This is a genomic window from Novosphingobium gossypii (genome assembly GCF_050433305.1).
GTDB lineage: Bacteria > Pseudomonadota > Alphaproteobacteria > Sphingomonadales > Sphingomonadaceae > Novosphingobium > Novosphingobium gossypii.
Window position 1 is genome coordinate 57,162 of record NZ_JBNPXM010000010.1, and the last position, 57,671, is coordinate 114,832.

46 protein-coding genes (2 of these 46 cut by a window edge) are annotated in these 57,671 nt (G+C 65.8%); 30 read left to right on the forward strand and 16 right to left on the reverse strand.

Annotated elements, in window-relative coordinates; all coding sequences use genetic code 11:
• On the reverse strand, positions 1 to 859 hold the 5' portion of the coding sequence (locus GGR40_RS16975) for a sensor histidine kinase (protein WP_429277438.1). 188 nt of this gene lie to the left of the window's left edge; 859 of the gene's 1,047 nt are visible here — the first part of the coding sequence; the start codon lies at positions 857 to 859; the stop codon falls past the left edge of the window.
• A gap of 147 nt (positions 860 to 1,006) precedes the next feature.
• Between GGR40_RS16975 and GGR40_RS16980 the strand changes: the two genes are divergently transcribed.
• Both GGR40_RS16980 and GGR40_RS16985 read left to right on the forward strand, forming a co-directional pair.
• Positions 1,007 to 2,173, forward strand: coding sequence for an aminotransferase (locus tag GGR40_RS16980; protein ID WP_429277439.1), 1,167 nt, complete (start codon positions 1,007 to 1,009; stop codon positions 2,171 to 2,173).
• 20 nt (positions 2,174 to 2,193) lie between these two features.
• Complete coding sequence (locus GGR40_RS16985) at positions 2,194 to 2,670, forward strand: GNAT family N-acetyltransferase (protein WP_429277440.1); 477 nt, start codon at positions 2,194 to 2,196, stop codon at positions 2,668 to 2,670.
• Positions 2,671 to 2,761: 91 nt separating this feature from the next.
• Here GGR40_RS16985 and GGR40_RS16990 read toward each other — a convergent pair whose 3' ends face one another.
• A complete protein-coding gene (locus GGR40_RS16990; RefSeq protein WP_429277441.1) occupies positions 2,762 to 3,688 on the reverse strand; it encodes a phosphatase PAP2 family protein in 927 nt (308 codons plus the stop codon).
• A gap of 400 nt (positions 3,689 to 4,088) precedes the next feature.
• Between GGR40_RS16990 and GGR40_RS16995 the strand changes: the two genes are divergently transcribed.
• The 4 genes from GGR40_RS16995 to GGR40_RS17010 all read left to right on the forward strand — a co-directional run bounded on the left by GGR40_RS16995 (position 4,089) and on the right by GGR40_RS17010 (position 6,971).
• Entirely contained in the window at positions 4,089 to 4,571 is a 483-nt protein-coding gene (locus GGR40_RS16995; protein WP_429277442.1) for a UPF0262 family protein, read from the forward strand.
• Positions 4,572 to 4,580: 9 nt separating this feature from the next.
• Positions 4,581 to 5,309, forward strand: a complete 729-nt coding sequence (locus tag GGR40_RS17000; protein WP_429277443.1) for a glycoside hydrolase family 25 protein — start codon at positions 4,581 to 4,583, stop codon at positions 5,307 to 5,309.
• On the forward strand, positions 5,306 to 5,740 hold the full coding sequence (locus GGR40_RS17005) for a cytidine deaminase (protein ID WP_429277444.1): 435 nt from the start codon (positions 5,306 to 5,308) through the stop codon (positions 5,738 to 5,740). Before GGR40_RS17000 ends, GGR40_RS17005 begins: the two co-directional genes overlap by 4 nt.
• 94 nt (positions 5,741 to 5,834) lie before the next feature.
• Positions 5,835 to 6,971 (forward strand): acyltransferase family protein, encoded by a 1,137-nt coding sequence (locus GGR40_RS17010; protein ID WP_429277445.1) that lies wholly within the window; start codon positions 5,835 to 5,837, stop codon positions 6,969 to 6,971.
• Between the two features lie 4 nt (positions 6,972 to 6,975).
• On the opposite strand, the gene GGR40_RS17015 is transcribed toward GGR40_RS17010, so the two are convergent.
• The 3 genes from GGR40_RS17015 to GGR40_RS17025 form a co-directional block, all read right to left on the reverse strand.
• Positions 6,976 to 8,118, reverse strand: a complete 1,143-nt coding sequence (locus tag GGR40_RS17015; protein ID WP_429277446.1) for a M14 family metallopeptidase — start codon at positions 8,116 to 8,118, stop codon at positions 6,976 to 6,978.
• Entirely contained in the window at positions 8,115 to 8,720 is a 606-nt protein-coding gene (locus GGR40_RS17020) for a DUF4136 domain-containing protein (RefSeq protein WP_429277447.1), read from the reverse strand. Before GGR40_RS17020 ends, GGR40_RS17015 begins: the two co-directional genes overlap by 4 nt.
• A gap of 160 nt (positions 8,721 to 8,880) precedes the next feature.
• On the reverse strand, positions 8,881 to 9,615 hold the full coding sequence (locus tag GGR40_RS17025; protein WP_429277448.1) for a DUF4136 domain-containing protein: 735 nt from the start codon (positions 9,613 to 9,615) through the stop codon (positions 8,881 to 8,883).
• Positions 9,616 to 9,819: 204 nt separating this feature from the next.
• On the opposite strand from GGR40_RS17025, the gene ykgO reads away from it, so the two are divergent.
• The 6 genes from ykgO (at position 9,820) to GGR40_RS17055 (ending at position 14,880) form a co-directional block, all read left to right on the forward strand.
• Positions 9,820 to 9,945, forward strand: coding sequence for a type B 50S ribosomal protein L36 (ykgO, locus tag GGR40_RS17030; protein ID WP_003046794.1), 126 nt, complete (start codon positions 9,820 to 9,822; stop codon positions 9,943 to 9,945).
• A gap of 87 nt (positions 9,946 to 10,032) precedes the next feature.
• The gene (locus GGR40_RS17035; protein ID WP_429277449.1) at positions 10,033 to 10,668 is read left to right on the forward strand and encodes an HAD family hydrolase; all 636 of its coding nucleotides are present in this window, start codon (positions 10,033 to 10,035) and stop codon (positions 10,666 to 10,668) included.
• Positions 10,669 to 10,779: 111 nt separating this feature from the next.
• Complete coding sequence (locus GGR40_RS17040) at positions 10,780 to 12,219, forward strand: circularly permuted type 2 ATP-grasp protein (RefSeq protein WP_429277450.1); 1,440 nt, start codon at positions 10,780 to 10,782, stop codon at positions 12,217 to 12,219.
• A gap of 28 nt (positions 12,220 to 12,247) precedes the next feature.
• Positions 12,248 to 13,195, forward strand: a complete 948-nt coding sequence (locus tag GGR40_RS17045) for an alpha-E domain-containing protein (RefSeq protein ID WP_429277451.1) — start codon at positions 12,248 to 12,250, stop codon at positions 13,193 to 13,195.
• A gap of 12 nt (positions 13,196 to 13,207) precedes the next feature.
• Positions 13,208 to 14,071 carry a transglutaminase family protein gene (locus tag GGR40_RS17050; protein ID WP_429277452.1) on the forward strand — a complete coding sequence of 288 codons (864 nt, stop codon included), beginning with the start codon at positions 13,208 to 13,210 and terminating at the stop codon, positions 14,069 to 14,071.
• 62 nt (positions 14,072 to 14,133) lie between these two features.
• Positions 14,134 to 14,880, forward strand: coding sequence for a peptidase (locus tag GGR40_RS17055; protein WP_429277453.1), 747 nt, complete (start codon positions 14,134 to 14,136; stop codon positions 14,878 to 14,880).
• Positions 14,881 to 14,887: 7 nt separating this feature from the next.
• On the opposite strand, the gene GGR40_RS17060 is transcribed toward GGR40_RS17055, so the two are convergent.
• On the reverse strand, positions 14,888 to 15,544 hold the full coding sequence (locus GGR40_RS17060) for a DUF2490 domain-containing protein (RefSeq protein ID WP_429277495.1): 657 nt from the start codon (positions 15,542 to 15,544) through the stop codon (positions 14,888 to 14,890).
• Positions 15,545 to 15,743: 199 nt separating this feature from the next.
• On the opposite strand from GGR40_RS17060, the gene GGR40_RS17065 reads away from it, so the two are divergent.
• Positions 15,744 to 15,935, forward strand: a complete 192-nt coding sequence (locus GGR40_RS17065) for a hypothetical protein (RefSeq protein WP_429277454.1) — start codon at positions 15,744 to 15,746, stop codon at positions 15,933 to 15,935.
• A 1-nt stretch (position 15,936) separates the two neighbouring features.
• On the opposite strand, the gene GGR40_RS17070 is transcribed toward GGR40_RS17065, so the two are convergent.
• From GGR40_RS17070 to GGR40_RS17080, 3 genes are read right to left on the reverse strand one after another with little or no spacing between them, the layout of a single operon-like run.
• Entirely contained in the window at positions 15,937 to 16,488 is a 552-nt protein-coding gene (locus tag GGR40_RS17070; RefSeq protein WP_429277455.1) for a nucleoside 2-deoxyribosyltransferase domain-containing protein, read from the reverse strand.
• Positions 16,488 to 17,249: a hydroxyacylglutathione hydrolase gene (gene gloB, locus GGR40_RS17075; RefSeq protein ID WP_429277456.1), complete on the reverse strand. Its 762-nt coding sequence runs from the start codon at positions 17,247 to 17,249 to the stop codon at positions 16,488 to 16,490. The genes GGR40_RS17070 and gloB overlap by 1 nt, the downstream gene beginning before the upstream one ends.
• A 60-nt stretch (positions 17,250 to 17,309) precedes the next feature.
• Positions 17,310 to 19,811, reverse strand: a complete 2,502-nt coding sequence (locus tag GGR40_RS17080) for a putative bifunctional diguanylate cyclase/phosphodiesterase (protein WP_429277457.1) — start codon at positions 19,809 to 19,811, stop codon at positions 17,310 to 17,312.
• 168 nt (positions 19,812 to 19,979) lie between these two features.
• Here GGR40_RS17080 and GGR40_RS17085 point away from each other — a divergent pair, with 168 nt between their 5' ends.
• Complete coding sequence (locus GGR40_RS17085; RefSeq protein WP_429277458.1) at positions 19,980 to 21,344, forward strand: FAD/NAD(P)-binding protein; 1,365 nt, start codon at positions 19,980 to 19,982, stop codon at positions 21,342 to 21,344.
• A gap of 4 nt (positions 21,345 to 21,348) precedes the next feature.
• On the opposite strand, the gene GGR40_RS17090 is transcribed toward GGR40_RS17085, so the two are convergent.
• On the reverse strand, positions 21,349 to 22,224 hold the full coding sequence (locus GGR40_RS17090) for an NTP transferase domain-containing protein (RefSeq protein ID WP_429277459.1): 876 nt from the start codon (positions 22,222 to 22,224) through the stop codon (positions 21,349 to 21,351).
• A 155-nt stretch (positions 22,225 to 22,379) separates the two neighbouring features.
• Here GGR40_RS17090 and GGR40_RS17095 point away from each other — a divergent pair, with 155 nt between their 5' ends.
• The 3 genes from GGR40_RS17095 to GGR40_RS17105 are packed head-to-tail and all read left to right on the forward strand — an operon-like array spanning position 22,380 to position 26,612.
• The gene (locus GGR40_RS17095; protein WP_429277460.1) at positions 22,380 to 24,350 is read left to right on the forward strand and encodes an OPT family oligopeptide transporter; all 1,971 of its coding nucleotides are present in this window, start codon (positions 22,380 to 22,382) and stop codon (positions 24,348 to 24,350) included.
• 31 nt (positions 24,351 to 24,381) lie between these two features.
• A complete protein-coding gene (locus tag GGR40_RS17100; RefSeq protein ID WP_429277461.1) occupies positions 24,382 to 26,442 on the forward strand; it encodes a carbon starvation CstA family protein in 2,061 nt (686 codons plus the stop codon).
• Complete coding sequence (locus tag GGR40_RS17105) at positions 26,439 to 26,612, forward strand: YbdD/YjiX family protein (RefSeq protein WP_429277462.1); 174 nt, start codon at positions 26,439 to 26,441, stop codon at positions 26,610 to 26,612. The genes GGR40_RS17100 and GGR40_RS17105 overlap by 4 nt, the downstream gene beginning before the upstream one ends.
• 4 nt (positions 26,613 to 26,616) lie before the next feature.
• On the opposite strand, the gene GGR40_RS17110 is transcribed toward GGR40_RS17105, so the two are convergent.
• Positions 26,617 to 28,071: an alginate export family protein gene (locus GGR40_RS17110; RefSeq protein WP_429277463.1), complete on the reverse strand. Its 1,455-nt coding sequence runs from the start codon at positions 28,069 to 28,071 to the stop codon at positions 26,617 to 26,619.
• Between the two features lie 73 nt (positions 28,072 to 28,144).
• Positions 28,145 to 29,485, reverse strand: a complete 1,341-nt coding sequence (locus tag GGR40_RS17115) for a dicarboxylate/amino acid:cation symporter (RefSeq protein WP_429277464.1) — start codon at positions 29,483 to 29,485, stop codon at positions 28,145 to 28,147.
• A gap of 274 nt (positions 29,486 to 29,759) precedes the next feature.
• Between GGR40_RS17115 and GGR40_RS17120 the strand changes: the two genes are divergently transcribed.
• From GGR40_RS17120 to GGR40_RS17155, 8 genes are all read left to right on the forward strand, one after another.
• The gene (locus GGR40_RS17120) at positions 29,760 to 31,472 is read left to right on the forward strand and encodes a sensor histidine kinase (protein WP_429277465.1); all 1,713 of its coding nucleotides are present in this window, start codon (positions 29,760 to 29,762) and stop codon (positions 31,470 to 31,472) included.
• Positions 31,469 to 32,791, forward strand: coding sequence for a sigma-54-dependent transcriptional regulator (locus GGR40_RS17125; protein WP_429277466.1), 1,323 nt, complete (start codon positions 31,469 to 31,471; stop codon positions 32,789 to 32,791). Before GGR40_RS17120 ends, GGR40_RS17125 begins: the two co-directional genes overlap by 4 nt.
• 104 nt (positions 32,792 to 32,895) lie before the next feature.
• Positions 32,896 to 36,321 (forward strand): response regulator, encoded by a 3,426-nt coding sequence (locus tag GGR40_RS17130; RefSeq protein ID WP_429277496.1) that lies wholly within the window; start codon positions 32,896 to 32,898, stop codon positions 36,319 to 36,321.
• Between the two features lie 9 nt (positions 36,322 to 36,330).
• Positions 36,331 to 37,158 carry a CheR family methyltransferase gene (locus GGR40_RS17135; RefSeq protein ID WP_429277497.1) on the forward strand — a complete coding sequence of 276 codons (828 nt, stop codon included), beginning with the start codon at positions 36,331 to 36,333 and terminating at the stop codon, positions 37,156 to 37,158.
• Complete coding sequence (locus tag GGR40_RS17140) at positions 37,155 to 37,763, forward strand: chemotaxis protein CheB (protein ID WP_429277467.1); 609 nt, start codon at positions 37,155 to 37,157, stop codon at positions 37,761 to 37,763. The genes GGR40_RS17135 and GGR40_RS17140 overlap by 4 nt, the downstream gene beginning before the upstream one ends.
• A complete protein-coding gene (locus tag GGR40_RS17145; RefSeq protein WP_429277468.1) occupies positions 37,760 to 38,932 on the forward strand; it encodes a hybrid sensor histidine kinase/response regulator in 1,173 nt (390 codons plus the stop codon). The genes GGR40_RS17140 and GGR40_RS17145 overlap by 4 nt, the downstream gene beginning before the upstream one ends.
• A 129-nt stretch (positions 38,933 to 39,061) precedes the next feature.
• Positions 39,062 to 41,485, forward strand: coding sequence for a hypothetical protein (locus GGR40_RS17150; RefSeq protein ID WP_429277469.1), 2,424 nt, complete (start codon positions 39,062 to 39,064; stop codon positions 41,483 to 41,485).
• Positions 41,486 to 41,601: 116 nt separating this feature from the next.
• Positions 41,602 to 42,672: a LacI family DNA-binding transcriptional regulator gene (locus GGR40_RS17155; protein ID WP_429277470.1), complete on the forward strand. Its 1,071-nt coding sequence runs from the start codon at positions 41,602 to 41,604 to the stop codon at positions 42,670 to 42,672.
• On the opposite strand, the gene GGR40_RS17160 is transcribed toward GGR40_RS17155, so the two are convergent.
• Positions 42,669 to 44,207: an ABC1 kinase family protein gene (locus tag GGR40_RS17160; RefSeq protein WP_429277471.1), complete on the reverse strand. Its 1,539-nt coding sequence runs from the start codon at positions 44,205 to 44,207 to the stop codon at positions 42,669 to 42,671. The two genes, GGR40_RS17155 and GGR40_RS17160, sit on opposite strands and share 4 nt — an antisense overlap.
• Positions 44,208 to 44,426: 219 nt before the next feature.
• On the opposite strand from GGR40_RS17160, the gene GGR40_RS17165 reads away from it, so the two are divergent.
• Genes GGR40_RS17165 through glgX form a run of 5 tightly spaced genes read left to right on the forward strand, consistent with a single transcriptional unit; the run spans position 44,427 to position 53,602 of the window.
• A complete protein-coding gene (locus tag GGR40_RS17165; protein ID WP_429277472.1) occupies positions 44,427 to 46,874 on the forward strand; it encodes a glycogen/starch/alpha-glucan phosphorylase in 2,448 nt (815 codons plus the stop codon).
• Entirely contained in the window at positions 46,871 to 49,045 is a 2,175-nt protein-coding gene (gene glgB / locus GGR40_RS17170) for a 1,4-alpha-glucan branching protein GlgB (RefSeq protein WP_429277473.1), read from the forward strand. The genes GGR40_RS17165 and glgB overlap by 4 nt, the downstream gene beginning before the upstream one ends.
• A 32-nt stretch (positions 49,046 to 49,077) precedes the next feature.
• Positions 49,078 to 50,340, forward strand: coding sequence for a glucose-1-phosphate adenylyltransferase (gene glgC, locus GGR40_RS17175; protein WP_429277474.1), 1,263 nt, complete (start codon positions 49,078 to 49,080; stop codon positions 50,338 to 50,340).
• Positions 50,337 to 51,809, forward strand: a complete 1,473-nt coding sequence (gene glgA, locus GGR40_RS17180) for a glycogen synthase GlgA (protein ID WP_429277475.1) — start codon at positions 50,337 to 50,339, stop codon at positions 51,807 to 51,809. Before glgC ends, glgA begins: the two co-directional genes overlap by 4 nt.
• Positions 51,806 to 53,602 (forward strand): glycogen debranching protein GlgX, encoded by a 1,797-nt coding sequence (gene glgX, locus GGR40_RS17185; protein ID WP_429277476.1) that lies wholly within the window; start codon positions 51,806 to 51,808, stop codon positions 53,600 to 53,602. The genes glgA and glgX overlap by 4 nt, the downstream gene beginning before the upstream one ends.
• Positions 53,603 to 53,609: 7 nt before the next feature.
• Here the strand turns inward: glgX and GGR40_RS17190 are convergent, their stop codons facing one another.
• The 3 genes in view from GGR40_RS17190 to GGR40_RS17200 are tightly spaced (at most 46 nt apart) and all read right to left on the reverse strand, a layout consistent with a single transcriptional unit that may run on beyond the window.
• The gene (locus GGR40_RS17190; protein WP_429277477.1) at positions 53,610 to 54,962 is read right to left on the reverse strand and encodes an HlyD family type I secretion periplasmic adaptor subunit; all 1,353 of its coding nucleotides are present in this window, start codon (positions 54,960 to 54,962) and stop codon (positions 53,610 to 53,612) included.
• Between the two features lie 5 nt (positions 54,963 to 54,967).
• Positions 54,968 to 56,701 carry a type I secretion system permease/ATPase gene (locus tag GGR40_RS17195; RefSeq protein WP_429277478.1) on the reverse strand — a complete coding sequence of 578 codons (1,734 nt, stop codon included), beginning with the start codon at positions 56,699 to 56,701 and terminating at the stop codon, positions 54,968 to 54,970.
• Between the two features lie 46 nt (positions 56,702 to 56,747).
• On the reverse strand, positions 56,748 to 57,671 hold the 3' portion of the coding sequence (locus GGR40_RS17200; RefSeq protein ID WP_429277479.1) for a TolC family outer membrane protein. Its footprint extends 573 nt past the window's final position; 924 of the gene's 1,497 nt are visible here — the last part of the coding sequence; the start codon falls outside the window, past its right edge; it ends in the stop codon at positions 56,748 to 56,750.

Genomic DNA, 57,671 nt, shown 5'->3' on the forward strand with positions numbered 1-57,671 from the left:
GCAGCATGACGTCGCCATCCCGGGCGAGGCGCACGACGATGGCACCGCTGTGCCGCCCGGCGAAACCGTGCTCAAGAGCGTTGGCGACGGCCTCCGTCACGATGAGCGCGACCGGCACGGCGCTGTCGGGGCGCAAGGTGATGCCGGGCGCCGCGTCGATCGTGCAGGTGATGCCGGGCCGTGCGCTGCTGGCCATCGTCTTGGCGCAGACTTCGCGGAGGAAATCGTCAAGCGACACCAGTTCCCCGTCATGGCGGTAAAGCTGTCGCTGAATGTCGCCGATCACCTGAAGCCGGGCGGAAGCGTCCGACAGAGCGCGGCGAGCGGCGGGTTCGGTCAGCCCGCGCATCTGCAGCGCAATCACCGCGCCGACCATCTGCAGGTTGTTGCCCACGCGGTGCTGCATTTCCTGGAACAGCAGTTCGGCACGCTCGGCCAGATGGCGGCGCTCCTCTGCCAGGGCGCGCACTTCCTCGCGCGCGGCGTGAAGGCGCGCGTTGGCCGACTGCATGAAGTGGACGAGCGCGATGTCGGTGGTGACCACGGCCGTGTAGAACACCATTGCCGTCAGGGTGCCCGCGTCGGTTCCGAACGCCATCCGCGGCGGGATGAATACGTACCATGCAAAAAGCCCGCAGATCACTGCTGCAAGCGTGCCGGGGCGTGGCCCGAACAGGAAAGAGCTGAGGATTACCGCCGGAAAGAAGGTGAGGAACGGATAACCGGGCGGGAACGCCGCATCGAGCGTCCAGCGCAGCCACAAGGCGAAGAGGCACAGCCCCGCCGTCGTCGCATACTGCACCGCCGGCCGTTCGGGCAGCAGGGGCAGGCGTTCGGTAAAGCGACTCAGTCTGGACAACGCTTCACCTCGATCGACTTGCTGCGACGCGCGCCTCCCCGCAGTATCGCATGAAACAGACGCGTGAAAGCGGCGGCGGTTCCGGTGCGTGCAAAACCCCTCTGCGTGCCCTACCTAGGAGGGCCGCTTATCCGGAGCACCGTTGCAATGACCCCTGGCCGCATCCATCCCGTCTACGCGAACATGGGCGCCACCGTGTTCGAGCGCATGTCCGCCCTTGCGCGCGAGACGGGGGCGATCAACCTGGGACAGGGCTTTCCCGATACGACGCCGCCGCCGGAACTGCTGGAAGCGGGTGTGAGGGCGCTGCGCGACCGGTCGAGCCAGTATCCGCCCAGCGGCGGGCTGCCGCAACTGCGCGAGGCGGTGTGCGCGCATTATGACCGCACGCAGGGGCTGGCGCTGTCGCCGGGCGAAGTCACTGTCACGTCCGGCGCCACCGAGGCGATTGCCGCTGCCGTGCTGGCGCTGGTTTCGGCGGGGGACGAGGTGATCCTGTTCCAGCCCGCCTACGATGCCTATGCGCCGCTAGTGCGCCGGGCCGGGGGCATTCCGGTGTCCATCGGCCTGCAGCCGCCCGCTTTTCGCTACGACGGCGCAGCGCTGGAGGCGGCAGTCACGCCGCGAACGCGGGCGATCATCCTCAACGACCCGCTGAACCCTGCAGGAACCGTGGCGAGCGTACCGGAACTGGAAGCCATCGCGCGGATCTGTGTGGCGCACGATCTTGCTGCGATCTGCGACGAGGTGTGGGAGCAGGTGCGCTTCGATGGCGGGCCCCACCGCTCGCTGATGGCCTTTGAAGGCATGGCCGAACGCACGGTGAAGATCGGTTCGGCCGGCAAGATCTTCGGGCTCACCGGGTGGAAGATCGGCTGGACCGTCGCACGCGGTGAACTGGCGCAGGCGCTTGGCCGGGTACACCAGTTCCTGACCTTCACCAGCGCCGTGCCGCTGCAATGGGCGGTGGCCGAAGGGCTGGCGATGGCCCACGTGCTTAACGGCCTGCAGAGCCAATGGGCGGCATCGCGCGCCCGGTTGCGGACAGGGCTGGAAGGCGCCGGACTGGCGGTGCTGCCCAATGCGGCGACGTGGTTTCTCTGCGCCGACCTTGCCGCATCGGGAGTGCCGCTGGATGACGCCGCCTTTGCCGAACGGGCCCTGCGCGAGGCGGGCGTGGCGACGGTGCCGGTCAGCGCGCTCTACGAAGGCAGAGGCGTGCCGAGCCACATCGTGCGGCTGTGCTTCACCAAGTCCGATGCGATGCTGGATCAGGCGACGGAGCGGCTGGGCACATGGGTGCAGTCACTGTGAGCGCCTTTGGATGGCGGGCGATGCAGCCAACTGACATCGATGGGGTCGTGCAGGTGGCGGCGGCCTGCTTTCCCGATCATTTCGAAAACCGCGCGTGCTTCGAGGAGCGGCTGGCGCTCTATCCCGGCGGCTGCTTCGTTCTGGGGCGGGGCGATGCGGTGAAGGGCTATCTCATCGCGTACCCGTGGCCCTTCGGCGCCATCCCGCCGCTCAACACACTCCTCGGCGCGCTGCCGGACGCACGCGATGCGTTCTACCTCCATGACCTCGCCCTCCACCCCGAAGCCCGCGGCGGCGGCCACGCGCGCCCCGCACTGGAGCGCCTGGCCGCCGCCTTGCGGGAAGCGGGTGCGACACGCATCGCGCTGGTATCGGTCAACGATTCACTGGCGTTCTGGCAAGGCATGGGCTTTGCGCCCGTCGCCGCCGATGACGTGCTGAGCGCGAAGCTGGCGAGTTACGGCGAAGGCGCAAGGTACATGGTGCGCGTGCTGTGATGCGTTGCCGGCGGCGCTTTCGGCAGATGCATTTAGGATCGACTTGATCGCTCTGATGATGGTGGAGCGCGAAACTGCGATTCTCCAGCGCTCATGTGGCATGAATGGTCACCACATCGTCCATAGGCGGCGTTCGGTGGAAGAACGTGCGTACCGTGCAAAGCGCCGCCACGGCGACAAGTGACCCGCCTAGAATGTCGACGAAATAATGCCCGCCAATCGGGATGGCAGAGATGGACAAGAGGGTCGCGACAAATATCGTGATCGGGCGTGAAGCTGCAAAGGGCCATAAAGCCCATGCAAAGATGATGGCCATTGTAGCGTGGAAGCTTGGGAAGGTAATGATGCCGCCGAGGTCTTGCAGATCGATGGCGGTCAAAGAACCGTCCGTGATGCCCTGGATTATTCGATCAAAATGATCGGCGTTCGCCGGGCGGCTTCCATCATTGTAATAGACAAACGCCGCGCGTGCAGGGAAGAAGAAAGATACGAGTACTGTGATCGTGAGGGATACGCCAAAGGCTGTCATGAAGAAATAAAGGCGCTCAAACATCTCTTTGATACAAAGTACGCCGATGATTATTGGTGGAAAAGCAATATGTGTGAAGTACGCCGCTGACAAGGTAACGAGTAATGCGGGGTGGCTTGTCACCCACTCTCTCACGCCAAGCCAATCGAACCCGATGAAACGGTCGGCTTCATGAAGCACGCCGTCTTTGAAATCGATAGAATGTTTCATCGAGACATAGCTCGCTACGGCGCCCACCATTCCAATAATCGTGAACAGCAGCAGCATGTTGAGGAACCGGAGTGCGAATTTCAGAACCGGATGATCGTTCGCACGCCTGCGTGCTGAAAGAATGGAAAAAAGACCGTAGAAGCCCACTGTAAGTAATGAGTTACGGGTGAAACTGAAGCCGGACAACGCAGCAGACGAAGCCACCAGGACGCATCCGCTGACGACAGCGAGCCAGAGCCGCTTTTCGGTGCCATCCAGATCTCGTCCGTTCTTATACATAGCGCTAAGTACCGACCCGTGGTTAACGCATTGCTCCCGATTTCTCGGAGCGGGACTGCCGGTGTGGGCCAGGCCTCACAATCGAGAGCCTCGTTTTTGCGCATGCAGCAATAATCTTTCGTGACGACGATTTTGACGCGGTTCCAGAAGGGCGGCGTCCATTGTGCAGACAGTGAACGCGCCGGATTTTCGGTCAGATGCGTCAGTGGCGCTCTAAACCCGATAGCGCTTTCCTACACCTGCGGTGCCCGGTATCCTCGCGTCGGGTCTTTCTCATCGTCGCGCCGAAGACGGCTTGTTCAGTTTCATACATGGGCCTGCGCGCATGTATTTCATCAACTTGGGCCAGTCGAAGCCCACTTGCCCGCCCCCGCTGCTAGCGCGTAAAGGGCAGGGTGCAATGGCCGATCCGCGTATCTCCCACATCGAACTCGACGATGCGACCATCCTGTGGCGCAATGCCGACATCGAACAGGAACGGCGCATCGCCATCTTCGACCTTATAGAAGACAACGTCTTCAATCCCTTGCGCTCGTCGAAGGCCGGCCATGGCGGGCCGTATCATGTGCGGCTGTCGGTGCAGGACGGGCGGCTTTCGCTGGCGATCGCGGCGGAAGACGGCTCGGAACTGGAGACGCTGGTGCTGGGTCTGGCCCGTTTCCGCCGGCCGATCCGCGAATATTTCGCCATTTGCGAAAGTTACTATCAGGCGATTCGCAAGGCGACCGCGCAGGAGATCGAGACCATCGACATGGCCCGCCGCGCCATCCACAACGAAGCGTCCGAACTGCTGATCGAACGGCTTGCCGGCAAGGTCGAGACGGATCACCCTACCGCCCGGCGGCTGTTCACGCTGATCTGCGTCCTGCACATCCGCGGCTGAGGGGGCATCATGGCGCGCAACGGCAAGTCCGCCCCTCGCAGAGGTGCAGGCGGCGGCAGGAAACTTTTATGGCAGGTGCTGGGCGCCCTGCTGCTGGCGGCGATCGTCGCCGGAGCGTGGGGCTGGTGGCACTTGCGCCACTGGACGCCGGAGCGGGGGGCCTATCCGCTGCAGGGGGTGGAGATCGGCGCCGACGATGGCGAAGTCAGCTGGAAGTCGCTGAAGGCGATCGGCGCGGACTTCGCCTATATCGATGCCAGCGCCAGCGCATTTGCCCGCGATCCGGGTTTCGTCGACAACTTCGATGCGGCCAAGGCGGCGGGAATGCAGGTGGGCGCGCTGCACCGCTACGATCCATGCCAGCCCGCAGGAACGCAGGCGGCGAACTTCGTCACCACAGTGCCGCGCGATCCCAAGCTGTTGCCGCCCGCCGTCGAACTCGACATGCTGGCCGACAATTGCCCGGTGAAGGTGTCCGATGCCCGCGTCGAAAGCGAGCTGATGACCTTTCTCAACCAGGTCGAGACGCATGCGGGCAAGCCGGTGATCCTCAAGGTCAGCCCGGCGTTCCAGTCGCGCTATGCCATCGCCCGCAAGCTGGACCGCAACCTGTGGCTGGTGCAGGACCGGGTAGAGCCGGGCTATGCCGGGCGTCCGTGGACGATGTGGACGGCCAACCATGCACTGGCGAACGAGGTTGCTCAGGGAGGTCTGCGCTGGGTAGTGGTGCTGCCATGACCGATAACAAGACTCGAGACACCCTGATGGCCGCCGCCCGCAAGGCCGCTGCGGGGGCCTATGCGCCTTATTCCAACTTCCACGTCGGCGCGGCCCTGCTGCTGGCGGATGGCACCGTGGTGACCGGCGCCAACGTGGAGAACGCCAGCTATGGCCTGTCGCTCTGTGCGGAAACCGTGGCTGTATCGGGCATTCTGGCGCGCGGAGAACGCCCCGCGCTACACGCCGTGGCAGTCACGGGCGGCGCGCCGGGCGCTCCCGGGGAAGGCGCGCAGGTGACGCCGTGCGGGCGCTGTCGGCAGGTGCTCAATGAGATCGCGCAGCTTGGCGGTACCGACCCCGTGATCTGGTGCGACGGCGGCGGCGAAGTGCTCGAAACGAAGTTGTCCGAACTGCTGCCTTACGCCTTCGGTCCTGCCAATCTGGGATGAGCACGGGGCGGGGCGTCCCGATTTCCCCGCTCCTGCAAAGGCCATCCCCGTCGGCGCAATGCCACCGAAGCGTATCTGCTGATACCTTTTCCCCATGCAGGTGCGTGCGGGGGAAACGCGTGTGAAGACCGGACTTGTCCCGAAAGATGCCGTCGAAGTGCGGCGCAATCATTTTAATGCGATAAGGCTGGCGATGGCGCTGGCGGTGATCTGGTCGCACTGTTTTGCACTGTATCTGGGGAGCGAGGATACCGAACCGGTCTCGGTGCTGTTCGCAGGGTTCTGCAACGCGGGGAACCTCGGCGTGCGGGTGTTCTTCATCATCAGCGGCTTCCTGATTGCACAGAGCTACCTTGCCCGCCGCGGCGAGGCGGATTTTTTCGGACGGCGAATCCGGCGGATCTATCCGGGCTTCATCGTCGCTACGGCGTTGTGCTGGTTGGTGGTGGTGCCCCTGTATGCCAGCGCGGGCTGGAGCCTGATTACGCCCCGGCTGGTTCTGGATTGGGCATGGCACGCGCTCACCCTGCAGGGCACGGTCCCCGGCGCGGACGCCTTTGCCGGGAATCCCTCGCAGGCGGTAAATGGCGCCTTGTGGAGCATCCGTTATGAAGCGTGGTGCTACGTCGGGCTCGCCGCGCTGGGTATGGCTGGCGTGTTGCGCAGGCCCCGTCTGGTGCTGGCGCTGATGCTGGCGGTTATGGCAGGCAAGGCCCTGCTCGACCTTACCGGCAAGCAGCCCGGCGGCGGGGTGATAGAGGCGGTGTTCGGCTGGCCCTATGCGTGGTTTTCGCTGGCGCCGTGCTTTCTGGCAGGCGTGCTGGTTCGGCTTTGCGGAACCGCCGTTCCTCGTAGCGGAGCCCTACTTGCAGCCGCCGTCGTCGCGCTTGTCGCGGCAGCCCAATTAGGCGCGGGATCGCGGATCCTCTTCGACCTCGTGTTTCCCGTTTCCGTCGCTTACGTGACCTTCCACTTGGCCTTCAGCGCCGCGAGGATGCCCGATCCGGCTCGCTTCGGGGACTTATCCTATGGCGCCTATCTGTATGGTTTCCCCATCCAGCAGATGGTGCGTGCCACCGTGCCGCTGCCGTTTGCCGTTTACGTAGCCGTGTGCCTGGCCCTGTCGCTTTTGGCAGGGGTTGCCAGCTGGCATCTGGTGGAGAAGCGCTTTACCGGGAGGCCAAAGGCGCGCGCATCGAGGACGCGCGCACCGGCGATGCAGCCCGCCTGATGGGTCAGGCCGCCTCGCTCGCTACCAGCCATTCCAGCAGGGCTGCCATGCAGTCGCGCCCCAGTTGGGCGGATCGTTCCGGGCTCCAGCCCTGAAGCTTGTCGGCAGCCGGGTTATGGTCCTTGAAAGGCATTTCCAGCGTCATCGACACTGCGCCAAAGCGTTCGGCCACCTGGTTGGTGGACATCGTAAGATTGCCCGTGCCGGGGCGGGTCAGCGGATAGCCCAGCTTGGTCTGGAAATCGGGCGTGCGGCGCTCCAGCAGTTCTGCATAGCGCACGTAGCCCGCCTGCTGCTCGTTGCCGAGCGAGGGAATGCCTTCGAACCCGGCGAGGAATACGGCCGGAATGGCCTCGTCACCGTGGACGTCCATCGCGAAGTCCACGCCGCTGGCATCCATGGCGTTGCGGATCGCCAGCACTTCGGGCGACTTGTCCGGCGTCGGCTCGTCCCACTCGCGGTTGAGGTTCACGCCCGCGGCGTTGGTGCGCAGGTGCCCGCGGCGCGAACCGTCGGGGTTGGCGTTAGGCACGACATGCAGGGTGCAGCGGCGGCGAAGTTCGCGCCCGACCGAGCTGGCAGGGTCGGCCAGCAGGTCCAGCGCGCCTTCCATCCACCATTCGGCCATCGATTCGCCGGGATGCTGGCGGGCATAGAGCCAGACCTGCAATGGCCCGTCGCCCATGTCGAGGCAGTCGATCGCCTGCCCGTCCAGCGTGAGGCCAAGCGAGCGATGCTCTACGCCGGGCGCACCGGCGATGGCGGCGACAAGGTCGTGATGACGCTCCATCGAGTAGGGGGCGAAGTAAGCGAACCAGGCAAGGTTGCCGACCGGTTCGTAGCGGATGGTCAGGGTGCCGCCATCCACGCTCTCGTCGAAGGTGCTGGCGGCGCGACCCCAGTACTCGCGGTCTTCCGAAACGACAGCGTCATAGTTCGGCCAGCCCATCGGATAGGCGGAGCCGTTGAGGCCGGTGATGTGCAGCACCAGCGCACGCCCTGCCGCGCCGGAAACGCGAAAGTGGAACCACTGGAAGAAGTCCGATTCGTGATCCTTGCGGATAGCCAGACGCGCCTCTGCGCCGGAAACGGAAAGGACTTCGATGTTGCCGGAATCGAATGCGGCGGTGATCTGGATGTCGGTCATTTCACCTGAATAGTTTCGCCCGACTGTCCGGGGAACCCCTTGAACAATGCCTCGGCAACTTTGGCCGAACCGAGTGGCGCCTGGGCGAGGGGCGAATCGCCCCGCACCACGAAGGCTGCGCGTCCTTCCCACAGCGCCGTCGCCGTTGGGGCGGCGGCTGCGTCGCGGATCGATACGAAGACGCGCGTTTCCACCTGTTCCTTGGGCTTGCCGGACAAGTCGAAGCCGATGCCCAGGCCCACACCCGAGCCATAGCCGCCAGTGCCACCGCCCAGCCCCACCGAGACCGGGCCGCGGCCCCGCTGGGGCTGGTAGGTGTTGCGATCGAGCGTCAGCAGGGCGATCTGGCTGCTCCCCGGCTGGCCGGGCAGAGGTTCGCTGTAGCCGATGCGGGTCAATTCGCGTGCCACGGCGGCGGCATAAGTCCGGAACTCAAGACTGTCGGCCTGCCCCGGCGCCGGTTCAACACGGATCGTGCCGCGTCCAAGGCGAGCGGTGTCGGGTGCGTGGAAGCGAGTGACTTCGACCGGGCCGACCGGCGCGACGCAGGCCGAAAGCGCAAGGGCGGCGGCAAGCGGCAGAATTGCAGGCAGGGTGCGCATCGGTCTTGGTCCTCTTGGCGGGGGTTTCGTGATCTTCCGGTCAGTGCCCTGCCGTGTGGATTACGACAAGTTCGTCCCGCAAGACATTCTCTGAAACCCCATGGGTACCTGCGAAGTTCCGGCCCTGCCACCCACGCACTCAGGACGCGCGCTGGAGGCCTTACCCCTCCCGGCCCACGCCGTCCGGGCCGATGGCATCGGCCTTGGGGAAGTTGTCGAACAGGGCGCCGGCCAGCTTGGTGGCGATAAGGCCGTCAGGCCACTTGTTGTCCCCTTCGCGCGTGGCGATGGTGGCATAGCCTTCCCACAGCACCTTTCCGCTTGCCCTGTCGACGATCTGCGCATCGAGTCGGGTAGAGACCAGTGCGGAACGGGGCTTCGTCAGATCGACGTTGATACCGAGGCCATAAGCCTGGCCGTAAGTCCCCACTTCCATGGCGGCGGTGCCGCTGACCGGGCTACGCTTCTCCTCTGCCGCAGCCAGCACCTGCCGCGATATGCGCAGCTTGGTGATCTGCGGCTGGGGCGTGTCGGGGTGCAAGGTATCATAGCCCGCGCCTACCAGCGCATCGACGATCGCGGCTTCGTAGGTGCGGCGGGTGCCGGCATCGATCCAGGCGCCTTCGCCCGATTCAGATTCGACGGACACGGGGCCGTGACCCAGTTCGGCAGCAGCGGATGCGTCGGGCGACACGAAGCGACTCACCTCCACGCGGCCCTCTCGACCATCGGAGGATCGGGTCTGCGCGCGAGGCGAATCGAGCATCGAACCGCCACGATCCCATCGATTGCCCCAACCGCCGCCCCAGCGCGGTCCCCATTGCGCCTGTGCCGAAGATCCCAACAGCGAGAGGGCAATTCCTGCGGCGATTCCCGCTGCGTTTGGCATTTTCATCGTGTTCTTGTCCGATTTCGGTGGAGTCGCGCCCGGCTTTTGTCTTATGCGGGCCACAACTTGCCCGCGCCTGAACGAAGATAGGCGCTGGCAGGGGTGCCCGCAACGGCCTGTCGCGCTTGACTTTGCCGCGCAGCCACACTAACGGCGCCACTCTGAATTTCCGGCGGTCGGTAACCGCCAAGACGACACGGAACGAGACACATGAAGATTCGCAACAGCCTCAAGTCGCTCAAGGACCGTCACCGGGACAACCGCGTGATCCGTCGTCGCGGCCGCACTTACGTGATCAACAAGACCAACCGTCGCTTCAAGGCCCGCCAGGGCTGATCCTGTACGCCTGCCTTCGGGCAGGCGATGACAGGCGGACGGTTTCGTCGCGTGCATGAGGCCCCCGCCGACCGCGGGGGTCTTGTCATGTCTACCGATCACGAAATTTCTGGCCGGGAAATCGAAGCCGTCGTGTTCGACGTCGGCAAGGTGCTGATCGAGTGGGACATGCGCCTGCTGTTCGGCAAGCTGATTGCCGAGCCGGAGCGACTCGACTGGTTTCTAGCCAATGTCGTGACGCACGAATGGCATTTCGAGCATGACGCCGGGCGCGATCTTGCCGAGATGGTGGCTGCCCGCAAGGCCGAGTTCCCCGGGCACGACGACCTGCTCGATGCCTATGCCACCCGCTTCGGCGAGACGATCCCCGGCAACGTCACCGGCACTCACGAGCTCGTGCGCGAACTGGCTGCACGCGGCGTGCCGCTGTTCGCGATCACCAACTTCGCAAGCCCGTTCTGGCACGAATATCGCGCCGGCGAGCCGCTGTTCGACCTGTTCGGCGACATCGTCGTTTCGGGCGATGAAAAGCTGCTCAAGCCCGACGCGCGAATTTTCGATCTTGCCGCCCGCCGTTTCGGCCATGCGCCGGGGGCCATGCTGTTCATCGACGACAACGCCGCCAACATCGAAGGCGCCCGCGCGTTGGGCTGGCAGGTGCATCACTTCGCGGGAGCCGATGCGCTGCGGGCGGATTTGACCCGGCGCGGGCTGCTGGGGTGACCTGCCGCAAATTTGCGCGCACCCTGTTGCTTTAATTATAGCCGCCGATGCAGCGGTATTCCTTGGCAAGCATTCTTCCCTGTTGCACAACTTGGGCAACAGGGAGTCACAATGTCGGCTGAGAGCAAGACGAAATTCGACGAAATGCTCAACGCGGACGGCTCCGTCCGTCCGGCTTACGCAGAATTCCGGGATTGGTTCGATGGCCAGGATACCGCCTGGCTGCGGCGGCAGGATGCCGAGGCGGAGCGGTTCTTCCGCCGAATCGGCATCACCTTCAACGTCTACGGGGATGACGCGGGCGAAGAACGCCTGATCCCGTTCGACATGATCCCCCGCATCATCACGGCACGCGAATGGCGCAAGCTGACACGCGGGATCGAGCAGCGGGTGCGCGCGATCAACGCCTTCCTGCAGGATTTGTATCACCGGCAGGAGATCATCCGCTCCGGTCGCCTGCCGATGGAGGCGCTACGCAACAACGAGGCGTTCCTCAGCCAGATGATCGGGTTCACGCCGCCGGGCGGAGTCTATACCCACATCGTGGGCATCGATCTGGTGCGGACCGGGCCGGACGACTTCATGGTGCTGGAAGACAACGCCCGCACGCCGTCCGGCGTCTCCTACATGCTGGAGAATCGCGAGACGATGATGGCGATGTTCCCGGAACTGTTCACCAAGGTTCCGGTGCGTCCCGTCTCCGACTATCCGCGCAGGCTGGCGCGCTCGCTGCGGGCCTGCGCACCCCCGGCCTACAGGGGCGGCAGCAGACACCCCGTCGTGGCGGTGCTGACGCCCGGCATCTACAATTCCGCCTATTTTGAGCATGCCTTCCTGGCCGACCAGATGGGCGCGGAACTGGTGGAAGGCAGCGACCTGCGCGTCATGGACGGGCGGGTCTGCATGCGCACGACGACAGGCTACAAGGCGATCGACGTGATCTATCGCCGAGTGGACGACGACTACCTCGATCCGCTGACGTTCAACCCGAATTCGGTTCTGGGCGTTGCGGGCATCTTCGACGTCTACCGCTCGGGCGGGGTCACCATCGCCAATGCACCGGGCACCGGCATAGCCGACGACAAGGCGATTTACAGCTACATGCCGGAAATCGTCGAGTTCTATACCGGCGAAAAACCGATCCTCCAGAACGTGCCCACCTGGCGGTGCTCGGAAGCGGATTCGCTAGGCTACGTGCTCGACAACCTGTCCGAACTGGTGGTCAAGGAAGTGCACGGCTCGGGCGGTTACGGCATGCTGATCGGGCCGACCTCCTCGAAGAAGGAAATCGCCGAGTTCGAGGTGAAGCTGCGCGCCAATCCCGGCAACTACATCGCCCAGCCCACGTTGTCGCTGTCGACCGTGCCGATCTTCACGCAGGTCGGACTGGCGCCCCGGCACGTCGATCTCCGGCCCTTCGTGCTGGTTTCGCCCGACGGTATCGATATTACGCCGGGCGGGCTGACCCGCGTGGCGCTCAAGGAAGGGTCGCTGGTGGTCAATTCCTCGCAAGGGGGCGGTACGAAGGACAGCTGGGTGCTGGACGAATGAGCGCTGCAACGATGAGAGGTGAAGCCTGATGCTGGGCCGCGGCGCTAACGGCGTCTACTGGATGAGCCGCTACCTCGAACGCGCGGAGAATACCGCGCGGCTGATCGACGTGGGTTTTCACCTTGCGCTGACGAGGGGCAGCCGCCAGTCGCAGGACGAGGAGTGGAAGTCGGTCCTCACCACCACCGGGCAGCTGGAGGCATACAGCCAGCTTCATTCCGAGTTCACCGGCCCCCAGGTGTTCAATTTCCTGCTGCGTGAGAAGGACAATCCCGCCTCGGTCCTGGCGATGGTCGAGAATGCGCGCACCAACGCGCGCGTGGTGCGCACCAGCCTGACCAATGCCGTGTGGGAGACCACCAACGAGGGCTGGATGCACCTGCGCGAACTGCTGGCGCGGCCCGTGCGCGAAACGAACCTTGGCGAAGTGCTGGGCCAGATCCGCCGCACCGGCACCTTGGTGCGAGGCGCGTTGGAAGGCACGATGCTGCGCAACGAAGTGTTCAACTTCGCGCGCATCGGCACTTTCATCGAACGGGCGGACAACACCGCGCGCATCCTCGACGTCAAGTATTACGTGCTGCTGCCTTCGGCGGCGTGGGTGGGCTCCAGTCTGGACAACGTGCAGTGGGATACGCTGCTGCGTTCGGTGGCGGGCAACCGGGCCTATTCGTGGCTCAACGCCGGCTCGATGGACCCGCGCGGGATCGCGAAGTTCCTGATCCTGGATGGGCAGTTCCCGCGAAGCCTAGTGTTCTGCTATGAAAAGATCGGCAGTAACATGGCCGGGCTGGCCAAGGAATATGGGCAGGAGGTGTCCGCGCACCAGCTGCTGCGCGACGCCAGGGCCAGGCTGCACCGCACGTCGATAGAGGACATCTTCGACCATGGCCTGCACGAGTACCTGCAGGACTTCATCGGCAAGACCATCGAGATCGGCAACGCCATCGCCGCCGATTACCGGTTCTACGAGTAGGAGGGTGCCAAGGTGCTCCTGACCGTCAAGCACACCACCCGCTATTCCTTCGCCGACAAGGTGACGCACGGCCTGCAGCGGCTGCGCCTAAAGCCCAAGTCCACGCACGGGCAGGAGATCGTCGATTGGCACATGACGCTGGAGGGCGCGGCGACGCAGGCGTCCTACGAAGACCAGCACATGAACCACGTAAATCTCGTCTCCATCGAGCCGGGCGTGCCCGAAGTCGTGGTGACCTGCGAAGGCACCGTGCGCACGGTGGATAACAACGGGGTTGTCGGGCCTAACTCCGGGCTGATGCCGCTGTGGTGCTTCCTGCGGCCGACGGCGCTGACAAGGCCCGGCGCCAAGGTACGCCAGTTGCTGGCGGGGATCGAGGCAGACCGCGGCGACATGCTGGGCTATTTGCACACGCTGTCGCGCGTGATCGGCGAGCAGGTGGAGTACGTTCCGGGCACGACCGACGCGCAGACGACCGCCGAACAGGCGCTCGCAGCCGGGCGGGGCGTGTGCCAGGATCACGCGCATATTCTGATCGCGGCGGGCCGCATGCTCGACGTGCCGATGCGCTATGTCGGCGGCTATCTGCGCATGGACGGCCGCACCGAGCAGGAAGCCGGGCACGGCTGGGCAGAGGCGCATGTGCCGGGGCTAGGCTGGGTCGGCTTCGACGTGTCGAACGCGATCTGCCCGGACGAGCGATATATCCGGGTCGCCACGGGCTGCGACTATGCCGAAGCCGCGCCTATAACCGGCATCGCGATGGGCGCGGGGGAAACCCGGTTGGACGTTCATTTGTCGGTAGGGGAAAATCGGGTAGGAATGCAGCAGCAGCAGTCCGACTCCGGCGGGCAGCAGCAGAAGCAGGGCAGCTAAGGCTGTCCCCGCACCGTGGGGGTGCGGTCAGGATCGGGTTTGCGCGGGGTTAACGTAGTACCATGACTTATTGCGTCGGCATGATGCTCGATCGCGGGCTCGTCCTGATGAGCGACACACGCACCAATTCGGGTGTCGACAATATCTCCACCTTCCGCAAGATGGTGCATTGGGAGATACCGGGAGAGCGGATCATCTCGGTCATGACCGCTGGCAATCTGGCCACCACGCAGTCGGTCATCAGCCAGCTCGAGGAACGGACCAAGGCCCCAGCGGAACGGCACAATTCGTTGCTCGAAGCGCCCACGATGTTCAAGGTGGCCTCCATCGTCGGCAACCTGTTGCAGGACATCATATCGGAACGTGCGGCGGACAATGGCCAGAACGCGGCGGCAGGGACGTTCAGCGCCTCGATGATCGTGGCGGGCCAGATCAAGGGCATGGAACCGCGCCTGTTCCTCATCTATCCGGAAGGCAACTTCATCGAGGCCAGCTTCGACACGCCGTTCTTCCAGATCGGCGAAACCAAGTATGGCCGCCCGATCCTGATCCGCGGCTACGATCGCGCCATGAGCTTCGAAAGCGCGGTCAAGCTGATGACGGTGTCATTCGATTCGACGTTGAAGGCGAACCTTTCGGTGGGCCTGCCGCTGGACCTGCTGGTGATCGAACGCGACAACTTCGCACCGCGGCACGAACGGCGGATCGAAGCTGGCGACCCTTATTTCCAGTCCGTATCCACCAGCTGGAGCGAGGCGCTGCGCAGTGCGCTGGACGGGTTGCCGAACTATCGGATGGACGGGAACTAGCGCTCCATCAATGGCGGTAGAACAGCGTCACCGACGCCACGTGGTTCATCCGCGTGCGGCCCAGAGTCTGGTCGATGGTCTGGTTGAGATAGCCCAGTTCCAGCGTCGATGCGCCCGGCAGGCCCACTTCGGCGCCGACGAAGCTGCGTAGCTGGTCGAACCCGGCACGCGCCCCCCAGTCGGTATCGTTGAAGGCGACGAAGCCTTCTGCATAGACCAGCGCGTTCACCGCGTCGCTGCCGTCCTTCAGTGGATGTTCGTAGCGGATCATCTCGCGCAGACGCCAGCCCATGTCGCTGCCGTTGGAGCGCCAGCGCTGTTCCAGCCGCGTGCGGGATGACAGTTCGCCCCCGAACGGCCTGCCCAACGCAAGGTTCAACTGCTGGAAGCTGCGCTCCTCGTTGAAGTCTCGCCCTCCGTCCACCGGAGTGACGACATGGGCATAGCCCTGGTAGAGCGTCACCGACGGGGACAGCTTCACCCCGACCGCGCCGCGCAGCAACAATTGATCGAGCCGGGAAATGCCATCCCCCATGCGCGGCTGCAGTTCGGCGAAATAGACCACGTCACCTGAGATCGGCCCCATCGCCGTCAGGTTCAGCCAGCCCTGCTCGTCATGCGCCGTCTCCGCTTGGGCCACACCGGGGAGCGCGGCGGCGGCCATGCAAATCGAGCCGGCAAGCGAACGGAAAACGCGATGAATCATGGCGCCGCGATATGGCTAGATGGTGTCCCGATCATTGCCGGCCAGTCAGGTCTTGTATCGCCTGCGCGCCGATTGCACCGAGGCGAAGCAATGCCCCCTTTCACGACGGGCGATCCCGTCATACTCTGCAGGGACAACATAGCAGGAGAGGTGATCCATGTTCGTGAAATTCACTGGAGCCGACCGCACCGCAACCGCCGTCAATGCCTCGCAGGTCACGTTCGTGTCGCAAGTGTCCGAGGGCACCCGTATCCGTTTTGGAGAAGGTCGCTCGGTGACGGTCGTGGAGCCTCTGGACGAAGTGATGGAACGGCTGAACCACACACTGTCTTTCCCGGAAACCCTGTAGATCAGGCCGGTTTCCATTCTTTCAGCCGGCGGCGCACTTCGGAGACGAGTGCGTCGAAGGTGGCGACGCGGGTAATGCCGTATCGCTCGGCAGTAATGTCGACATTGCCTTTCCGCCAGAAGCCGTCAGGACACAGCAGCACGACCTTGCCGCTGCGGCCATGCAGGCCAAGTTCAAGAAGGCTTATCGGGCTCTGGGTGCCGGGGGCAAGATACATGACGATCACGTCGGCACTGTCGAGCGCGGCGAGTTCCCATTCCACCTGCTCACGGAAATGCGGTTCCTCCGCAACCGGCTTCCACGCGGGGTTCCAGTCCGGGCGCCTGGGATTAAGCAGAAGGGCATCGTCTTTCGCCAGTGCGGCGGTGAGGTCCGCCTGCCAGTCTCGGGCAACGCCCATTTCGATACTGCCGCCCAGGAAAACGCGAGCGCGATCGTGCTGAGCCGACAGCGGCGCGGGGGAAACCACGACATCGGCGGCGAATGCTGTCGTTGTGCCCGCAGTGGCCGTGACCAGCGCCAGCAGGACGGCGGATGCGATGCGCAGGTTCATCAAAACCCGTCCTTAGCGCTCCTCAGCGCGGCGAAAGTGGCTACCGGGTCGCCGGGGTGGCCCCAGCGGGCCTGCAGTTGCGGGTCATCGGCGCGCAGGAAGGGGTTGGCCTTCAATTCGCGCTCCAGTTTGGTCGGAACGGTCGGCAGGCCCTTGTCTCGCAGGCGGGCGACTTCTTCCGCATAAGCCTGAAGATCGGCGTTGTCCGGATCGGCATGAAGCGCGAAGCGGGCGTTGGATGCGGTATATTCGTGAGCGCAATAGATCATCGTCTCGCCGGGCAGGGCCTTGAGCCGCTTCAGCGAGGCCCAGAACTGGTCGGGCTGCCCTTCGAACATGCGTCCGCAGCCCAGCGCGAACAGCGCGTCGCCGACGAACGCCATCACCGAACCACGCAAGTGATAAGCGACATGACCGTTGGTATGCCCGCCCACGTCCAGCACCAGCGCCTGCCGGTCCCCGATGGTGACGATATCGCCCTGACCGACCGTGCGGTCCACCGCCTCGATCCGGTCGGCATCGCCTGCGGGTGCGGTGATGCGGCAGTTGGTGGCGGCCTTGATCGCGGCGTTTCCTCCGGCGTGGTCCGGGTGCCAGTGGGTGTTCCACACTTGCGTGATCTGCCAGCCCTTGCCCGCAGCCTGCCGCAGGTATTCGTCGGCGTCGGGAGTGTCGATGCAGATCGTCTCCTGGCTCTCCGGATCGTGGAGCAGGTAGCCGTAATTGTCGGACAGGCACGGAAACTGGTGGACTTCGAGCATGGGACTTCTCCTTGCCCGGTATGATCTAGGCGTTGTGCCGACCGTAGGGAAGGGTGCCGGTCATGCCGCCGCCGCCGTCATGCCGGAGATTGCCTGAAGCGGCGCGGGGCGGGCGAAGAGATAGCCCTGGCCCAGGCGGCAACCCATGTCGGCCAGCTTGGCGCGCTGGCGCTCCGTCTCTATCCCCTCGGCTACGACGTGCTTGCCCAGCGCCGTACCCAGCCCGACGATGGCGCGGATGATCGCCTCGCTCTGCCCGTCGTCGTCGAACAGGCTGAGCGTGAAGGACCGGTCGATCTTGAGCATGTCGAAGGGCAGGTGCTTGAGGTGGATCAGCGAGGCGTAGCCGGTGCCGAAATCGTCCAGCGCCACGGTCATTCCGGCGTCGTGCAGCAGGCCGAGGGCGCGGGCGGTCTCGTCGATCGAGCGGCCCAGCACGAAATCCTCGGTCACTTCGATGCACAGTCGGCTTGGCTCGACCCCGAAATGGCGCAGGCGGTCGAGCAGGCGTGCCGCCGCTTGCGGACTGTCCAGTTGCGCCGCGATCAGATTCACGGACAGGCGGGGCACATCCACGGGATTATCACGCAAGGTTGCCAGCGCCATGTCCAGAACATGCTGCTGGATCGCCAGACCGAGCTTGCGTTCGTTGAGCATGTCGCCGAAAATCGCCGGGGTCATCATGCCGTGGACCGGGTGCTGCCAGCGCAGCAGCGCTTCGTAACCGCGCGGCACACCGGTGGCGATGTCGACTATCGGCTGGTAATGAAGGGAGAATTCGTCCCGCTCGATCCCGACGCGGGCTTCCTCTCCGAACAGTTGCCGGCTGTCGAGCGTCTGGCGCAGTTGCGTGGTATAGTCGATCAGGCGGCGACGGCCCTGCTGCTTGGCTTCGTAGAGCGCAAGGTCGGCGTTCTTGACCAGCACCTCTGCCTCGTCAGCGTGATCGGGCCAGCGGGCAAGCCCGATGCTGAGCGAAAGCGCCCAGGATCGTCCGCCATGCGTCAGGGTGCGACCCTGCAGTTCCTCCAGCGCGCGGCGGGTGGCCTGTTCCGCCCCGTCCCTGCACGGCAGCAGGATAGCGAACTCGTCCCCACCGATGCGCGAGACGTGCGCGGTCGGACCCGCAGCGGCGGCAAGGCCCCGCCCGACCTTGCACAGCAGCAGATCACCGCCGTCATGGCCGAGCCGGTCGTTGATGTCCTTCAGGTGATCGACATCCACCAGCATCAGCAGGAACGGACTTTGCGGCGCCGCGTCGCACAGCGACCGCAGATTACCATGGAATGCCGCCCGGTTGCCAAGACCGGTGAGGTAGTCGGTCTGCGCGGCGCGGCGGAAAGTGTCGCTTTCCACTTCGATGACCTTGCGCGCCTGCTCTGCGGCGTCGCGTTCCTGGCGCAGGCGGCGGAAGCGGTCGGCGATGGCAAGCGACAGCGCGACTGCTTCGAACGCGATCGCGCCGAAGGTCGCCATGTCGATGGTGTCGTCCTGCACCATGAGACCGAAATTGCGGGCAACGCGCAGACCGAAGATGCCCAGCACGGGCGTCCATCCCACAAGGTAGAACCACACCACGCGGGAGCGGCGCGAAATGGCGGTGACGACGCCAGTGCCAAGGCACAGCGCGCTCATCAGGAAGACGATGTTGAGCCACAGGTCGATGGTTTTGGGCGCAACGACGGGCGCGAAGCCCGCCATCAGTCCCACACCTAGGTTGACCACCGCCAGCGCCTTGCCGCACCGCATCAGCCATTGCGGCAGGACGCCTTCCTCGATCACGGAGAGGAAGAACATGTTACCCGCCGCGATCATCCCGGCAACCAGTACGTAGTTTCCTTTGACTGCGACCGGCCCGACATATTCGGGCAGCACGAAGGCGAACACGTTGGTCCACGTCAGCCCGTAACACAGCGCGACCGCCGACCAGACGAGGTACCAGCGCTGGAACGCCAGACGCTGGCCGGTGTAGATCAGCAGGTTGTATGCGAATGCGGACAGTATGGCGCCCGCGAACATGCCCATCATTCCCAGCCATACCCCCTGCAGCCGCAGGGCGCTGGCAGGACTGACGGCGGTGAGTTTGCGCATCAATGACAGGTCATCAAGCTTGCGATAGCCGACGTAGACGGCGGCCACGTCGCTGCCGGCGCGCGCTACCGGGAAGCGCAGCATGCCGCCCAGGCCCCAGTGTCCGCCGACCGTTCCGGGCGCAATGCGGTGGGTCTGAACCGTGCCGTCGGTGGCGACGATCAGCGTGGTCATGCGGCGAAACCGGGTCTGATCGGTCATCAGCTGCCAACCGGCAGGCATGGCACGCAGCCGATCGGTGTCGCGCAGCTTCAGCCACACCCAACCGTTGGCATAAGCTGCGTAGGGGGGCGGCGCGGCGCAGTCGAAGCGCAGGCGCGAAACGATGGCGATATTGTCGGAACGGTCTGCCGGCGCGGTCGCATAGCACACGTCGGAGCGCAAGCGCACGATCTCTGCCTGCGCTGGCGCACTCCACAGCGAACCGGCCAGCGTCAGCCACACGAAAATCAGAAATGTCCGAACAGGCATGCCCCAATCCCAACCAGAGGCATCCGTATAAACCCCATATTGCTAGGAATGGTTAACGGGCAAACTCCGTCCGTCGCATTGCCAAAATGCCTGGATGCGGACAAAAAGCGCCACGGTTCAGATATTTCTTGTTAGTCGTCAGCTTCCATCGATAGGGATTTTGCATTCATGACCAGCGCCAGAACCGTGCGCGACCTGCCGATCGCGATCGTCGGCGGAGGGTTCAGTGGAACGCTCCTGGCGATCAACCTGCTGCGGCATGGGGTGAAGGTGACGCTGATCGAACGCAGCTCGGCGCAGTTGGCCAAGGGCGTGGCGTTCGGAACCCGCCGTCCCGAGCATCTGCTCAACGTGCGCGCCGCGAACATGAGCGCCTTTCCCGACGATGCGAAGCACTTCGTAAGGTGGATGAACTTTGCCGAGGCGGACGAGGCCAATCGCTTCGTGCCAAGGCTGACATACGGCAGCTATCTGCGCGAATTGCTGATAGCAGCGCTGGCAAAGGCCGGCCCGGATGCGCAGATCGTGGATGCGGAGGCATGCTCGATCACATTCGACAATGGCGCGGCGCAAGTCCATCTGGCCGATGACGATGCCGTCGATTGCCGCGCGGCGGTACTGGCGCTGGGCAACTTCCCACCCGCCCCGCATCCCGTGTTCGACGGTCTTGATCCGGCGCTATACGCCCCTGACCCGTGGGATCGCACCGCCGTGGAAGGGCTGGCGGATCTCAGCGAAGTGATGGTCGTAGGCAGCGGGCTGACGGCGGCGGACGTGGGGCTGTCGCTGGAGAGTTCGGGCTTTGCGGGCCGGGTCACAGTCCTTTCGCGCCGAGGGTTGAGGCCCCATGCCCATGCCGAAAGCGGGCCGGTGGTAACGCCGGTCCCCGATCCCGACATGCGCGGTGCGCGGCTGGTCCGCGAAGTGCGGCGGCGCGCAGCGGAGATCGGCTGGCGCGGGGCCGTGGACGCGCTGCGGCCGCACACGCAGAATATCTGGCGGCGTCACTCGCCTGCCGCCCAAGCCAGTTTCCTGCGTCATCTGCGGCCTTACTGGGACATTCACCGGCACCGTCTGGCCCCGTCCGTCGCGGCTCGACTGGCGGAGATGGAGGAGGCCGGGCGGCTGCGCTACATCGCGGGCAAACTGTGTGGAGCCGAAGCCGAGAATGGTCGCGTCACCGTCAGCTATCGCCCGCGCGGCGAGGACGGGACCGCCATGGTGACGGTGGATCGCGTCTTCAACTGCGCCGGCCCCGACGGCAACCTTGGCCGGGTGGATGCGCCGATCCTGACGCATCTGCTGAACGCAGGCCGCATCCGGGGCGACGTGCATGGCCTTGGCGTGGACGTCGATCACCTTGGCCGGGTGCGCGATGCAGAGGGCAAGGTTCAGGACGCGCTGCTGGCGGTGGGGCCGATCACTAAGGGCGAGGCGTGGGAAGTGGTGGCGGTGCCGGACATCCGCCGTCAGGTATGGGGTCTGGCGCGGTTCCTGGCCGACGAACACTGGGTAGGCGGCGAGGGTCTCTGATGCGCTAGGTCAGGGCGCGCCGTGCCAGCGGCGCTCCTGGTTCGGGGCGGGGCGGCGTGGCGCGCTCGGCCAGCATGGCTTCCGCCAGCGCGTGCGTGCGGGCATCGTCCACGTCGAGCGCCTGCGATCCATCCCGCAGCACCACCGGTTTCAGGCGCAGGCTCCATCGGCGAGACAGGCGTGCGGCGGCGTCGGCAAGGCTGCCGGTGCGCAGGCTGAGGCGCACCATGTTGACGAAGCCGAACGCCCGCAGCACGCCCCACGCATTCCCGGCAAAGCGCCCGCCCCCCCGAAACACTTCTGCCGCATTCAGGGCTTCCGGGTTGGCGGCGGCATAAAGGTTGCAGCTTGCATAGGCCCCGTCGGAAAATTCGTGGAACGGGTGGTCGTGCTGCGGATCGGCGGAGATCACCGTTGCGCGCGGAGCCATTGCAAAGGCAAGGTCGGCGTCGTCCAGCGCGGCTATCATGGCGTCGATCGAGGCCGGAGTGAGCAGCGCGTGATCTGCCGTTGTGACCAGCACCGGCCCGTCCCACCCCTCGGCCGCGGCCAGCACGCTGTCGACCAGGTTCTCCCGTGCGTTCACCAGCTTGGCGATGCCGCGTCCGGGCAGTTGCGACAGCACGTCGAACAGGCCGTCGAAGGCTTCGCGTTCGACCGAAATCGCGAGGCTGGCGATGGCGGGGTGGACGGCAGCGGTCTGCAGGACGTGGGCAACCAGCGGGCGCCCGGCCAGCGGCACCAGGCACTTGTGCGTCATGCCGAAACCCTGCGCCAGCGCATCTGTCCCGTGCGGGTGGCGCCCGGCAAGCACGATCATCCTTATCGCCGTATCCGGCATCCGTATGGCCATGTCGGGGGAGTGCGTCGGTCTGTCCATGGCAGACCCTTATCAGTGCGGGATGTGACGGCTCGGTGAAAGCGCGAAGGGCTTTGTGTGAAAACTTCCCGTAAGTTGCGCAGAGAAGATTTCTTCTGTCCTACAAGGCCGCTGCATGCCAATAGGTCCGGCTGGAAGGATCAGGTGGAACGACGATGGCGAACGATACGGTGCAGGCAGCAGACCCGGCCAGGGCTTCGGCAAGGGAACTGACGCTGCGCGGCATCCTGCTGGGCGGCGCGATCACGCTGCTGTTCACGGCGGCCAACGTCTATCTCGGCCTGAAGGTCGGCCTCACCTTTGCCACCTCGATCCCGGCCGCCGTCATCTCGATGGCGGTGCTGCGCGGGTTCAGGGATTCCACGATCTGGGAAAACAACATCGTCCAGACCGTGGCCAGCGCGGCGGGAACGCTGGCGGCGATCATCTTCGTGCTGCCCGGTCTGGTCATGATCGGCTGGTGGCAGGGCTTTCCCTACTGGACGACGGCGGCGATCACCGGAACGGGCGGCGTGCTGGGCGTGCTGTTCTCTGTCCCGCTGCGCCGCGCGCTGGTGGTGGACACGCCGCTGCCCTACCCCGAAGGCCACGCCGCCGCCGAAGTACTGCGCGTCGGTTCCGGGTCGCGCGAAGGGGCTGAGGAAAGCGCCAAGGGGCTGTCGGTGCTGGTATGGAACGCGCTGGCCTCCATCGGTTTCGCCGTGCTGACGCAGACGCGCCTTGTCGTAGGCGAGGCGGCGGTGTGGTTCCGCGCGGGCGCCGGGGCCACCGGCGTTTCGGGCGGCCTCTCTTTCGCGCTGCTGGGCGTGGGGCATCTGGTCGGCATTTCGGTGGGCCTGGCGATGTTCCTGGGCCTTGTCGTCGGCTGGTGGGTGCTGCTGCCGATCCTGACCGCGCAGACCCCGATGCCCGGAGACGTGGGCGCATGGGCCGGCGCGATCTTCTCGCAGAACGTGCGCTTCTTCGGCGCGGGCGTGATCGGCGTCGCGGCGGTGTGGACGCTGCTGCGGATCGCCGGGCCGGTTATCGGCGGCATCCGCTCCGCCCTTGCCGCCAGCAGGGCGCGCAAGTCTGGCGAGGCGCTGTCGATCGAGGAACAGGATCTGCCGATCGCCGCTGTGGCGCTGGGCGCCCTTGCCATGCTGGTGCCGATCGCGGTGCTGCTGGGGAGCGTGATCGCCGGCGGCCCGCTCGCGGGCAGCGAGATCGTGCTGGTGGCGGGCGCGGTGGTCTTCGTGGTCGTGTTCGGCCTGCTGATCGCGGCGGTCTGCGGGTACATGGCGGGCCTCATCGGCGCGTCCAACTCGCCGGTTTCGGGCATCGGCATCCTCTCGGTGGTCGCGGCCTCGCTCATGCTGGTCGGGCTTTTCGGACGCGATCAGAGCGCGGGGACGACGGAGGCTCTGGTCGCCTATGCGCTGATCGTCACCGGCGTGGTGTTCGGCGTGGCCACGATCTCCAACGACAACCTGCAGGATCTTAAAACCGGCCAGCTGGTCGGCGCAACGCCGTGGAAGCAGCAGGTGGCGCTGGTGATCGGCGTGGTGTTCGGATCGCTGGTGATACCGCCGGTGCTGGACCTTCTCAACACCGCCTTCGGGTTCTCGGGCGCGCCGGGCGCGGGGCCGAACGCGCTGCCCGCGCCGCAGGCGGCGCTGATCTCGGCACTGGCCAAGGGCGTGCTGGGCGGCGATCTCAACTGGACCATGATCGGCTGGGGCGCGGCGGCGGGCGTGGCGTTCATCGCGCTGGACGAAGTGCTGGGCAAGGCGGGCCGCCTGCGCCTGCCGCCGCTGGCGGTCGGCATCGGCATCTACCTGCCGATGAGCGTGATCCTGCCCACCGTGATCGGATCGGTGGTCGGCTGGTTCTACGACAAGTGGGCCGAAGGTCGTCGCGATCCGGAATTTGCGCTGCGCATGGGCGTGTTGACGGCGACCGGCCTGATCGTGGGCGAAAGCCTGTGGGGCGTGGCCTTCGCGGGCATCGTCGCGGCATCGGGCAGCGACGCGCCGCTGGCATTGGTCGGGCCGGGCTTCGAAACGCCTGCGCTGATCGGCGGCACGGTGCTGTTCTTTGCGCTGCTGGCGTTCCTCTATGGCCGCACACGCAGGCTGGTGGGCTAGGAATTCCGGGACGACGAATGGAGAGGACGCCTTGAAACACATCCCCTGGATCATCCTTGCGATCGTTGGCGCGGTCTGTCTGGCGGTGCTGGCGGTATCGCGCGGAGAGGTGGTGAACGCCCTGTGGATCGTGGTTGCGGCGGTAAGCTGTTTCCTCGTCGCCTATCGCTACTATGCGCTCTACATCGCGCGGCACGTCATGCGGCTGGACCCGACCCGGGCCACGCCGGCGATCTACCGCGCCGACGGCCTCGACTATGTGCCGACGGACCGGCGCGTGCTGTTCGGGCACCACTTCGCGGCGATCGCGGGCGCGGGGCCGCTGGTGGGGCCGGTGCTGGCGGCGCAGATGGGCTATCTGCCGGGCACGCTGTGGATCATCTTCGGCGTCGTGCTGGCGGGTGCGGTGCAGGACTTCATGGTGCTGTTCATCTCCATGCGCCGCGACGGCAAATCGCTGGGCGAACTGGTGCGCATGGAGATGGGCGCAGTGGCCGGCACCATCGCGCTGGCGGGCGCCTTCCTCATCATGGTCATCATCCTGGCGGTGCTGGCGCTGATCGTGGTGCGGGCGCTGGCCGAAAGCCCTTGGGGCATGTTCACCGTCGCCGCCACGATCCCGCTGGCTTTGGCGATGGGCGTCTACACCCGCTGGATCCGGCCTGGCCGCATCGGCGAGGTATCGGTGTTGGGCTTCGTCGGCCTGATCGCGGCCATCGTGTTCGGGCAGAACGTGGCCGCGTCCGAGGTCTGGGGGCCGCTGTTCACCTTCACGCCGCAGACGCTGTGCTGGATCCTGATCGGCTATGGCGCGCTGGCTTCACTGCTGCCGGTGTGGCTGCTGCTGGCCCCGCGCGATTATCTGTCCACCTTCCTCAAGATCGGCGCGATTACCGCGCTGGCCGTGGGGATCGTCGTCATGGCTCCGCCGCTGCGCATGCCTGCGCTGACGCAGTTCGTCGGCGGGGGTGGCCCGGCTTGGTCGGGCGCGCTGTTCCCCTTCCTGTTCATCACCATCGCCTGCGGGGCGGTCTCCGGCTTCCACGCGCTGATCGCCAGCGGCACCACGCCCAAGCTGATCGCAACCGAGACTGACGCGCCCTTCATCGGCTATGGCGCTATGCTGATGGAGGCCTTCGTGGCGATCATGGCGCTGGTGGGCGCATCGATCCTGGATCCGGGCATCTACTTCGCGATGAACAGCCCTGCCGCCATCCTCGGCACCGACCCGGCAAGCGCGGCTCATGCCGTCACTGCGATGGGCTTCCCGGTCAGCGCCGACCTGCTGGTCCAGACCGCCCGCGACGTAGGTGAACATACCATCGTATCGCGCACCGGCGGCGCGCCGACGCTGGCGGTGGCGATGGCCGAAATCTTCAGCCACGTCGCGGGGGGCACCGCGATGAAGGCGTTCTGGTACCACTTTGCGATCCTGTTCGAGGCGCTGTTCATCCTCACCGCCGTCGATGCGGGGACGCGGGCGGGGCGCTTCATGCTGCAGGATCTGATCGGGCTTGCGGTGCCCTCATTCCGCGCGGGCACGTCTTGGGTGCCGGGCGTGGTGGCGACGGCACTGTGCGTGCTGAGCTGGGGCTTCTTCCTTTATCAGGGCGTCACCGATCCGCTGGGCGGGGTGAATACCCTGTGGCCGGTGTTCGGTATCTCCAACCAGATGCTGGCCGCCGTGGCGCTGATGCTGGCGACGACGGTGCTCTTCCGCATGAAGCAACAGCGTTATGCCTGGGTCACGGTGATCCCCACCGTGTGGCTGCTGATCTGCACGCTGAGCGCCGGTGCGCTGAAGCTGCTGTCGAGCGATCCGACGGTGGGCTTCCTTGCCCATGCCGCCAAGTTCTCCGCCGCGATAGAGGCGGGCACAGTGCTGGCCCCCGCCAAGACGATGGCGCAGATGAACGCCATCGTCTTCAACGACCGGGTCGATGCCGCGCTTTGCGGGGTGTTCCTGGCGGTGGTGCTGTCGCTGCTGGGCTTCACCGTGCGGACGTGCCTTGCGGCGCTGCGCCAGGATCGCCCGACGGTGAACGAAAGCCCGGCGCAGACGATACCCGAGCAGATGGTCCCGGCGGAATGAAGACCCTGCGCGCCATGCTGCGCCTGATGGTGGGGCAGCCGCCTTACGAGGACTATCTGGCGCACATGGCGCGCCACCACCCCGAAGCCACGCCGATGACTCGGGTGGCGTTCTTCCGCAACCGGGAACAGGCGCGCTTCGGCGGGGCGGGCGGCGGCAAGTGCTGCTGAGCGCCTAGAACCGGAAGCTGATCCAGCCTGCAAGGAAGTCCGAACTCTTGTAACCGGCGTCGGTCAGCGCCGGGCCGGCCTGGAGGTGTTCGTAGCGTCCGGTGAAGGACAGGCGCGGCGTGATCGTCCAGGTCAGCTGCAGGCGCGCCAGTTCGGCGATCTTGCGCGCCCTGCCGTTCTGCGTTCCGGCAAAGGGCTGGCCATTGGCGCGGTAGACCGCGTCGTTCACGTTGTCGCGATAAGCGAACTCGTACTCCGCCAGCAGGCGAGCGCCCTTGAACGGGGCGAAGCTGACGTTCGGCGTTACGGCGCGCAGGTTCGATGGCGTCAGGTACAGCTGATAGCTGTAGTAGATGTTGTTGCCGAACGGCGCATAGGCATTGCGCAGCTTGCCGTCGCCATAGCCGCCCCCGCCGCTGGCATAGTCGAAATGGACGCCGACGCGCGGCGCGGTCTTGCTATCTCCCAGGCGATAGGACTGGGCGATGAAGGCCTGCCAGGCGGAAATGTCCTGATCGATGTAGTGCCCCCACTGGCGGTTCACCGACCAGTCGAAGTTCACGCGCCCCACATCGCCGCGCAGCCATCCGCCCAGATAATAGCGCGTCGCCGGGCCGACCCGCCCGCCCCACGCGCCGACATCGTTCCTGCGGCGCCAGACGAAGGCATCGAAGGCGACGGTGGACTTGCTGCCAAGGATGGTCCCCGGCAGCATCACCCCTACGGTGGCGCCGGAAAAGCGGCGGGCAGAATCGTGCTGGTCGTCGCCGAAGCCGCGGTTGCCGTACTCGGTCGGCCAGAAATCGAAGGCCCCGAACCGCAGCTTCGATCCCCGCGCATAGGCCCGCCAGCCGTTCAGCGTATAGCGGATGGTGTTGTTGTCCCGCTGCGAGGTGAGGATGTTAGGCCCGTCCACGAACTCCTGCCGGCCATAACGCACGCCCACATCGACGGTGCCGATCTGCGCCATGCCCTCTACGAAGGCCTGCTGGACGACAAGGTCGTTGCGCAGCGAAGTGGTTGGCGTGCCAAGGTTCACGCCCGCAATGCCGCCGTGCGCCAGTTCTCCGAAAACGCGCAGGTGCTTGCCCAGATGCAGATCGGCTGCGCCCACCACGCGGTTGATGTCCTGCCGCTGCGCCTCAGCATCGCGCAGGTTGGGGTTGGTGGTGTGGTTCACGCGCAGGCGCAGTTCGCCGGAGAGCGTGAGGTAGACGTTGCCGTCATCGTCGAGCGGGATGTACTTCAGCCGGTCCAGCGGATCGTCGCGCTTCTCGGCATCCGCCATGGAGGTCCAGTCCTCGGCCCAGCGCGACAGGGAGTAGCCGGCGGTAATCGCGCCATCGCCGTTGAAGGCCTGCGGATAGGGTTTGGCTTCCTCCGCCGACGCCGCGCAGGGGGCTGCGGACAGCGCAAGCGAAAGGGTGGCGGCGCGCAGCCGCAAATGTGCAGTGGTCATGGGGTGCGACCCTCTCCGTCGTTTCTTGTTCTTTCCGGCCGGGATCACCCGACCGGTATGCCGGTCTTCAGGCTTACCCGGCAGGTGCCAGCTGCGCGTCCGCTGCTGCGGCGGGCAGCGGGTGCCCGGACAGAGCTGCGTCGAGGCGGGCGTGGTCCAGCTTGCCCTCCCAGCGCGAGACGACCACGGTGGCGACGGCATTGCCGACGAAGTTGGTCAGGCTGCGGCATTCCGACATGAAGCGATCGACGCCCAGGATCAGCGCCATGCCCGCGACCGGCACGTCCGGCACGATCGACAGCGTGGCCGCCAGGGTGATGAAGCCCGCGCCCGTCACGCCCGCCGCGCCCTTTGACGAGAGCATCGCCACGCCCAGTAAGAGCAGCTGCTGGCCCAGCGTCAGGTCCACGTTGCAGGCCTGCGCGATGAACAGCGCGGCCAGTGTCATGTAGATGTTGGTGCCGTCGAGGTTGAACGAATAGCCGGTGGGCACGACCAGCCCGACCACGGCCTTGGGGCACCCGGCGCGCTCCATCTTCTCGATCAGGGCGGGCAGGGCGCTTTCGGAAGAAGACGTGCCCAGCACCAGCAGCAGTTCGCCCTTCAGGTATGCGATCAGCTTGAGGATGGAGAAGCCGCACAGCTTCGCCACCGCGCCCAACACCACAACAACGAACAGGATCGAGGTGAGGTAGAACGTCGCCACCAACTGCGCCAGATTGGCAAGGCTGCCGACGCCGTACTTGCCGATGGTGAAGGCCATCGCGCCGAAAGCACCGATCGGGGCCAGCTTCATCACGATCGACACCAGCTTGAACACCACGATCGAGACGTCCTCGAACAGCGCGAGAACCTTGTCGCCGCGACTGCCGACGGCGGCCAGCGAGCAGCCGAACAGGATGGCGACGACCAGCACCTGCAGGATGTTCTCCTGCGCCAGCGCGGAGACCAGCGTGTCCGGGATCATGGCGTTGAGGAAGCCGGTGAAGGTCGTCTCATGCGCCTTTTCAGCATATTGGGCCACCTTGCCCGCGTCGAGCGATGCGGGGTCGATGTTGAAGCCCGCGCCGGGCCGCACGACGTTGGCCACGGTCATGCCGACCACCAGCGCCAGCGTGGAGAAGAACAGGAAGTAGGCGAACGCCTTCGCCGCCACACGCCCCACCGATCCGAGATCGCGCATGCCGGCGATGCCGGTCACGATCGTCAGGAAGATCACCGGGGCGATGACCATCTTCACCAGCTTGATGAACATGTCGCCCACCGGCTTCAGCGCTTCGCCGGTGGCGGGCGCGAAGTGGCCGACGAGGACGCCGGCGGTGATGGCCGCCAGAACCTGGACGTAGAGATGCGTGTACCAGCGCTTGGGTGCAGCCGGGGCGGCAGGCGCGATGTGCGACGGGTCGTAATGCATGCGGTAAAAGCCTTCGTCATCCTCGACACGCAACAGACGCCCTTGGAGCGCTGCTCGTGTCCAGTGGCAAAGTGCATCCGCTGCCGCTGCGCGCAAAGAGGAATTGCACGAATGAAATAGGTGTTTCTTATCAGACTGTTGCGTTATTGAACCGGGGCTCCATGTCCAATATCCTGCACGCGCCGTCCCGCAGAAGTGCAGAAACTTGCACATGCCGGTCCGGCGGCCTAAGCAGGAAGGCGATCCGGATGACGGGAAGGAGGCGAGCAGAGGCGTGATCCGTTCAAGGCAGCTTTCCTGGCTGATCGCCGCACTGGCGGCTGCGCTGCTGGCCGGACTGGCAGCGGGGATCGTCGTGCGCGAAGCGGCAACCCAGCGCTTCGCCGCGCAGGCGCTGGCGGACGCGCGCCTGCGGCAGGCGCTGCTGGGCAACGAAGTGGCGCGCTTTCGCCTGTTGCCGCTGGCGCTGGCGGATGACAGCGATCTTGTCGCGCTGGTATCAGGGCGGCCCGGTGCACGCAAAGTGATGAACGCCAAGCTGGAGCGGCTTTCGAGCGCGCTGGGTTCGCCGATCATCTATGTGGTACGGGCGGACGGACTGACGTTGGCGGCCAGCAACTGGCACGATCCGCGCAGCTTCCTGGGCAAGTATTACGGCTTCCGGCCTTATTTCCAGGCAGCGGCCCGAAGGGGTGCGGGTGAGCAGTTCGCGCTGGGCACGGTCAGCCGTCGCCCGGGCCTGTTCTTCGCCCGCCGCGCGTTTGGTAACAGCGTGGTGGTGATGAAGATGGAGTTCGGCAGCCTTGAGGCGCAATGGCGCGCGGCTCGCGGCATCACGTTCGTGACTGACCGCGATGGCGTAATCCTCGTCACCAGCCGGCCGGGCTGGCGCTATGCCGCCACACGGGCGATGACGCCGCAGCAGGCACGAAGCGCGCGGGAGATGATCGGCGTTGGCGGCTTCGGTGCGGCGCCGTTCACGCGTCTGGGCGGCCCGCGCATCGCCATTGCGGGGGAGCGGGGGGACTATCTCCTCGTCACCAGCGCTCCCGACGCATCGGGCTGGCGGGTCAATCTGGCGCTGCCGCTGCGTGGTTCGGTCGATGCGGCAGAGCGTACCGCGCAGGTCGTGGCGGCGCTCACGATGCTGGCGCTGTTCGCAAGCGCCGCGTTCCTTGCCGAACGCGGCCGTCGTCGCCGCGAACACACCGCTCAGCTGGCAGCCGCCGTTGCCGAACGCACCGCAGACTTGCGCCGCGAGATCGAGGACAGGACCGCCGCCGAGGACCACGCGGCGCAACTGCGCGAAGGGCTGCGGCAGGCCAACCGGCTCGCCACTCTGGGGCAGGTGACCGCCAGCGTCGCGCACGAAACGGCGCAGCCCGTGGCCGCGATCCGCAACTATGCCGCCACGTCACGCCAGCTGCTGGACATGGGCGCGCAGGACATGGTGCGCGACAACCTTTTCGCCATCGACCGGCTGGCCGAGCGGATCGGCACCGTCACCGCCGAACTGCGCGGCTTTGCGCGCAAGGGCAGCCGCGCCGGTGGCCCGGTGCCGCTGGCCGAAGTGGTGGAAGGGGCGTGCCTGCTGCTCAAGGAACGGCTGTCGCGCGTGGCCTTCACCCGGCCGCCGGTCCCTGCCGACCTGATGGTGCTGGGCGGGCATGTCCGTCTTGAGCAGGTGCTGGTGAACCTCCTCCAGAACGCGCTTGAGGCGCTGGAGGGGCAGCAGGATGCCCGCATCGACCTGTCGGTGGAGGCCGATCCGCAAAGCGTGACCATCGCGGTGCAGGACAACGGCCCCGGCGTTTCGCCGGAAGTGGCCGACCGCCTGTTCACCCCGTTCGCCACCAGCCGTCCATCCGGGCTGGGCCTGGGTCTGGTCATATCCAAGGACATCGTCGAGGACTTTGGCGGCACCCTGAGGCTTGTCCCGTCGGACCGGGGCGCGCAGTTCGTCGTCGTACTGCGGCGGGCGTCGTGAGCGGCGACGCGCGCCGGGTGGCGCTGGTGGACGACGATGAGGACATGCGCGTCTCGACGGCGCAGGTGCTGATGCTGGCGGGGTTTTCGGTGGAAACCTTTGCCGATGCGGCGTCGGCGCTGGCTGCGGTCGATGCGGACTGGCCGGGGATCGTCGTGAGCGACGTGCGGATGCCGCACATGTCGGGCACCGAGCTGTTCCGCGCGCTCCATGCCCGTGATGCCGAGCTGCCGGTTATCCTGGTGACCGGGCATGGCGACGTGGCAATGGCGGTGGACGCGCTGAAAGCGGGGGCGTGGGACTTCCTGACCAAGCCGTTCGATCCGCAGGCTCTTGTCGCGGCGGCGGACCGGGCGGCAACGGCGCGGGCACTGGCGCTCGACAATCGCCGACTGCGTGCTGCCGCGCAGGAGGACGAGGCGTCCGGCCTCGTCGGGCAATCCCCTGCCATCCGCCGCCTGCGCGAGATGATCCCGACCCTTGCCAATGCCGACATCGACCTCTTCATCGAAGGGGAGACGGGCACCGGCAAGGAACTGCTCGCCCGCCTGATCCACCGCGCGGGAAAGCGTTCGCGCCATCGCTTTTTGGCGGTTGCTTGTGGTGCTCTTCCCGAAGTGCTGGAGGACGAACTGTTCGCACCGGGCGGAGAGGCCAGCATCGCCTCGGCCATGCGCGGCACGCTGTTCCTCGACGATGTCGATCAGGCGTCGCGCCGGTTGCAGGCAAGGCTGACCCCGCTGGTCGAGGACCGCGTGCTACGGAGCCCCGGCGCGCGCGATCCGCTGCCGCTGGATGTACGCGTGATCGCGACGGGCGGGGCGGATACGGCGGAAGGCAAGGGCGACGACATCCCCGACCGCATCGCGCCGGGCCTGTTCTATCGCCTTGCCGCGCTGCGCCTGCGCATGCCCCCGCTGCGCGAGAGGCGCGAGGACGTGCCCGCGCTGTTCGCGCATCTGGCGGCCTCGGCAGCGGCCCGGTTGCGCCTGCCGCTGCCGGTGATGACCGCCGCCGTGCGCGAGCATCTTGCCAGCCACGACTGGCCGGGCAACGTGCGCGAACTGGCGCATTTCGCCGAGCGCTTCGTGCTAGGGCTGGCAGAAATCGCCTCGCCTGCCTCGACGCCGGACGAAGCCGACACCCTGCCGCAGCGCGTCGATGCGTTCGAACGCGATACCATCGTCGCCGCGGTGAAGGCCGCCAATGGAGAGATCGGCGCGGCGATCCGCCGGCTCGGCATCCCGCGCAAGACCTTCTACTACAAGGTGGGCAAGCACGGCATCGACCTTCCTGCCCTGCGGCGCGGCGGCGGATAGGGGCGTTCTTGCACAGGTTGCATGGAACACCTTGATCTCTCGTCGATTACACCGCAAGCGGAACGCCCGGGCGCTTGGGCGCGGGATAGAGGTTGACGATCTTCATGCAGAGCAGTTCAGGTGCCGTCCGTTCGCGACGAAAGGCGGGCCTCGATCCGCGCACGGCCTTCGGCCTGGCGATCGCGGTGCTGTTCTTCGTGGTCAGCGGCTCCGTCGCCTTCATGAACGTGCGGACCATGCGCGAAGGCGCCGACCGCATCGTCCATTCGCATGAAGTGATCCTGTCGATCACGGCGCTGCTGTCGGCGGTGAAGGATGCCGAGACCGGCCAGCGGGGTTATCTGCTGACGGGCAAGGACACGTATCTTGCGCCTTATAACGCGGCTGTGGCCGACGTGGATTCGCGCTATGACACCGTCGCCTCCCTGACCAGGGACAATCATGAGCAGCAGGCCCGCCTGCCTTCGCTGCGTCGCCATCTGGACACCAAGCTGGCCGAACTGCGCGAGACGATCGAGGCACGCCGGGCACGTGGCGGGCAGGCCGCGCTGGACATCGTCAATTCCGATCGCGGCAAGGTGGCCATGGACGAGATCCGCGCCCGCATTGCCGACATGCGCCTGACCGAGGAAGGCCTGCGCAAGGAACGTCTTGCCGAAATGGAGCAGGCCTATCGGTCGGCATGGGTCAGCGGCGTCATGTCCTGCCTGCTGGGCATCGTGCTGACCATGGTGATCGGCCTTCTGCTGCGCCGTGCCGCCGTTGCCACCGCCCGCCGCGAATGGCTGCAGGCGGGGCAGGTTGACCTGTCGGCGGCGGTGCTGGGCGATCAGCCGATCGACCCGCTGGGCGAGAACATCCTGGGCTTCCTGGTGCGCTTCGCAGGCGCGCAGGCGGGCGCCATCTTCTCTTCCGAGAACGGCCATTACCGCCGCATCGCCGCCTATGGCGTGGCACCGGACGCGCAGCTGGTGGAGCGGTTCAGCCGCAAGCAGGGCCTGCTGGGGCAGGTCGCCGCGGACGGCGAGCCGGTGGTCCTGTCCGACATTCCCGACGGCTATCTGACGATCGGTTCCTCGCTGGGCCGCGACAAGCCGCGCCATCTGGTGATCGCGCCCGCCAGCGCCGACGGGTCGGTGCAGGGCGTCATCGAACTGGGCTTCCTGCAGCCGGTGGACGATGCCGTGCTGGAGTTTCTGGCCGAAGCGTCGATGGCGATCGGCGTTGCCCTGCGTTCCGCCCGCTATCGCTCCCAGTTGCAGCACCACGCCGAGGAGCTGCAGGTCCAGAGCGAGGAACTGCGCGTCTCGAACGAGGAGCTGGAAGAGCAGGGCCGTGCCCTCAAGGAATCGCAGGCTAGCCTTGAACAGCAGCAGGTGGAGCTGGAGCAGACCAACTCGCAGCTGGAAGAACAGGCGCAGCTGCTGGAAAACCAGCGCGACAATCTGGCCCGCGCAAACGCGGCGGTCGAAGCCAAGGCGGCGGAGCTGGAGCAGGCGAGCCGCTACAAGAGCGACTTCCTGGCCAACATGAGCCACGAGTTGCGCACCCCGCTCAATTCGCTGCTGATCCTGTCCAAGCTGCTGGGCGACAACCGCACCGAGAACCTGACCGGCGAACAGGTCCAGTTCGCGCGCACCATCGAATCCGCCGGCAACGACCTGCTGGCGCTCATCAACGACATTCTCGACTTGTCGAAGATCGAGGCGGGACACTTGCAGATCCGCCCGGAATCGGTGCTGGTGGAACGCTTTGCGCGCGATTTGCGCCCGGTGTTCCAGCCGGTGGCCGATACCCGCAAGCTGGACTTCGCCATCACCGTCGCCCCCGGTGTTCCGGCCGAGATCGAGACCGACCGCCAGCGGCTGGAGCAGGTGCTCAAGAACCTGCTGTCAAACGCCTTCAAGTTCACCGAGCGTGGATCGGTGCGGCTGGAGATCGCGCCTGCGCTGGACGGGCAGGTGGCGTTCACCGTCGCCGATACCGGCATCGGCATCCCGCAGGAACAGCAGAAAGCCATCTTCGAGGCATTCCGCCAAGCCGATGGCACCATCAGCCGCAAGTTCGGCGGCACTGGCCTTGGCCTGTCGATCTCGCGAGAGCTGGCGCGCCTGCTGGGCGGCTCGATCTCGCTGACCAGCGTGTCCGGGGAGGGCAGCCGCTTTACACTGACGATCCCGGTGACTTACGACCCGGCGCAGGTTCAGGCGCCTTCCGTGCCAGTCGCCGCAGCTCCTTCGGGCCCCGAACAGCCTCAGGCGCAGGCCCCGGCGCCCGAACCTCGTCACCCGGCGCCGATCCTGCGCCAGGTCGAGGATGACCGCGATAGTCTGGGCGTGGGCCAGCGCGTGCTGCTGGTGGTGGAGGACGACGCCGCGTTCGCCGGCATCGTGCGCGACATCTCGCGCGAGATGGGCTTCCAGTGCCTCGTCACCGGTACGGCGGAAGAGGCGCTCAGCCTTGCGCGCACGTTCAAGCCCCATGCGGTGGTGCTGGACGTCGGGCTCCCCGACCAGTCGGGCCTCGCCCTGCTGGACCGCTTGAAGCGCGACGTGGAAACGCGGCATATCCCCGTGCACGTCGTTTCGGGCAGCGATCACACGCAGACAGCGCTCGCGCTCGGCGCGATCGGCTACCTCATCAAGCCGGTCAAGCGCGAGGAACTGGCGGGCGTGCTGGAGGCACTGGCGGCCAAGCTGTCGTCCGAAGTGCGCCGCGTGCTGATCGTGGAGGACGACGCGGTGCAGCGTGATGCCGTCACCCGCCTGCTTGCCACCGGCGACGTCGAGGCGGTGGGCGTGGCCAGCGCCGCAGAGTGCCTGGAGGCGCTGCGCGAGGCGACCTTCGACTGCATGGTGTTGGACCTCAACCTGCCCGACGCCAGCGGATTCAGCCTGTTGGAAACGCTGAGCAAGGAGGGCGCCTACGCCTTCCCGCCGGTGATCGTCTACACCGGCCACGACCTGACCCCTGCCGACGAGCAGCGCCTGCGCCGCTATTCGGATTCGATCATCATCAAAGGCGCGCGGTCTCCCGAACGCCTGCTGGACGAGGTTTCGCTGTTCCTGCATCAGGTCGTCACCGACCTGCCGGACGAACAGCAGACGATGATCCGCGCCGCGCGCAACCGCGATGCGATCCTGGAGGGTCGCCGCATTCTGGTGGTGGAGGACGACGTGCGCAACGTCTTCTCGCTCACCAACATCCTGGAGCCGCAGGGGGCCACGGTGGAAATCGCGCGCAACGGGCAGGAGGCGCTGGACGCGCTGGAAGCCTCTGCGGCGGACGAGACGAAGCGCATCGACCTTGTGCTGATGGACGTGATGATGCCGGTGATGGACGGCCTGACTGCCACCCGCGCCATCCGCCGGGATCCGCGCTGGGCCAGGCTGCCGGTCATCACCCTGACGGCCAAAGCGATGCCTGACGATCAGGAGCGCTGCATAGAGGCCGGAGCGAACGACTACATGGCCAAGCCGCTGGACGTAGACAAGCTGCTCAGCCTTGTCCGCGTGTGGATGCCCAGGTAAAGCATGACGATGGACGCGGAAAAGGTCGAGGATATCGAGATCCGCCTCCTGCTGGAGGCGATCTACCGCCGCTATCATTACGACTTCCGCAACTATGCGCAGGCATCGATCCGCCGCCGCCTGCGGCAAGCGCGCGAGCGGATGGGCATCAAGACCTTCTCGGCATTGCAGGACAAGCTGCTGCACGATCCCGCCGTCGCCGGGCAGGTGCTGCGCTTCATGACCGTGCAGGTCAGCGATTTCTTCCGCGACCCCAGCTATTTCAGGACATTGCGCGAAAAGGTGGTGCCGCACTTGCGCACCTATCCTTCGCTCAAGGTCTGGATCGCCGGATGCAGCGCGGGCGAGGAACTGCATTCGCTGGCCATCCTGTTCCGCGAGGAGGGGCTGGAGGAGCGCACGCTGTTCTACGCCACCGACATCAATCAGGAAGCGCTGGAGATCGCGGCGCGCGGCATCTACCCGCTGGATCGGCTGAAGGCCTTTACTGAGAACCACCGCCTGTCAGGGGGCAAGTCCTCGCTTTCGGATTACTATACCACCGGCTACGGCGGGGCGGTGTTCGACAAGTCGCTGCGGGAACGGGTGGTGTTCTCCGACCACAGCCTAGTCACCGATGCGGTATTTTCGGAGATGCACCTGATCTCCTGCCGCAACGTCATGATCTATTTCGACCGCGATCTGCAGGACCGGGCCATCGCGCTCTTCCGCGATTCGCTGATCCGCAACGGGTTCCTTGGCCTTGGGTCCAAGGAGTCCCTGCGGTTCTCCGCGCATTCCGCCGATTTTGCGGACTTTGCGCGAGAGGAGAAGATCTACCAGAGGCGCAAGGCATGAGCGCGTCGGTACCCGAGTCCTCACCCGTGTCTGCGATCGTCATCGGTGCTTCGGCAGGTGCGATCCAGGCGCTGCTGCGAATCCTGCCGCAGCTGCCCAGCGGCTTCGCGCTGCCGGTGCTGGTGGTGATCCATGTGCCGCCGGGTCGCCGCAGCGAACTGGCTGGCCTGTTCGCGGGCAAGTGCCGCGTCCCCGTGCGCGAGGCGGAGGACAAGGAGCCGATCGTGCCCGGCACCGTCTACTTCGCGCCGCCGGACTACCACCTGCTGGTCGAAGTGGCCGAAGGCGCCGACCACACGCTGTCGCTTTCCACTGATGAGCCGGTGTTCTTCTCTCGCCCCTCCATCGACGTCCTGTTCGAGAGCGCGGCCGAGGCTTATGGCGACGCGTTGATGGCGGTCGTGCTGACCGGCGCCAACGAGGATGGTGCGCGCGGCCTGAGGTCCGTGGCAGAGGCGGGCGGGCGCGTCTGCGTGCAGGATCCGGCCACGGCCTATGCCCGCACGATGCCCGATGCCGCGCTGGCCGCCTGCCGACGGGCGCGGGTGCTGTCCATCCCGCAGATCGTGGACTGCCTGATCGACGAAGGGCGCAAGGCGGCATGAACGCAACCGATCCGGTCCCCGTCCTCCTCGTCGACGACCTGCCCGCCAACCTGCTGGCGCTGGAAGCGCTGCTGGAGGGTGAGAACGTCACCATCCTCAAGGCGGGGTCGGGTGCTGAGGCGCTGGAACTGCTGCTGGCAAACGACGTGGCGCTGGCTCTGCTGGACGTCCAGATGCCGGAGATCGACGGGTTCGAACTGGCCGAACTGATGCGCGGGGCGGAGCGCACCCGCCATGTGCCGATCGTCTTCGTGACGGCGGGCGCATCCGATGCCCTGCGCAGGTTTCGCGGGTACGAGGCCGGCGCGGTGGACTTCATCGCCAAGCCGATCGAGCCGGACATCCTGCGCAGCAAGGCGCGGGTGTTCTTCGACCTCTATCGCCAGCGCCGCCAGATCGCCGCCCAGCGCGACGAACTGGCGGCGGCGGCGGCGGCCCTGCGGCAGGCCGATGCGAACAAGGACCGCTTCCTGGCGGTACTGGCGCATGAACTGCGCAATCCGGTGGCCGCGCTGATGAGCGGGCTGGACCTGCTTGGCCGCCCCCGCGCCGCCGATCAGGCCGAGGAAATCCGCGCGCGCATGGACCGCATGCTGTTCCACCTATCGCGCATGGTCGAAGACCTGCTCGACGTGTCGCGGGTGAGCGAGGGCAAGGTTTCGCTCAGGACTGCCCCGATCGAACTGGCCACCGTCGTTGCTTCCGCCGTGGAAGGCAGCCGCCATGGTATCGAGGCCGCCGGGCACCGTCTGACGATCGACCTGCCCGATGTCCCCATCGTGCTCGACGCCGACCATACCCGGCTGGCGCAGGTGCTGGCCAACCTCCTCAACAACGCCGCCAAGTATACGCCTGAAGGCGGCAACATCGCGCTTTCCGCCAGGGTCGCCGGGAACACGCTGGAACTGCGCGTCGCCGATGATGGACTTGGCATCCCGCCCGAAAAGCAGCCGCACGTCTTCGACATGTTCATGCAGGTGGAGGATCATCGTCGCAATGCACAGGGTGGGCTGGGCATCGGCCTTGCGCTGGTACGCCAGCTGGTGGAGCTGCATGGCGGCACGATCGGGGTCGAAAGCGCCGGTATCGGGCAGGGCTGTACTTTCACCGTCACCCTGCCGCTGCCATTGCAGCCAGCCGGGCCCGGGGAACAACCGGGCCGCTCGTAGGCTTACAGAGCGCTTGCCCGCGCAGGCCCGCAGAGGCTAAGGCCGCAGCCGGGGGCTGGTCTGAAACAACGACGGGAATGCAGGTTCTTGCCGAAGCGAACGTCTATCCGCCAGAGATCGCGCCTCTTCATGGCCGTTGCCGTGATTGCGCCCGCAGCCCTGTTGGCCACCGCAGTCAGTGCCGATACCGCGCCTTTCGAACTGAACGGGCCGGATCTGCGCGTCGAAGTCACCCGCGATGGAAAGACGCTGCCGATCGCGCGCGTGCCCAGCCTCTCGCCGGGGGACAAGGTGGTGATCCACGGTGACCTGCCGCAGACGCAGAGCGCCAACTTCGCGATCATGTCCGCTTTCCTGCGTGGCGCGACCAATCCGCCGCCCAAGGACTGGACCGCTTTTGCGGAGACGTGGAAAAAGAAGGAGAAGGACAACACCCTGACCCTCACCGTGCCTCGCGAGGCGCGCCAGCTGGTGCTGATGATGGTGCCGGAAACGGGCGGCGCGGAAGGGGTATTGGTCGACGCAGTGCGGGGCAAGCCGGGCGAATTCGTGCGGGCCAGCCAGGATCTCAACCAGGCCTCGCTCGACCATTCGCGGCTGGAGACGTTCATGGCCGCGATCCGTGCGCAGGACGATACCGGGCCGGAATATCTGCGTACCGTGGCCCCGGTGCTGGCGCGCAGCCTGTCGATCAAGCTGCAGGAGGACTGCCTTTCCAAGGTGATTCAGATGCAGGCTTCATGCCTGGTGCAGAACCGTGAATCGCTGGTGCTGAACGACGTCCACACCAGCTCGCTGGCCGAGACGATCACGGGCACGCCGACCGACCTTGCCCTGCAGCTGGCCAACACGCGCGAAGGCGGGGCAGGGTACTACAGCGCCTATATCGCGGTGGCGCGTGACGTGGCCAGGATCTTCGGCGCGTTCAACAACCCCGAATTCAACTACCTGCCCACATTGACCCTGCGCGACGCAGACCGGATGTCGCTGCTGCTCAATGCGGCGCCGTCGTTCAAGAAGCCCAAGTCGGTGATGATCGCGGCGATGCCGGCGGTGGAGGCGGACATCCCGCCCCAGCTGCGCAGCACCGCCAAGGGGCCGATCTGCATGGCGCCGGGCACGGTGCTGCCGGTGGAAGGCGCGCCGCTTATCTACTCGACCGACTTCGCGCATGACATGAAGCTGCGGCTGACGGCGCCTTCCGGCCAGACGCACGAGGTTCCGGTGACCGCGCGGGCCGACAAGGGCGGCTATGTGCTGGACATGGCGGCGGTGCCCGCCAGCTTCGTCGGCGATGTGCGGGCGCACTTGCACGGCATCTGGGGGTTTGCCCCGTTCGACGGGCCGGACTTCCTGCTGCAGCGGCCCGGTCCATCGGCCTGGAAGGTGGCGGGCGCCGCCGACGCGCTGGTGATCGGGCGCGACAACGATGTTGTGCTGGAAGGCGTTGCCCCCGGCTGCGTGGAGAACGTCACGCTGCGCCGCGCCGATGGTGTTGGCCGCCCCGTGAAGTGGCAGGCGCAGGACGGCGGGCGGCTGCTGGTGACGGTGCCGCTGGCCGATGCGGCGCCCGGCGAACTGCGCCTTGAGGTGCGCCAGCGCGGCGGCGCGGCAGGTGGCACGGGGGGCGGCGCAGGGCAGACCGTCAGCTTGCGCGCGCGGGTGCAGGCAAGCCGCCTTGACGGGCTGGAACTGCATGCCGGTGACGCCACCGGCGTGCTCGTAGGGCAGCGACTGGATCAGGTGCGCGCGGTGATGCTGGGGGACGTGGAGTTCCGCCCTGACGGCCTTGCTCGTGAAGGCGGGGCAGACCGGCTGCAACTGGCCGCGCAAGGGGCCGGGCGGGTGCCGGATGCGGGGGCCTCGCTCAAGGCCGATGTCAGGCTGGAAGACGGCCGCGTGCTGGCTCTGCCGGTCCGTATCGCCGCAGCGCGTCCACAGGCCTCGGTATTGAGCCGCACGATCTATCCTGCGCCGGCAGAGGCGGGAACGCGGACGCTGGACCTTGGGGGCGGCGATGTTCTGCCCGACAATGCCGAGATGGTCTTCTCGCTGAAAGCGCAAGGGAGCACGAAGTTCGGCGCGGGCGACGCGATCGAGATCGCCGGTGGGCAGGATAGCGGCCAGAACGTCGCCGCCGTCGCCCGCCTTGCCATGGGCAAGGGACTGAGCCTGGAGAGCGCGGATGTCGTCGTGGCGACGCTCGACGCGAAGGATCTGCCGCCCGCCACGTTCGGGCCGATCCGCTTCCGGCTGTCCCGCAAGGCTCCTGGCGGCGCGGAAGAACGCGGGGACTGGGCGCCGCTGACCACCGTGGTCCGCCTGCCGCGCATCGATGGCGTGACGTGCAATGCGCAGACCTGCGTCATCACGGGGCGCAGCCTGTTCCTGCTGGACAGGGTTGGCACCGATCCGAACTTTGAAAAAGTGGTGCCGGTACCCCCCGGATTCACAGGTCGGACGCTGGAAGTGCCCCTGCCCGCAGACGGCACCCTGTACCTGAAGGTGCGGGATGCCCCGGACGTTGCCATCAAGCTCCCCACCAGGTCTTGACTTGCATAACCAAATAGGTTAGCAAAAGATTGGCAGCCGAACATGGGGCCGGTGGGGTCATTCCCTCCGGCCTGAAAATGCTCTAGCAGCCGTGTCCTGCCAGGGAGATGACGCGTATGGCCGATGACAATTCCGGATCGCCGCCACGGTCACGCTCGTCCCGGCGGTCGCGTGCGGGCGCGACGATCGCCGATGTGGCCCGCGATGCCGGCGTCTCGCTGATGACGGTGTCGCGCGTCATGAACGGCAAGGCCAACGTGCGGGAGGAAACCCGCGAACGGGTGGAAGCGGCGATCAAGGCGCTGAACTATTCCCCCAGCATCGCTGCCCGCAATCTGGCGGCGGCAAGCGAGATCCGCATCGGCCTGCTCTACAGCAATCCCAGCGCAGGATACCTCAACGAATTTCTCGTCGGCAGCCTTGAGCAAGCGAGCCGGTCCAATGTCCAGCTGGTGGTGCAGCTTTGCGAACGGGCCGAGGAACGCGCCGCCATCGTCCAGCGGCTGATCGACGGCGGCATCGACGGCGTGATCCTGCCGCCGCCGCTGTGCGATGCCGAGGACATTCACCGGCTGCTGCGTGATGCCGATGTGCCCGGCGTCGTTGTGGCATCGGGACGTCCGCCGATCGGCCTGTCGTCCGTCAACATCGACGACCGGGCCGCGGCGAGCGCGATGACGGAGCATCTTGCCACGCTGGGCCACCGCCGCATCGGATTCATTTCGGGCAATCCGGACCAGACCGCATCGGCGTTGCGCCTTTACGGCTATGTCGATGCACTGGATGCGCAGGGGCTGACAGCGGATTCGGAGCTGGTGGTGGAAGGGCTCTTCACGTACCGCTCCGGGCTTGAGGCGGCGCAGCAGTTGCTGGCGCTGGACCCGCGCCCCACCGCGATCTTCGCCAGCAACGACGACATGGCCGCCGCTGCGGTCTCGGTCGCCCACCGGCTGGGTCTCGACGTGCCGGGCGACCTGACCGTGGTAGGTTTCGACGACGCCCCGCAGGCGACCACGACATGGCCCGAACTGACGACGATACGCCAGCCCATCGCCGACATGTCGCGTGCCGCCGTGGTACAACTGGTGGAAGACATCCGCACTTTGCGCGAAGGTCGCCGTCTGGCGCCGCGGCAGACGCAGATGCGCTTCGAACTGGTTCGCCGCGAATCCGACGGCGCCGTCTAGCCGGCGAACGCCGTGACGAGCATCGCTGCGGCGTGAAGGGCGATCGCCCCGGCTACCAGCAACGCGGCGCGGTGCAGCACGGGCGCAAGGGGCGCTGCCGGTTCCCGGCCCTCGCTGCGCTCAAGCCGGGCGCTGGCGGCGCGCATCAGGCGCGGCGCGTCGGCGGACAGGCGCGAGAGTTCGAGCAGCACGGCCTCCATCCGATCCGGAGCCGCCAGCCGGGTAAGCCGCGATGCCACCAGCCTGCCGCGCAGTTCGCCCAGCGCCTCGGACAGGTCGAAGTCCGGCGCGATGCCTGCCAGCACCCCGTCCATCGTCACCATCGCCTTGAAGATCAGCACCAGATCAGGCGGCAGGACCAGCCCTTCGCCGCGCAGCAGCGGGAAGAAATCCGCGACCATGGCATTGAGCACCAGCGCGCCCGTTCCATGTCGCGCGACCAGGCGTTCGGAGGCGACCAGCAGGCGCTCGCGCGGGATTTCGCCAGCCTGCGACCATGATGCCAGCATGTCTGCCACCCCGCCCGGATCGTTGCTGCGCAGCGACAGGATGAAGGTCAGGAATTCATGCTGGCGGCGCGGGCTGACGAAGCCGACCGAGCCGAGGTCCAGCAACGCCAGTCGATCCTGCGGGTTCCGGGCGTCCGGCGACAGGCACAGGAGGTTGCCGGGGTGGGGATCGGCATGGAAGCGCCCGTTGACCAGCACCATCTCGAGCACCAGTTGCGCGCCCAGCCGGGCGATGGCGGAGGGATCGATGCCCGCCGCGCGAAGAGCCGCAGGATCGCGGGGCTTCAGGCCGTCGATGTAATCCATCACCAGCACGCCCTCGCTGGTGTGCTGCCAGTGGATGCGCGGCACCACGACTTGCGGGATGGATGCCAGGTCCGCGCGCAGCATGTCGGCATTGCGGCCCTCGTTGGTGAAATCCAGCTCGTCCAGGATTTCGCGCCCAAGCTGCTCGATCATCGCCGAGGGCATCATGCGCCGCGCTGCCGCGCTGCGCTGTTCGACCAGTGAGGCGATGTGGCGCAGCAGCCGCAGGTCGGCCTCCATCGCCTTGCGGATGCCGGGGCGGCGTATCTTGACCACCACCTGCGTGCCGTCATGCAAGGTGGCGCGATGGACCTGAGCGATGGATGCTGCCGCCAGCGGCTCCACGTCGAAGCTAGCGAACGCGGTTTCCGGCGGCTCGCCCAGCGCGGCTTCCACCGCCGGGCGCAGCGTGTCGAACGGCAGGCGCGGGGCGTCGCTCTGCAACTGCTCGAAGGCGGCGATCCAGTCGTCGGAAAGCATGTCGCGCCGCGTCGCCAGGATCTGTCCCAGCTTCACGTAAGTCGGCCCCAGCGCCTCAAGTGCGCGGCGGGTGCGGGTGGGGAGATCGGCCTCCTCCTGCGCCTGCGTGCCGGCCCCGCCCGACAGGCCCAGACGCGCCAGCAGCGAATCCAGCCCGAACCGTGCGATCACCGCGCTCGCTTCGGCCATGCGGCCCCGGTCACGCGCGGCGACGGTCATCGTTTCAAGGATCGTCGGCATTTCGGCTCCTGTCTTGCGCTGCGGGAAACCGGCGAGGGCGGCGGGCGGTTCCTTGAAACCGTCCCCCGCAAATTCGTGCCGCATTGCACAAATCGCTCTTGCCGCTTCTTCGGCCTGTGCTAGCCATGTTGTTCAAGGAGTGGGGAAACCTTTCACTCCACGGCGGTAACCGGCCCGCCCCCGCACGCCAAGGGGCGGCCAGCGAAGGAGTGTTCTCTCGTGGCCAGCGAACCCGTGACCGGCGGCACCGAACCCGGTGCTTCCGCCTCCGATGCGGTAGAGCAGATGAAGCAGGACATCCTGCGCGTGCTGCGGCGCCGGATCGGCAAGGACCGGCGCGCCGCAAAGCAGCATGACTGGTATGCCTCTTCCATCCTGACGCTGCGCGATCACATCATCGACGCCTGGATCGAATCCACCCGGCGCACGTATGAGACGGGCGGCAAGCGCGTCTATTACCTCTCGATGGAGTTCCTGATCGGGCGGCTGCTGCGCGATGCGCTGTCCAACCTGGGCGTCACCGGCGACATGGAAAAGGCGCTGGCCGACTTTGGGCTGAACATTGCCGAGCTTGAGGAACTGGAACCTGATGCGGCGCTGGGCAACGGCGGGCTGGGGCGTCTGGCGGCGTGCTTCATGGAAAGCCTCGCCACGCTGGACATTCCCGCATACGGCTACGGCATCCGCTATGTGAACGGCATGTTCCGCCAGCGCATCGACGATGGCTGGCAGGTGGAACTGCCCGAAACCTGGCTGGCCCATGGCAACCCGTGGGAGTTCGAGCGACTGGAAAGCACCTATCGCATCGGCTTCGGCGGGGAAGTGGTGGCGCAGGGCGACGGCGTGATGTGGGAGCCGGCAGAGCATGTCGATGCCACCGCCGTCGATACCCCGGTGGTCGGCTGGCGCGGCAAGCGCGTCAACACGCTGCGGCTGTGGACTGCCAACCCGATCGACCCGCTGAAGCTGGACGCCTTCAACGCCGGTGACCACTTCGGCGCGCTGGCCGAAAAGGTCCGCGCCGAAAGCCTGGTGCGGGTGCTCTACCCGGCGGACTCCAGCCCGGCGGGGCAGGAACTGCGGCTACGGCAGGAGTATTTCTTCACCGCCGCCTCGATCCAGGATATCGTGCGCCGCCATGTCCAGTACGAAGGCGATATCCGCACCCTGCCGGACAAGGCCGCGATCCAGCTCAACGACACGCACCCCTCGGTGGCCGTTGCCGAACTGATGCGCGTGCTGGTGGACGAACAGGGGCTAGAGTTCAACGAGGCGTGGGAGGTGACGAAGAAGACCGTCTCCTACACCAACCACACGCTGCTGCCCGAAGCGCTGGAGACGTGGCCGCTGCCGCTGTTCGAACGGCTGCTGCCGCGCCACATGCAGATCATCTACGCCATCAACAGCCGCGTCCTGCGTGAAGCGCGCAAGGCCGGGCTGACCGACGCGCAGATCGCCGCGATCAGCCTCATCGACGAAAGCGGGGAACGGCGCGTGCGGATGGCCAACCTGGCTTTCGTCGGCGCGCATTCGATCAACGGCGTGGCTGCGCTGCATACCGACCTGATGAAGGTCACGGTCTTTGCTGACCTCCACGCGCTTTACCCGGATCGCATCAACAACAAGACCAACGGCGTCACCCCGCGCCGCTGGCTGCAGCAGTGCAATCCCGGTCTGACGTCGGTCATCAGGGACGCCATCGGCCCGGCATTCCTGGACGATGCGGCCCGGCTGTCCGATCTCAACGCGCTGGCCGACGATCCGGAGCTGGGTGAGCGGATCGGGCAGGTCAAGCGCGCCAACAAGGGGGCGCTGGCGGACTACATCAAGCGCACGATGGGCATCCGGCTGGACCCCGACGCGCTGTTCGACGTCCAGATCAAGCGCATCCACGAATACAAGCGCCAGCTGCTCAACCTGATCGAGACGGTGGCGCTCTACGACCAAATTCGCAGCCATCCGGAGCGGGACTGGGTGCCGCGCGTCAAGATCTTCGGCGGCAAGGCCGCGCCGAGCTATCACAACGCCAAGCTCATCATCAAGCTGGCCAACGACATCGCCCGGCGCGTCAATTCCGATCCATCGGTGGGCGGGCTGCTCAAGGTCGTCTACGTGCCCAATTACAATGTCAGCCTGGCTGAGCGGATCATTCCCGCCGCCGACCTGTCGGAACAGATTTCGACGGCGGGCATGGAGGCGTCGGGCACCGGCAACATGAAGTTCGCACTCAATGGCGCGCTGACGATCGGCACGCTCGACGGCGCCAACGTCGAGATCAAGGAGCACGTGGGCGACGACAACATCGTCATCTTCGGCCTTACCGCCGACGAAGTCGCCGCCAAGCGCGCCAACGGCTACAACCCGCGCGCCGTGATCGAGGAATCGCGCGAACTGGGGCAGGCCCTGTCGGCCATTGCCTCGGGCGTGTTCTCGCCCGACGATCCGCACCGCTACGAAGGGCTGGTCAATGGCATCTACGAGCACGACTGGTTCATGTGCGCCGCCGACTTCGACAGCTACACCGCCGCCCAGCGCGACGTCGATGCCCGCTGGGAAGACAAGGCAGGTTGGCGTGCCTCGGCGATCCGGAACATTGCCAATGTCGGCTGGTTCTCCTCCGACCGTACTATTTCCGAGTACGCGAAGGACATCTGGAAAGTTCTGTGAAGCCACCGCAAAGCGCTCTTGAATCCCTGCTGCAAGGCAACCACGCGGACCCGTTTTCGCTTCTTGGAACTCATGCCGGGCCTGACGGCACCTATCTTCGGGCGATCCTGCCGGGCGCTGACGAAGCCGAGGCTTTCAGTCTTGACGGGCGGTGGCTGGGCGCGCTCACGAAAGTGGACGATCGTTTCCTGTTCGAGGGACGGCTGCGGATAAAGCCGCAGCCGATCCGCTATCGCTGCACGGCAGGCGGCCACGACTGGCTGGTCACCGATGCCTACAGCTTCGGGCCGGTGCTGGGTCCGGTGGACGACCTGCTGATCGCGCAGGGCACGCACATGCGCCTGTTCGACAAGCTGGGCGCGCACCTGATCGAACATGAGGGCGCGCACGGCGTCCACTTCGCGGTCTGGGCGCCCAATGCGCAGCAGGTCAGCGTGGTGGGCGATTTCAACGACTGGGATCCGCGCCGCCACATCATGCGCCGCCGCACGGACATCGGCGTATGGGAGATCTTCGTTCCCGACATCGGCGATTACCGCGCCTACAAGTACCACGTCGTCGGTGCGGACGGCGCGGTGCAGCCGCTGAAGGCCGACCCCTTCGCCTTCATGGCGGAAATCCGCCCCGACAACGCCTCGGTCACCGCCGTTCCCGCCAAGCTGGACTGGGGCGACGCCAGGCACCGGGACCACTGGGCGTCTGTCGATGCCCGCAAGGTGCCGGTGTCGATCTACGAAGTGCACGCCGGATCTTGGAAGCGCGATCGCTGGAACTGGTTCCTCGACTGGGACGCGATGGCGGACGAACTGATCCCCTACGTGGTCGAGATGGGCTTCACCCATATCGAATTCCTGCCCATCAGCGAGCACCCCTATGATCCCTCGTGGGGGTATCAGACGACCGGCCTTTACGCGCCGTCGTCCCGCTTCGGGGAACCGGCGGGCTTTGCCCGCTTCGTGGACGGCGCACACCGCGCAGGCATCGGCGTCATCCTGGACTGGGTGCCCGCGCATTTCCCCACCGACGAGCATGGCCTCGTCCGGTTCGACGGTACGGCGCTGTACGAACATGCGGACCCCAAGCTGGGGTTCCACCCGGACTGGCAGACGCTGATCTACAACTTCGGGCGCCGCGAGGTGCAGAGCTTTCTCGTCAACAATGCGCTGTTCTGGGCGGAGCGCTATCACGTCGATGGCTTGCGCGTGGATGCAGTCGCATCGATGCTGTACCGCGACTATTCGCGCAAGGCAGGCGAGTGGATTCCCAACGCCGAGGGCGGGCGCGAGAACTGGGAGGCGGTGGAGTTCCTGCGCCAGACCAACCGCGCGCTTTACGGATCGCACCCCGGCTTCATGACCATCGCCGAGGAATCGACCGCATGGCCGGGCGTCACCCAGCCCGCCTACGAAGGCGACGGCAAGGGGCGGGAAACCGCGCTGGGCTTTGGATTCAAGTGGAACATGGGCTTCATGCATGACACCTTGCGCTACATGGCGCGCGATGCCGTGCACCGCAAATATCACCACGACGACCTGACCTTCGGCCTCGTCTACGCCTTTTCCGAGAACTACGTGCTGGCACTCAGCCATGACGAGGTCGTCCACGGCAAGGGTTCGCTCCTCAACAAGATGAGCGGTGACGACTGGCAGAAATTCGCCAATTTGCGCGCCTACTACGCCTTCATGTGGGGCTATCCCGGCAAGAAGCTGCTGTTCATGGGGCAGGAATTTGCCCAGCGTCGCGAATGGAGCGAGGACCGCGCGCTGGACTGGGACCTGCGCGGAGCGCCTGCGCACGAAGGGGTGCGCAACCTCGTCAAGGATCTCAACCGGCTCTACTGCGACAAGGAAGCGCTGCACGCCGGCGACTGCGAGCCGGACGGGTTCGAGTGGCTGATCGTCGACGATACCGAAAATTCGGTATTCGCCTGGCTGCGCAAGGCGCCGGGCGCGCCCCCGATCGCCGTCATCGCCAACATGACGCCGACGATGCGGACCGGCTACGAGGTGCCGCTGCCGATCGATGGCCAATGGAGCGAGATCCTCAACAGCGATTCAATTCACTATGGTGGGACGGGGAAAGGCAACCTTGGGCAGGTAAAGGCGTTGGGCGGGACGGCAAGCGTCACCCTGCCGCCGCTTGCCACCGTTATGCTTGAATACACTGCCTGAATATTGTTCAGATCGATACGGAGAGACATGAAATGAGACCAGCTTCCGGCTCGCCGCTCGCGCGCGAAGCCATGGCCTATGTTCTGGCCGGCGGCCGAGGCAGCCGCCTCAGGGAGCTGACCGACAACCGCGCCAAACCCGCTGTTTATTTCGGCGGTAAGGCGCGCATCATCGATTTTGCCCTGTCGAACGCGATCAACTCGGGCATCCGCCGCATCGGCGTGGCGACCCAGTACAAGGCGCATAGCCTGATCCGTCACATGCAGCGGGCATGGAACTTCATGCGTCCGGAGCGCAACGAGAGCTTCGACATCCTCCCCGCCAGCCAGCGCATTTCCGAACTGCTGTGGTACGAAGGGACGGCGGACGCGGTCTATCAGAACATCGACATCATCCAGCCGCACGATCCCAAGTACATGGTCATCCTGGCCGGCGACCACGTCTACAAGATGGACTACGAGCGGATGCTGCAGCAGCACGTCAACTCGGGCGCGGACGTCACCGTGGGCTGCCTGGTGGTGCCGCGCATGGAAGCGGTGGCTTTCGGCGTCATGCACGTCGACGAAACCGACCGCATCACCGCCTTCGTTGAAAAGCCCGCCGACCCCCCGGGTATTCCGGGGCAGGAGCACATGGCGCTGGCGTCCATGGGCATCTACGTCTTCAACACCGATTTCCTGTTCGAACAACTGCGCCGCGACGCCGCCGACCCCGACAGCAAGCGCGATTTCGGGGGCGATATCATCCCCTACATCGTCAAGCACGGCAAGGCGCAGGCCCACCGTTTCACCGACAGCTGCATCCGCGCGGCAGAGGAGATCGAGGAATACTGGCGCGACGCGGGAACGCTGGACGCCTATTTCGAGGCCAATCTCGACCTGACCGACACCGTGCCCAAGCTGGACATGTACGACCGTGAATGGCCGATCTGGTCGGACTCGGTCGTCGCCGCGCCCGCCAAGTTCGTCCACGACGAAGACGGCCGCCGGGGCCATGCGATCTCCTCGCTCATTTCCAACGACTGCATCGTGTCGGGCGCACTGGCGCGCAAGTCGCTGCTGATGACCGGCGTGAAGATGGGCAGCTTCTCCAGCGTCGAGGAGGGCGTGGTGCTGCCGTACAGCAACATCGGGCGCAGCGCCCGGCTGAAACGGGTCATCATCGATTCCGGCGTCCGCATCCCGGAAGGCCTCGTCGTGGGCGAGGATCCGGAACTGGATGCGCGCCGCTTCCGCCGCACGGAGAACGGCATCTGTCTGATCACCAAGCCGATGATCGACCGGCTCGACCTGTGAGCACCACGCTTCGGGTACTTTCCGTCGCCTCGGAAGCGGTGCCGCTGGTCAAGACGGGGGGGCTGGCGGATGTGGCTGGCGCGCTTCCGGCAGCGCTGGCCCCGCACGGCGTGGAAACGACCACGCTCCTTCCCGGCTATCCCTCCGTGCTGGGAGCACTGGGACCGCGTACAAAGGCGGTCCATTCCTGGCCGTCGCTGCTGGGCACGTCTGCGCGCCTGCTGGCCGGGGCACTGCCCGATGGCCATCCGCTGCTGGTGCTGGACGCACCCGCCCTCTACGCACGGGAAGGGCTTCCCTACACCGACGCCGCCGGGCTGGACTGGGCCGACAATTGGCAGCGCTTCGCTGCGCTGGGGCGCGCCGCAGCGGACATTGCGGGCGGCGCGGTGACGAAACGTGGGAAGTCGCAGCCATTCGATCTGGTCCATGCCCATGACTGGCAGGCCGCGCTGGCCCCTGCCTATCTGCGCTTCGCACCATTCACTGACCGTCATACGCCCTCTGTCGTGACCATCCACAACATGGCGTTCCAGGGCTGGTTCGACCCCGGCGTGTTCCCGCAACTGGGCCTGCCTGACACCGCGTGGTCGCTTGACGGGGTCGAGTACCACGGCGGGCTTGGCATGTTAAAGGCGGGCCTTGCCAGCGCCGACGCGATCACCACCGTCAGCCCCACTTATGCGCGGGAAATCCGCTCCAGCGCGTTCGGCATGGGGCTTGAGGGGCTGATCGTAGAGCGCGGCGCGCAAGTCCACGGGATACTCAACGGCATCGACGCCGATGTCTGGAACCCCGCCACTGACAAGGCGCTGGCCGCGCGCTATTCACACCGCAGCCTCGACAAGCGCCGGGCGAACAAGCGCGCGCTGGAGGCGGAATTCGGCCTTGACGAAGGCGACGGCCCGATCTTCATCGTCGTCACCCGCCTGACATGGCAAAAGGGCATGGACGTCCTGCCCGAAGTCCTCGACCATCTAGTCGGCATCGGCGGCCGCCTCGCCCTGCTTGGTTCGGGCGATGCCGCGATAGAGCGCGCTCTTCACGAAGGCGCGGCACGCCATCCGGGCCGCGTCGGCATTCGCATCGGTTACGATGAAGCGCTGTCGCACCGCATGCAGGCGGGCGGCGATGCCATTCTCATCCCCTCGCGCTTCGAACCGTGTGGCCTGACGCAGCTTTACGGGCTCGCTTACGGCTGCCTGCCGGTAGTGGCGCGAACGGGCGGGCTGGCCGACACCGTCATCGACGCCAATCCTGCGGCGCTGGCTGCCGGATGCGCCACCGGCGTACAGTTCGATGGCGTGAACTACGATGCACTGGCAGCCGCGCTCACCCGCACCGTCCAGCTTCACGCATCGCCGCCGCTCTGGCAGCGGCTCCAGAAGAACGCGATGCGGTGCGATTTTTCATGGTCCGCCAGTGGCCATGCTTACGCCGAACTCTACCGAATGCTGGCTACGGCATGACCATGCTGGGCGCGGTAGTCGAACGCGGCAAGACGCGTTTCGCGGTGCGCGCCCCGCGGGCAGAGGCCGTCTGGCTGTGCCTGTTCGACGGGGACACGGAAACCCGCCATGCCATGGAGCGCGAAGGCGACACATGGGTGGCGACGTTTCCGCGCGATCTTGCAGGCGCGCGCTACGGCTATCGGGCTGCCGGGCCGTGGGCGCCGGAAGCGGGATGCTGGTTCGATCCGGCCAAGCTGCTGGTGGATCCCTACGCCGTCGAACTCGACCGTCGTTTCATCCAGAACCCTGCGCTGGCGGAACATGGCACGGACACAGCTGCCGTCGTGCCGCGCGCCATTGTCCTAAGCCCCACACCCTCACTCGCTCTGAAGCCGCCGCGGTTCGCGCCGGGCGGGTTGATCTATGAACTGAATGTGCGGGCGTTCACGATGCTGCACCCCGATGTTCCGGAACATCGGCGCGGCACCGTGGCGGCTTTGGCGCATCCGGAAGTGCTGGCACATCTGGTGCGGCTAGGCGTAGCGGCGGTGGAACTGATGCCGATCGTCGCATGGATCGACGAGCGTCATCTGCCGCCACTCGGCCTCGTCAATGCCTGGGGCTACAATCCGGTGGCGATGATGGCGCTCGATCCTGGCCTGTGTCCGGGCGGCGTTTCGGAACTGCGCGAAACCGTGGCGGCATTGCACGCGGCGGGCATTGCAGTGTTGCTAGACCTCGTCTTCAATCACACCGGCGAAAGCGATGTGTGGGGCGGCATCCTGTCCCTGCGAGGGCTGGACAACGCCATGTACGCCCATGCTCCGGACGGCAGCCTGATCAATGATACGGGATGCGGCAATACGCTGGATTTCGCCAATCCTGCAGTGCGTCGACTTACTCTGGATGCCATGCGTCATTTCGTGTCGCGGTGCGGGGTAGACGGTTTCCGGTTCGACCTTGCTACCGTTCTGGCGCGTGGGCCGGGCTTTGATGCCAACGCTCCGATCTTTGCCGAAATTGCGCAGGATCCCCTGCTGGCCGACCGCGTGCTGATCGCGGAACCTTGGGACATTGGCCCAGGCGGCTACCAGGTGGGCCGTTTTCCTCCCAACTGGCTGGAATGGAACGATCGCTTCCGTGACGATGTCCGCCGCTTCTGGAAGGGCGGAGAAGGCATTGGCACCCTGGCAACGCGTCTCGCTGGCTCCAGCGATCTGTTTGGCCCCAACTCCCCGCAACGCCCATGTCGCTCGATCAACTTCCTGGCCGCACATGATGGTTTCACCCTCGCCGACGTGGTCGCCTATGAACAGCGCCATAATCTCGCGAATGGGGAGCATAATCGCGATGGTCATGGCGAAAATTTCAGTTGGAACAACGGCGTAGAGGGGCCATCCGCCGACTCGCTGGTGCTGGACCGACGCCGCTCCGACCTCAAGGCGCTTTTGGGAACGTTGTTCGTCTCAACAGGGACGATCATGATGACCGCCGGAGATGAGTTCGGGCGGTCGCAACAAGGCAACAACAACGCCTACTGCCAGGACAATGCGCTGACCTGGATCGACTGGAATACCCGCGACCACGACCTTCAGGCTCATGTCGAGCAACTGGCAGCAATCAGATCCTCCAATTCAGCCCGATACGCCAGCTTTCCTGAAACTGCGATCTGGCTGACCGAGGACGGCACCCCCATGGCCGTGAGCGATTGGGAAAAGCCGGATGCAGCCAACCTGCGATGCGAGACGGTGAATGGCACGGGCTTCCGTATAGATCGCCGCGATCGCACCGCGACAACGTTGGGCACCTGAATTCCGGTCAACCTTCTCGGAATGCCCGCGCCAGTTGGTCGGCAAGCGGTTTCAGGATGTAGCCCAGCATCGTGCGCTTTCCGGTCTGGATGAACGTTTCCGCCGGCATGCCTGGACGCAGTTGTAAATCCCCCAGTCGCGCCAGTTCGCCTTTGTCGAGGGCAACGGTGACGCGATAGAAAGCGCTCCGTGTAGCCTTGTCATCGGTACGGTCAGCGGACACATGCGTGACAGTGCCCACCAGTTCGGGGGTAGTTCGCGACGAAAAGGCGCTGAAACGTATCGTAGCCTTCTGTCCGGTGCGCACCTGATCGATGTCGTTGGGCGCGATGGTGGCTTCCACCACCATCCGATCGTCATCCGGGACCAGTTCCAGAATCGTCTGACCTGCCGGAACAACGCCGCCAACAGTACGGTACGCCAGCTTGTCGATCGTGCCGGCTTGCGGAGCGCGGATAACCGCCCTGTCAAAGCTGTCATCCGCAGCGACCTGCGCGCGCCGCAATTCGCTGATGCGGGCCAGCACGTCCATCAGTTTGGCGGCGGCGCTACCCCGCGCATCCGCCTCTATGGAGCCCATCTGCAGGCGCAGTTCGCCGATCCGTGCGGCCCCGGAAGTCGCCGCTTCTCGCGCGCTTTTCGCCTCGGCGCTGAGACCCGAAGCTGATCGTTCGAGCGCGTTGAGGCGGTCCAGCGTCGTATAACGCTTTTCGTAGAGCTTGCGCGTGGCATCGAGTTCGTCGTTGATGAGCGCAGCCTGGTCGTTGAAACTGGCCGCCTTGGTTCGTGAGCTGGCTATATCGGCTTGAGTCTGGCTGATGCGCTGCCCCAGCTGGGCCGCCATCGATCGCCGGGCATCCCGGCGCAGCGCGAAAGTCTTGCGCTCCTGCTCCATCAGCGTGGCGATGTTGGCGTCACCGGCTCTGCGGGTCAATTCCGGGGGGAAGGCGACGGTTGCCGCATTGTCGCGCTCTGCCGTGAGGCGGGCCGCACGGGCAAGCAGTTGATCGACATTCTCCCCCGTGTAATTCGCGGTCGCCCCGGTCACCCTAGTGTCGAGCCGCAGCAGCGGCTGACCCTTGTTCACATGAGCGCCATCGCGCACCATGATGTCGGCTACTACCCCGCCGGAAGGATGGCCGATTTCCTTCACATAAGTCGATACGCCGACTTGGCCGGGGCCGATGACCGCCCCTGTCATCGGCAGAAATGCGGCCAACCCGCCGAGGCCGAACACCAGCGCTGCGCACAGGATCAGTCCGGTGCGCAACTCCCGGCGCAGGCTGGTTTCGGGATGATAGTCGGGAGCGTCGGGAATGGCCGGAGCGACGCCGGGCTGGTTCAGGATCTGGCTGGGCACGGCATTCACTCGCTCGAAGGGGTGGGCTGGGGCGGTTGTGGGGCGGGGTTGAAGTTGATGCGCTTGAGCATCTCGTTACGCTCTCCCATCTGCATGACCTGACCGTCCGCCATGATCATGATGTGATCGACCTGAGCGAATACCGTGGGACGATGTCCCACGATGACCACGATGGCCCCTCGCTGCTTGGCAGCGCCGATCGCGGCCAGCAACGCATCCTCTCCAGCTGCATCCAGGTTGGAATTGGGTTCATCGAGCACGATGAGGAAAGGCTCCCCATACAACGCGCGGGCCAAAGCGATACGTTGCTTCTGGCCGCCGGAAAGCCCGCCGCCACCCGGCCCCCCCAAGGCATATTCGTACCCGCCCGGCAGTGCGACGATCATGTCGTGCACATCGGCCGCGCGCGCAGCTGAGATGATGGCCTCCGGGTCGGCATTGGGTTCGAACCGCGCGATATTCTGCGCCACGCTGCCGTCGAAAAGTTCGATCGTCTGGGGGACATAGCCGATGTCGCGGCCAAGCTCGGCGGGATCCCACTGGTCCAGCGCGGCGCCGTCGAGGCGCACAGCACCGCGCAGCAAGGGCCAGGCTCCCGTCACTGCGCGCATCAGCGAAGATTTGCCTGAGCCGCTGTGCCCGATCACGGCGAGCGCTTCGCCCGCGCTGAGACGGAAGGATGCGTTGGCGACGGTGATCCTCTGGCGTCCGGGAGGGCCACAGACGACGCCCTGAACCTCCAAGCTGGTTTGCGGGCGGGGCAGAGGCATCGGTGCCTGCTGCGGTGGCACCCTTTCGAGCAACGATGACAGGCGTCGCCAAGCCTGGCTGGCCTCCGTCATCGGTTTCCATTGCCCGATGGTTTGTTCTACCGGCATCAGCGCGCGCGCGCTCAGGATCGATCCGGCGATAATGACGCCGCCGGTGGCATCGTTATCGATGACCAGAAACGCACCTACTGCCAGCACGAACGACTGGAGGAAGAGGCGAAAGGCCTTGCCGAGCACCTGCGTACGCCCGGAACTGCCGGCGAGTTCGTCGTGTGCCGCAATAAGCTTAAGGCTCACTCTGTCCCAGCTTGCCCGTCGCCGCGCACTCATGCCCAGAACGCGCAGGACTTCGCCATTGCGGCGGACGTCCTCTGCCATTGCAAAGCGGGCTGCGCCTACGGCTGCGGCCTGTTGCGCAGGCTCCCGCGTCCGGCGGTCCCCAACGATCATCAAGGCGATCATCACCAATACGCCAGCCAGCGTCGCCAGACCCAGCGCCCAGTGGAACAAAGTCAGGATCAGCAGGAACATAATCACGTAAGGCAGGTCGAGCAGGGCAAGCGGTCCCGGACCGGTGATGTAACCGCGCACAAGATCCAGATCGCGTACCGGCGCAGTGCCGGAAGGCATCGGGCCTACTTCCTGTTCGTACCGGCTTATGATGTCGTACAGCCGGTCACACAGACGCTGGTCGGCCTGTGCGCCGGTATGAAGCAGTACTCGTGAACGGATTACGTCCACCGCGCCCTGGAACGCATAAGCTACCGTCACCATCATGAGCAGGCCAGCTAGCGTCGCTCCGCTGCGGCTGGCCAAAACGTCGTCGTACACCAGCAGCATAAAGAACGATCCGGACAGTAACAGCACATTGAAGACTGCGCTGAACAGCAGGATCGGCCAGATCACCGGCAGGACGGTTCGTAGCATGGCGCGAACGTCGGCGAACAGGTCGTCTTTTACCGAAAGCATCTGGCAGGTCCGGTTCTGTTTCTGGAATGATGGAGCGGCTGCGTCGTCATTGTTTCCCCGGCTCCGGTGCCATCACGTGGCCCGGTTCAGAGGCGTTTTCGATGGAAACCGGCGAAGGCGTGAAGCGGCTGTCGAGCGCGAGCCCGTCAACAGCTTCGACGAGCGGACCGGTGGGCTGGCCCGCCCAGCCCAATCCCTGATAGCGATCGGGATTGAACACCGGTGTGTCGGGCGCGAAGTTGTCCGCCCGCAACTGCCCCATTGCCCCCAGCAGGGTGGCATGCTGGACATAAAGCTGCGCTTCTGCCTGGGCTTGCGCCTGTCTGGAATTGAGCAGGTCGCGCGCGGTGTCGAGAACGTCCAGTGAAGTCGCCTGCCCCGCAACCTGTTGTTGCTGGGCCCCTTCCAGTGCCGTCCTTGCGGCGGCGACGGCGCGCGCATAGGCGGGCAGCGCACGACGGGTGGCAGATAGCTGATCCCAGTAACTGCCGATGTTTTCACGGACATCGCGGGACGTCTGTTCGACCTGCTGTGTAGCGGCATCTGCCAGCTGGCGGGCTTCGCGGATGGTAGAAGACAGCAGGCCAGCGGAGTACAGCGGCACTGTGACACCCACCTGCACTTGGGCGCTGAGTTCTCGGACATCGTCGTTCTCGATGCCCAATGGAGATCGGGCCAGACTTGCCTGAACTCCCGCGTAAGGTCTGGTATTGCCGCGTGCCTGGGCAATGCGTGCCTGTGCTGCAAGCAGATCGTTTCGGGCAGCCTCCAGGACGGGGCTTGCAATTTTGCCCAAGGCTTGAGCATCCTCTATCTCACGAGGAAGCGGTGGCAGTTGCGGTAAAGGCGCCAGTGACGCGGGGTAGTGTCCTACGACATTCCGGTATCTGTTCCGGCTGGCAAGCAGCGCGCCTTGGGCAAGTTCAAGCTGTGCTTGACCGCTGAAAATACGGTTGCGGGTCTGCTGGAG

Excerpts from the sequence above, each read along its gene's own strand:
- GGR40_RS16980 (WP_429277439.1), top strand. The coding sequence starts at position 1,007 with ATGACCCCTGGCCGCATCCATCCCGTCTACGCGAACATGGGCGCCACC.
- GGR40_RS16985 (WP_429277440.1), top strand. The coding sequence starts at position 2,194 with ATGCAGCCAACTGACATCGATGGGGTCGTGCAGGTGGCGGCGGCCTGC.
- GGR40_RS16990 (WP_429277441.1), bottom strand. The coding sequence starts at position 3,688 with ATGTATAAGAACGGACGAGATCTGGATGGCACCGAAAAGCGGCTCTGG.
- GGR40_RS16995 (WP_429277442.1), top strand. The coding sequence starts at position 4,089 with ATGGCCGATCCGCGTATCTCCCACATCGAACTCGACGATGCGACCATC.
- GGR40_RS17000 (WP_429277443.1), top strand. The coding sequence starts at position 4,581 with ATGGCGCGCAACGGCAAGTCCGCCCCTCGCAGAGGTGCAGGCGGCGGC.
- GGR40_RS17005 (WP_429277444.1), top strand. The coding sequence starts at position 5,306 with ATGACCGATAACAAGACTCGAGACACCCTGATGGCCGCCGCCCGCAAG.
- GGR40_RS17010 (WP_429277445.1), top strand. The coding sequence starts at position 5,835 with ATGCAGGTGCGTGCGGGGGAAACGCGTGTGAAGACCGGACTTGTCCCG.
- GGR40_RS17015 (WP_429277446.1), bottom strand. The coding sequence starts at position 8,118 with ATGACCGACATCCAGATCACCGCCGCATTCGATTCCGGCAACATCGAA.
- GGR40_RS17020 (WP_429277447.1), bottom strand. The coding sequence starts at position 8,720 with ATGCGCACCCTGCCTGCAATTCTGCCGCTTGCCGCCGCCCTTGCGCTT.
- GGR40_RS17025 (WP_429277448.1), bottom strand. The coding sequence starts at position 9,615 with ATGAAAATGCCAAACGCAGCGGGAATCGCCGCAGGAATTGCCCTCTCG.
- ykgO (WP_003046794.1), top strand. The coding sequence starts at position 9,820 with ATGAAGATTCGCAACAGCCTCAAGTCGCTCAAGGACCGTCACCGGGAC.
- GGR40_RS17035 (WP_429277449.1), top strand. The coding sequence starts at position 10,033 with ATGTCTACCGATCACGAAATTTCTGGCCGGGAAATCGAAGCCGTCGTG.
- GGR40_RS17040 (WP_429277450.1), top strand. The coding sequence starts at position 10,780 with ATGTCGGCTGAGAGCAAGACGAAATTCGACGAAATGCTCAACGCGGAC.
- GGR40_RS17045 (WP_429277451.1), top strand. The coding sequence starts at position 12,248 with ATGCTGGGCCGCGGCGCTAACGGCGTCTACTGGATGAGCCGCTACCTC.
- GGR40_RS17055 (WP_429277453.1), top strand. The coding sequence starts at position 14,134 with ATGACTTATTGCGTCGGCATGATGCTCGATCGCGGGCTCGTCCTGATG.
- GGR40_RS17060 (WP_429277495.1), bottom strand. The coding sequence starts at position 15,544 with ATGGCCGCCGCCGCGCTCCCCGGTGTGGCCCAAGCGGAGACGGCGCAT.
- GGR40_RS17065 (WP_429277454.1), top strand. The coding sequence starts at position 15,744 with ATGTTCGTGAAATTCACTGGAGCCGACCGCACCGCAACCGCCGTCAAT.
- GGR40_RS17070 (WP_429277455.1), bottom strand. The coding sequence starts at position 16,488 with ATGAACCTGCGCATCGCATCCGCCGTCCTGCTGGCGCTGGTCACGGCC.
- gloB (WP_429277456.1), bottom strand. The coding sequence starts at position 17,249 with ATGCTCGAAGTCCACCAGTTTCCGTGCCTGTCCGACAATTACGGCTAC.
- GGR40_RS17080 (WP_429277457.1), bottom strand. The coding sequence starts at position 19,811 with ATGCCTGTTCGGACATTTCTGATTTTCGTGTGGCTGACGCTGGCCGGT.
- GGR40_RS17085 (WP_429277458.1), top strand. The coding sequence starts at position 19,980 with ATGACCAGCGCCAGAACCGTGCGCGACCTGCCGATCGCGATCGTCGGC.
- GGR40_RS17090 (WP_429277459.1), bottom strand. The coding sequence starts at position 22,224 with ATGGACAGACCGACGCACTCCCCCGACATGGCCATACGGATGCCGGAT.
- GGR40_RS17095 (WP_429277460.1), top strand. The coding sequence starts at position 22,380 with ATGGCGAACGATACGGTGCAGGCAGCAGACCCGGCCAGGGCTTCGGCA.
- GGR40_RS17105 (WP_429277462.1), top strand. The coding sequence starts at position 26,439 with ATGAAGACCCTGCGCGCCATGCTGCGCCTGATGGTGGGGCAGCCGCCT.
- GGR40_RS17110 (WP_429277463.1), bottom strand. The coding sequence starts at position 28,071 with ATGACCACTGCACATTTGCGGCTGCGCGCCGCCACCCTTTCGCTTGCG.
- GGR40_RS17115 (WP_429277464.1), bottom strand. The coding sequence starts at position 29,485 with ATGCATTACGACCCGTCGCACATCGCGCCTGCCGCCCCGGCTGCACCC.
- GGR40_RS17130 (WP_429277496.1), top strand. The coding sequence starts at position 32,896 with ATGCAGAGCAGTTCAGGTGCCGTCCGTTCGCGACGAAAGGCGGGCCTC.
- GGR40_RS17135 (WP_429277497.1), top strand. The coding sequence starts at position 36,331 with ATGGACGCGGAAAAGGTCGAGGATATCGAGATCCGCCTCCTGCTGGAG.
- GGR40_RS17140 (WP_429277467.1), top strand. The coding sequence starts at position 37,155 with ATGAGCGCGTCGGTACCCGAGTCCTCACCCGTGTCTGCGATCGTCATC.
- GGR40_RS17145 (WP_429277468.1), top strand. The coding sequence starts at position 37,760 with ATGAACGCAACCGATCCGGTCCCCGTCCTCCTCGTCGACGACCTGCCC.
- GGR40_RS17150 (WP_429277469.1), top strand. The coding sequence starts at position 39,062 with ATGGCCGTTGCCGTGATTGCGCCCGCAGCCCTGTTGGCCACCGCAGTC.
- GGR40_RS17155 (WP_429277470.1), top strand. The coding sequence starts at position 41,602 with ATGGCCGATGACAATTCCGGATCGCCGCCACGGTCACGCTCGTCCCGG.
- GGR40_RS17160 (WP_429277471.1), bottom strand. The coding sequence starts at position 44,207 with ATGCCGACGATCCTTGAAACGATGACCGTCGCCGCGCGTGACCGGGGC.
- glgC (WP_429277474.1), top strand. The coding sequence starts at position 49,078 with ATGAGACCAGCTTCCGGCTCGCCGCTCGCGCGCGAAGCCATGGCCTAT.
- glgX (WP_429277476.1), top strand. The coding sequence starts at position 51,806 with ATGACCATGCTGGGCGCGGTAGTCGAACGCGGCAAGACGCGTTTCGCG.
- GGR40_RS17195 (WP_429277478.1), bottom strand. The coding sequence starts at position 56,701 with ATGCTTTCGGTAAAAGACGACCTGTTCGCCGACGTTCGCGCCATGCTA.